The organism is Bacillus sp. z60-11, assembly GCF_046464135.1.
GTDB classification, from domain to species: Bacteria; Bacillota; Bacilli; order Bacillales; family Bacillaceae; genus Bacillus; species Bacillus sonorensis_A.
Genome location: NZ_JBIYSN010000001.1, coordinates 1198923 through 1255635, shown reverse-complemented (window position 1 = coordinate 1255635; position 56713 = coordinate 1198923). Strand labels below are relative to the sequence as shown.

The window sequence follows — 56713 nt, the reverse complement described above, 5'->3', positions numbered from 1 at the left end:
ATCTGATAGCTTGACTCGCAAAAACTAAGGGGGAACTAAAAGATGGCGGAAATTAAAGTACCTGAACTAGCGGAATCAATTTCAGAAGGAACGATAGCCCAATGGCTGAAACAACCGGGAGACTATGTAGAACAAGGGGAGTTCCTGCTGGAGCTGGAGACGGATAAAGTCAATGTCGAATTGACGGCAGAACAGTCCGGTGTTCTTCAGGAAGTGCTGAAAGATTCCGGTGACACGGTTCAGGTCGGCGAAGTGATCGGCACGATTTCAGAAGGCGAGGGAGAAGGAAAAGCATCCTCCGCTCCTCAGCCTGACGTTCAAAAAACGCCTGAGGATTCAAAAGGAGAGGCGGCACAGGAAACAAAAGCCGCGGCACAGGACTCAAGTGCTCAAACGGAGAAAGAAAAAGCGAGAACCATCGCTTCTCCGGCTGCCAGAAAACTTGCCCGTGAAAAAGGCATTGATTTATCAGAAATCCCTACCGGCGATCCGCTTGGCAGGGTCAGAAAACAGGATGTCGCATCCTACCAAAAACATGAGCAGCCGCCAAAAGCCCAAGCCGAACCAAAACGTGAAGCGCAGGCACCGGCCGCTAAGACTGAAGATTCGGCGAAACCTGTCGAACGGCAAAGAATGTCGCGCCGGAGACAGACGATTGCCAAACGCCTTGTTGAAGTTCAGCACACCGCCGCTATGCTGACGACTTTTAACGAAGTGGATATGACGGCTGTCATGAATCTCAGAAAACGCCGAAAAGATCAATTTCTCGAACAGCATGAAGTGAAGCTCGGCTTCATGTCATTCTTCACAAAGGCCGTTGTCGCCGCTCTGAAAAAATACCCGCTTCTCAATGCGGAAATTCAAGGCGACGAGCTTCTCATCAAAAAGTTTTATGATATCGGCATCGCGGTTGCCGCTCCTGACGGCCTTGTCGTCCCTGTCGTTCGCGATGCAGACCGGAAAACCTTTGCCGATATTGAAAAAGATATCGGAGAGCTTGCGAAGAAAGCGCGAAGCAATAAATTGGCGCTCTCAGAACTTCAAGGCGGTTCATTCACGATTACAAACGGAGGAACGTTCGGTTCACTGTTGTCCACTCCGATTTTGAACAGCCCGCAAGTTGGCATCTTGGGAATGCACAAAATCCAGCTTCGTCCTGTCGCCATTGATGAAGAGCGTTTCGAAAACCGACCGATGATGTACATCGCGCTTTCTTATGACCACCGGATTGTCGATGGCAAAGAAGCGGTAGGCTTTTTGGTTACCATTAAAAATCTGCTGGAAGATCCGGAACAGCTTCTGTTGGAAGGATAAATCGAGAAAAAAAGCTTTGACCGTTATATCGGTCAAAGCTTTTTATTTAACATTCGCGGGGCAGGAGAATGGACGTCATTCTTCTCGCGTTTTGACCAGTATGTCGCAAGCCACGATCCTGAAAGGTTATGCCAGACACTGAAAACCGCGCTCGGGACGGCGGAAAGCGGGGAGAAATGAGCGGTGGCAAGCGCAGCTCCGAGTCCGGAATTTTGCATGCCCACTTCAATCGCGACGGCTTTTTGCGAAGCATAATCCATTTTAAAGCATTTGGCTAAAATAAAGCCGAGAAACAAGCCGAGGCCATTATGAAGAACGACGACCGCAAAAATCAGCAGCCCTGATTGTATAATATTTTCCCTGTTGCCACCGACGACTGCGGCGACGATGGCGACAATCCCGATGACCGAGACAAGCGGCAGGGCCTGAACCGCTTTTTCGACCTGTTTTTTAAAGAAAAATTGGACGATCAGTCCTGCTAAAATCGGCAGAAGCACCGCCTGCAAGATCGAGATGAATAGCGATCCGGGAGATACGGGAAGCCATTCCTTCGCAAAAAATAAGATGAGAAACGGTGTCAAAAAAGGCGCCAGCAAAGTGGACACCGTCGTGATGGCGACAGACAGCGCCGTGTTGCCTTTTGCCAAAAATGTCATGACATTTGATGCCGTTCCACCTGGACAGCATCCGACCAAAATGACGCCGACTGCAATTTCAGATGGCAGACCGAGTCCATAGGCTAGTCCAAAGGCGATCAAAGGCATGACAGTGTATTGCACAATGACGCCGAGCAGCACCTGCAGCGGGTTTTTCAACAGTTCTTTGAAATCATCTGCTGAAAGCGTCAATCCCATGCCAAACATGATCACCCCGAGCAGAATGGTAATATAAGGGCTGATCCATGTGAAAGAGGAGGGAAATGCAAATCCCAGCACCGCGAATAAGATCACCCAGATGGCAAACGTTTTTCCTGTAAATTGGCTGATTTTAGCTAAAAGATTCATCAATCAAAACTCCTCACTCGTAGAAAATGTGACATTCCCCTATTATAATTAATATTCTGAATAATTCAATATAAAATAATAATAGACAATAAATATATTATGTAAACTGAAAGAAATATTTGAAAACCTTGACGAATTCGTTTATCATTTTTAAAATGATAGTTTGTAGCCTGTTGTGCAAATAGTTTTAATAGAAGAAGAGGTGCTTTAGTGGAAAATAAACAAAATATATGGTCATCAAAGCTCGGATTTATTTTAGCTTCGGCCGGCTCGGCAATCGGGCTAGGCGCGATATGGAAGTTTCCTTATGTTGCCGGAACCAGCGGCGGCGGAGCTTTTTTACTTATTTTTATCCTTTTTACTTTATTGGTTGGACTTCCTTTATTATTGGCTGAATTCATTATCGGCAGAAAGACTCAAAAAGACGCCGTTGAATCATACAAGGAGCTGGCTCCAGGTTCGCTTTGGCATTGGATCGGGCGGCTCGGCATTATTACGTGCTTTATTCTGCTGTCTTTCTATAGTGTTGTCGGCGGCTGGATCATTATTTATATTTTCAAAGGTTTAACAGGCGAATTATCAAGAAACACGGACTTTGCCAACCTCTTCGGGGAAACGATTTCAAATCCTTATCTCGTTTTGGCGAGCCAGCTGATCTTCATCATCATTACGATCCTGGTCGTCGCAAAAGGAGTCAGAAGCGGAATTGAAAAAGCGAGCAAGTTTATGATGCCTGCTCTGTTCATTATTTTTCTGCTTTTGATCATCCGCTCGGTCACATTGCCGGGTTCGATGGAAGGGCTTGAATTTTTCTTGAAACCGGACCTTTCACACATCAAAACCGAAACGATTCTGTTTGCAATGGGGCAGTCGTTCTTCTCATTGAGTGTCGGTGTTTCCGTTATGGTGACGTACAGCTCGTATTTATCTAAAAAGGAAAACCTGGCGCAGTCGGCGCTTTCGGTGACATTGTTAAACGTATCTGTGGCTGTTCTTGCGGGTATCGCCATTTTTCCCGCCGTGTTTTCTTTCGGCCTATCTCCGGATGCGGGTCCGATGCTGTTGTTTAACGTGCTGCCAACCGTTTTTCATCAGATGCCTTTAGGGATCATCTTTTTATTGGCATTCCTTGTGTTATTTTTATTTGCGACATTGACCTCGGCTTTTTCAATGCTTGAAATTCTTGTTTCATCCTTATCAAAAGGTGATTCGAAAAAAAGACAGGTTTTTTCATGGGTCGGAGGCATTGCGATTTTCCTCGTCGGTATTCCTTCAGCACTTTCATACGGGGTGCTTCAGGATGTAACGATTTTCAATCTGTCCATTTTTGATGCGGCGGATTTTCTCGTCAGCAATATTTTAATGCCGCTCGGCGCTTTGCTCATCGCCGTGTTTGTGCCGCTGAAAATACCGAAAGAAGAACTTTTTGCCGAATTGAAAGAAGGCTCTAAAATCAGCAGAAAATTGTTTGCAGCCTGGCTTCTGTTGATTCGCTACGCAGCTCCAGTCGTCATTATTGTCGTCTTTTTGGACGTCATCGGCGTATTCTAAGATTGAATTGTTGATAAGGCCGGATAAATCCGGCCTTTTTTTCATGCAGACAGTTGCGAGCCCATCGCTTAGGTCAGCTGTGTCTTCTTTTCTCGGCGATTTGATCGGTAAGGGGAAGTGTTTGATGAAAGGGCATGGAAGGGAAAAGGCGTCTGTTTTTCTGGTGCGGAAATATAAAAAAAGCTTGCCGGTGAATTCGTTTTTTACGATTTTACCAGCAAGCAGAAGAGGGGATACCTTGACTTTGATTAAGGCTTACGGAATGTTACAGTTTGTCCGTTTCGATCAAACCAGCCTTTAAAGGCCCAGTTAATCCAGCCGCCGTCTCCTTGGTTTGTAAATTGTCCGCTTTCAAATACCCAAATGCCGTAAATCACGCCATGATAGTTGGCAGATCCATAAAATTTAACTCCTCTTAAACCATTATGATAGCCTTGGCTTAAGTTGAACACCATGACATTATATCTTTGCCCTGCAGAATAAAAAGCGGTTTCCATGCAGTTTTTGACGAAACCGCTGCGGTTATTGCTTTGAACGATAGCATCCCTAATCGAGTTTCCGATTCCTAAGAGATCGAGGCCGATGCTTAAATCAATAGCAGAAGTTTTAAACTGTTGTTTTTCCTGGTTCAATGACTGATTGAGAGATGTGGGTACAGACATAGAAGGTAAGGTTGTAACAGAACTGTCCGTATGTTTTGATTCTTTCGCTTCTGATAAGTACGGCAGACAAGTCACACCGAGCATTATGGCTGTAAAGAAAGCAAACATTTTTTTCATGATTAACCCTCCTAAAATAAAATTGCCATTTTTCGAAAAACTGGCCAGCTGAATCAGACAAACATCGACAGTTTGATCATTTATTTCCTCCCTTCTTGTAGAATAGCTTAACGATTTTTGGAATTAGAGGAATGAGGAAAAATGATTATTTTCCAAATAAATCAAAAAACGTTCACATTTCATACTTAAGGCATGAATTTGGGATATATGGATCGACTGAGATTCGGTATTTCATAAAGGAATGATTAAAATAGCAGATTCAGAAGGGTGTATGGTTGTGGGATTTCTCTCCCAACTCCGCCTCAGCAATCTCCGTGTTATCGGTTATAACAATCCTCAAGATAAACTGGGATATTTAAACTTTTACTTGACACCTTATTACATACGATAGAGGTTTAAGAGAAATAGATACGGTATTGAGAGTGAAAAGGTATCGGCACTTTAGCTCGATTCGGCCAGTGTCGTCGGCTGCCTGGCGCCGAGAAGAGAAAGGTGTGAGAGGAAAGGCTCGTCCGCTTTTTGAGGCAAGTCTTTGACGGGGAGGCCGATGTCCGGCGCAACTACCGAAACAAAACAGGACTTCAATAGCTGAAGTCCCGCCATTGAATTTGAATCAGAACGGCTCCCATTGAACTCGTTTTGCTTGGGCAAAGCGTCTTTCCGGCTCTCTCCAGTCAACGACATTCCACCAATTATCAACGTATTTTGCCCTTTCATTTTGATATTGAAGGTAATATGCGTGCTCCCATACGTCGAGCGGAAGCAGGGGAATTACGTCCCACTGGCTCATGAACTGATGTTTTTCAGCGATCAGAATTTCCAGGCGGTGTGAACGGGGCGCCCAGACAAGGATAGCCCAGCCGACACCTTCCACATGTTTGGCCGCTTCAGAAAACTGTTGCTTAAATGCCGAATAGCTTCCAAAAGAGCGGTTGATCATCTCCAGCAATTCACCTGTAGGCTTTCTTTTTCCTTTTGGATTCATTGCATACCAAAAAATCGTATGCAGATAATGTCCGGCTCCATGAAAGGCAAGCTCCCTTTCCCAGTGATTCACAAGCTGAAAATTTTTCGTCTGCCGCGCCTTTTGCAGTTCCCGCTCGGCTTTATTCAGTCCGTCGACATAGCTTTGGTGGTGTTTTGTATGATGCAGAAACATGATCTCTCTTGAAATATATGGTTCAAGCGCTGAGTACGAGTAGGGCAGCCTTGGCAGACGGTGGCCGCCGATCGGCACCATCCTGAATGACTGACGGTCGGATTGAGCGTGCCGGCCAACGGCTTGATATACGGCTTCCGCTTGTTCATACCATTCCTGTTCGGTCGCATTCGGATCATCCAGTGAACGAAATAACGTTTCTAAACAAGAATCATGTTTCACCTGTTCCTTCATTTCCCTTGCCCAGGATGTCAATTCCTCTTTATATTCATTTCGGTTCAACGTTCTCCCCCATTTCCATTTGTTTAATAAACGCGTTTGAAGCAAGCAGTGAAAACACATAAGGATAGCTGTGGTAGCGAATGTAAAACTGTTTGGGCAGTCCGATGCCTGTCGGATAGTCAAGATGTTTTGACTGGCGCCTATCATCATCGATGAGAAAGCGAATTCCTTTTTGAATCAACGGCTGGTCAGGGGCCTCATATTGCAGCAAAGCCTCCAAAGCCCATGCTGTTTGAACGGCGGTGCCGTAGGGAAGAGGTGAAAAGCTTTTTGTTTCACAGCTTTTGCACGATTCCCCCCAGCTGCCATCAGCAAGCTGTATCGATTTAAGCCATGTGATGGCTTTTTTGACGGCAGGGTGTTCGCCTAAGACGCCGACGGCTTTCATTCCGGTCAAGGCCGCCCATGTTCCGTAGATATAACAGACACCCCAGCGGCCGTACCATGAACCGTTTTCTTCCTGATTCTGAAAAAGCCATTTTAAGGCGCTTTTGACAGCCGGATGATTCTTGTTAAATCCTGCTTTTATTCCAAGCAGATGCAAAACGCGACCGGTCAGATCCGCTGTCGACGGATCAACCGCCGCTTCAGCGGCCGATTCGATCGGCAGATTGCGAATGATGGGATGATTGACGTTTTTTTCGAAAGCTGCAAATCCTCCGTCTTTGTTTTGCATCGATAACAGCCATCTAAGGCCGCGATCCCAATCAGCAGGACCGTTTTGGCGGGGAATCGCTTTTAGTGCGGCTTCTGTATCATCCAGATCAGGGTTGTTGGTGTTTATATCTGAAAACCCCCACCCGCCGGGAATGGCGTAAGGGTTGAAGACAGCCCAATCCGCTCTTTTAACATGCTGTCTTTTTTGCAAGTAATCAGATGCTGATGTGATGACAGAGCTTTTTTGCGGCACCCCTGCATCCTGCAACGCAAAACTTGCCAAAGCCGTATCCCACACGGTAGAGGTTGAATTCTCCAAATAAAGACCTTCACCGCCGCACGGAGTTGTAAGATGCTTGATACCGCTGACTGCTTTTTTGATGATGGGCGCATGTTTTGAAATACCCATGGCCAACAGACTGTAGATCATGAATATCGTTGCGCTGGCATAGCTGTACAGTGTTCCATCTCCTTCAATTCTGTCCAGCATATATTTTCTCCCCGCTTCAAATCCGAGCTGCTGTACATAAGCCGGCCATTTGAAGAGCTCTTTCCATTGCAGACGAAATGAATAAAAGCTTCGTTCATCTAAATAATCGATATTGAGCCAATCTAAAGGGTTTTTTGACATGCTTTCATCCAGATGGCGCAGTGAGCCGATCCGTTTATTCTTTAAGGCGAATTTTCGATTGAACGTGATGGCCATCGGTACAAAATGAATTCTCGCGTAAGTGCTGAAATGGTAAAAATGCAGCGGGAAATAGGGAGGGATGAGCAAAAAAGACAGCGGGATATAAGCTTTTGGCCACGGATACAGCCCATTTGCGGCAAGCATCCATTTCGTCATAAAGTGGATATGCTTCAATCCGCCCTCAGATTTGATGAACGCTTCAGCTTTCTGCATGTGCTCTTCATTCCGGCTGTAGAGGCCGGAAGCAAGCATCCCCGTGTACCCCTGCACGGTTGCAGTTAAATTTCCGCGCGGTTCATCAGGGTAATTCCGAAACGTTCCATCTTCGCTTTGCTTTGAACGGATCCGCCTGGCGAGACTTGTGATAAGAGAAGAATCTTGATCTTCAAGAGAAGTCAAAAGAAGAATGAAAAAGCTGTTTGTCATCACCGGTCCTTCAAAGCAAAACCTCCATGATCCATCGGGCTCCTGTCTGCTTTGAAGCTCTGTCACGATCTTTTGCCTGAAAGCTTTTACGTCCTCTAGCAAAGAACACATCCTTCTCATCTCCTTCATATTACTGTATTCATTCGGGAAATGTGTCATGCCAATGGACGGGCAACAAATCTCTTTCAGGTCGTCAGGTAAAACTGAATCTTCTAGCCGGCTGAAAGGTCTTCAACAAACGATCCGGCGGGAAACGCTTGCGGCAACAGGGTGAACATGATCTGAAAATAGAAAAAGGCAGCTCTGAACCATAGAGTTCAAGCTGCCGTTATACGATCGGTTTTAGGCCGCATATTTTTGGACCCACGATTACATTAGAATAACTCAATGACAAAAATAAGTCTATCATTTTCATGATATTTTCTATATCGTGGACTATGCTGATGAAAGCAGCCCTGCAAAGTGGAGCTCCAGCAGGAATTATCAATTTGAGGTGGGAAAATGAAAAAACGAAAATTAGGCCGGTTAGAGGTATCTGCTATTGGGCTCGGCTGTATGAGCATGTCCGAATTTTACGGAAAAGCGGATCGCGGCGAATCGATCTCAACTATTCATAAGGCGCTTGATTGCGGCGTGAATTTCTTCGATACTGCTGATATGTACGGCATGGGCGACAATGAAAAACTATTGGGCAAAGCATTGAAAAATCGGCGAAAAGAAGCGATTGTCGCCACCAAATTTGGAGTTGTCCGCGATCAGCAAGGGAGAGCGGCGGGGCTGAATGGAAACCCCGATTACGTAAAAAAATCCGTTGATGAAAGCCTGCTGAGGCTTGGCATGGAATACATCGACTTATATTATCTGCACATTCCTGACCCGGATGTGCCTATAGAAGAAACAGTCGGAGCGATGGCGGACCTTGTCAAAGAAGGGAAAGTCCGCTTCCTCGGTCTTTCGAATATAGATCAAGAACGCTTGGTTCGCGCCAATAAAGTCCATCAGATGACAGCGCTGCAGTCAGAATATTCATTGTGGAACCGTGATGTGGAGGCGGTGCTGCCTGCAGCACGGAAGCTGGGTATTGGCATTGTCGCCTACAGTCCGCTTGGAAATGGTTTTTTAACAGGAAAAATCAGACAGATTGACGATTTTTCCGCCGATGATATCAGGCGGCGATTCTCCAGGTTTCAAGGGGAGAACTTTCATAAAAACCTTCAGTTATTGACAGTGCTTGAGAAGATTGCCTTTCATCAAAACGCATCACCTTCTCAAATTGCGCTCGCCTGGGTATTGGCTCAAGGAAACGATATTGTCCCGATTCCCGGAACGAAAAGACGAAAATATCTTATTGAAAACAGCGGTGCTGTTGACATCACATTAACACAAAAAGACCTTGAACAAATCAATAAGACTGCCAATCGATTCTTTGTCAAAAGTGAGCTTTAGACAGGGGGGTGTCTATCATGCCGGTCAACCTTGATCCGCAGACCGGCGGGTTGCCGGCATGACATCAATTTTCAATCTGAATCGGTTGGGAGTAGCTTGCCGGTTTGCATAAAGCTTTTCCTATGATGGAGAGAATTTCATGAAGGAGGCCTTTACGGGTCATTCCGCATCGTTCAAAAAGAACCGAGAGATTTTATGATGAAAGTCGAATAACGATTTTTGCACCTAGTCCTTCTTGTCGGAAGGGCTTTAGCATATTCAGCCATAACGTGATGATTTCTTTAGCAATCTCTTGATCTGATTTTATATTTTGGCTGAAGTAGGTTATCATTTTATGGAAAGGCAGTCTATCGCGAATACCATAGGAGGAACTGAAATGAATATTGAACGTCAGCTTTATGAAAGCGCCGTTGAGCTTATCAAAAAAAGATATCCTGCCGGATGGGGAGGAGCCGCGGCAATGTATACTGAAGATGGGAGGATCCTAACGAGTGTTGCTCCGGAGGTCATCAATGCATCAACAGAGCTTTGCATTGAAACCGGAGCAATCCTTGAGGCCCATAAACTCAATACAAAAGTTACACATTCAATTTGTGTTGTCAGAGATGATGAAAATAGCGATTTTAAAATATTAACGCCGTGCGGGGTGTGCCAGGAACGTCTTTTTTACTGGGGCCCGGATCTTAAAGCAGCCGTTACTGTGCCGGATGGAAGCCTGGTTTATCAATCATTAAAGGAGATTCAGCCCTACCATTGGTCAGGTGCATATCAAGAATAGGGAGGAGAGGGATCGCGTGTTAAAGGGCTGCAAGGTTTATCTCAGACCGCTTGAAAAAGATGATATGGAAAGCTTTTACAAGGCCGCGCAAGATGAAAAAATCAGATATATGACCGGGACCAGACGTGCATTCACAATGGATGAGCTCTATGAGCACTACGAGCGGATCACACATGATGATACACGCTATGATTTTGCCATCTGCCAAAACACAGGTGACCAAATCGTTGGTGACCTGTCCATTCTGGACATCGACAGCCCCAGCCAAAAAGCGGGATTTAGAATCGCTTTGCACAGCCCTGCTTATTTCAATAGAGGCTTTGGGACTGAAGCGGTCAGGCTGGCGATGCAGTTCGCTTTTGAAAAGCTGAAACTGAACCGCCTCCAGCTCGAAGTTTTCTCGCATAACAGCCGCGCAATCAAAGCCTATGAAAGAGCCGGTTTTAAAAAAGAAGGGACGATCAGGCAATCCCTTTATATGAACAACCAATACTCAGATGAAATCATTATGGGGATGTTGAAGCTGGAATATGAACAATTGAAGAACAGCTAAGGCCGGCCCGTTTCTAATGAACGTCGGCAGCACATATTCCGGCAGCTATAAGCAACATGTCATGGAATAAGATTCGTTTATTTCTACATTGATCACTCCAAAGAGAGACCGTTGATCAGAAAAATCCACAAAAGCTTCATATTTCTTTCTCCTCCTTGGACTGATGTAAAACGGTCCGTCCATAAGTTCTTAATGGCTGTGCCGACAATGTCAGAACGGCTGTTGCCAGATACATGACAGCGGCAAAGATATAGACGTTCTGCACACCGGTCAAATCGGCCAGAGCGCCCATGAAAGCGACCGTTAAGATAGACCATGACGTCAGAATGGTATTTTGGGCTGCGACGAGCGGCGCTCTTTCTTCATCTGTCAAAGAATGTTGCAGGATAACCGTTTGACTGACATCCCTCACTTGATAAAGCGGTCCCATTAACATACAAAGGATGAGGGAAAGCAAAGGATTGGCCGAATAGGCGAACAAAAGCGTCATCATGGCCATCGAAAGGGCGCCAAGGGCAATCATCAAGCCCAATCTTTTTTGCAGCCGGCTTGAAAACAGCATCACCAGAACGCCTCCCAATATCGCTCCTAGAAAATAGCCGGCATTGATGAAACCCCACCACGATTCTCCTTTATTGAGAACGGCCGTTGTAAAAGCGAGTAAAATGGCGGAAGTCCAAACGGCATTTGCCAATCCTTCTGCGAGATCCATTGCCGTCAAAAGCAGCACGGTTTTGTTTTTGTATAATGTGCGCCAGCCGGAATGGACAGGCCGTTTTCGGTTTTGGGCCACAGGAGCTGCTCTTTTATCCAGCAAACGAATCAAAAACCCGGACACAAAAAAGAGCCCTGCGGTGATGGATACCAATAAGCTTGTATAGAGAAAAGCGGATAAAGAACCGCCAATTCCCCAGCCGGCCGCTTGAATGAACTGATTGACGGTGACAATGCTCCCGGAGGCTGCAGCATAATCCCGCTTTTCGATCGCTCGATATAATAAACCGGACAGAGCAGGTGTATACCAGGAGCCGATGAAGCTTTGCAAAAATAATAGAGGATACATGAGCTGGACCGGTGATCCGAATGACAAACACAACCCGATGAATAATGCGGTGACGGCTCTGAACCAGTTTGCAAGTGATGCAATGTGATCAAGCTTGAATCGCTGGATATAAAGCGAGGCCAGCGCCCCGCCGGAGAAACCGCCGAGAGAGCTCAGCGCCAAGATTAGGCTTGAGCCGAAGACAGAATCTGTTTTTTTATAGATCTCGACCATGACGAATACCGTCATCATGATGCTCCCTACAGACTGTGCAGCTTGTGACGTCCAAATCAAAATAAAGTTTTTTTCCTTCCAGATTGATTGACTCCGTGAATCGCTCATCCGTTGATCATTCCTATTCATTTCGCTTAAGTAAATGTTAATTTTACCATAATTATCGATATCAGGAATTGATTTAAATAAAATTTTCTCTGTTCAGGCAGTCACCTTGAAAAAACAGACCAATTGGTCCAAAATAAAGATATCATGTGAAAGGGAGCGATGATATGCAAAAGGTATTAATCGCCGGCGCTTCCGGGTATCTCGGTAAATATTTGGTCAGAGCTTTTAAAGAGCAAGGATATTTTGTGCGGGCAATCGTACGAAATGAACAAAAACTGGCTGTCGCCGGTCCGTATTTAGAGCCGGCAGTCGCTGATTTGATCGACGAAGTGCTGATAGCGGATGCGGCGGAAGCAAATTCATTAAGAGGGGCCTGTAACGGAATGGATATTGTCTGTTCATCCCTTGGATTAACCCGGCAGAAGGGGAGTCAGACTTTTTATGATGTGGATTATTTGGGGAACCTCCAGCTGCTTGAAGAAGCGAAAAAGGAGCGCGTCAGCAAGTTGATGTACATCCATGTTTTGAAAGGTGAAAAAATGAAAAATCCGCTCGTCAAAGCCAAACAAGCTTTTGCAGAGAAACTGAAAAATTCCGGAATGAATTACATCATCGTAAAGCCGACGGGTTACTTTTCGGATATGAGTGAGTTATTGAAAATGGCGGAAAACGGCAGGGTATTTTTAATCGGCGATGGAAAGCAGAAGATCAATCCAATCCACGGTGCTGATCTTGCCGACTACTGCGTCCGTTCCATTCCAACGCATGACAGAGCAGAGCTTGAGGTTGGCGGCCCGCAGATTTACGAATACAGGGAAGCTGCAGCGCTTGCATTTGCGATCATACAAAAAAAGAAGCGGCTGTTTCATGTCCCTGCTGGGCTCTTATCGGCTTCGCTTCCGTTTTTGCGTATATTCAGTCCGAAACAATACGGCTTATTCAAATTCTTTCTCGAAGGATTGACACAGGATGCTGTTGCACCTGCCTACGGAACCCGTGAATTAAAGACTTATTTCAAGGAGATTGCCGCACATGGCCACGAAAAAAGGTGAACAAACAAAAGAACACATTTTAAATGCGGCGGTATCGTTTATCGTTCGTGAAGGTTTTGAAAAGATCGGGGTCAACAAAATTATTAAAGAAGCCGGAGTCAGCAAAGGCAGCTTTTATCACTATTTCTCAAACACGAATGATCTGATCAAAGAAACGGCAATCCATGCATTTGAACAATGTTTAAAAGACATGCCCTTAGAGCAGGAGGGGGACGCCCGGGAAATTGTAGCAGGTTTGGGAAAGCATATTTTTCATTCTGTTCGCAAGCAAAAAAACGACTATTATTTATTGTTTTTGTGCATCAGCCAAAGCTTCATTGATGATGAGCTGAAAGAAGCGTTCCGATCGATTTTCTCGCGGGTTGTGAAGCAAAACAGCGCCGCCCTGCAAATCGCGGAAAAGGAGGGGCATTCATGCGAAGAGCGCCTGGACAAAAAGCTTCACATGCTGGATATGATAGCAATAGGATTTATCGTTCATTGCCACTTTCTCCATGATGAAGATCAGCTGCTCGGTCTTTGGAAGCAAATGACCGCAGTCCTGTTTACTCCGGGCTGACAAAAAAGCACCGCGATCAAAGAAAGCGGTGCTTTTTGCGTGATCTATTCACCGACGTGAATCCAGACGCTTTTCACTTCGGTATAATTGTCCAAAGCATATGAACCCATTTCACGGCCTAGGCCCGACTGCTTATAACCGCCGAATGGGGAGGCCGCGTCAAAGGCGTTGTAGCAGTTGACCCAAACGGTACCCGCTTGAAGACGGTCGGCGATATAGTGGGCGTTTTTCAGGTTTTCCGTCCAAACTCCAGCAGCTAGCCCGTATTCCGTCCGGTTGGCGCGCTCGATTACTTCATCAACCGTCTCATACGGGATCGCCGCCAGGACAGGGCCGAATATTTCTTCTTTTGCAATGGCCATGTCGTCTTCGACGTTTGTAAACACGGTCGGAGAGACGAAATATCCCTGTTCATATGGGCATGTTCCGCCGGCTGCGATTTTCGCGCCTTCCTGGCGTCCTTTTTCGATGTAGGACAGCACCCGTTCGTGCTGCTCTTTGCTGACAAGCGGCCCCATTTGTGTATCTTCATGAAGTCCCGCTCCTTGGCGAAGAGACTTTGAATAAGAGACCATTTCGTCAACCACTTTGTCATATTGGTCTTTATGGATAAAGACGCGCGATCCGGCACAGCACACCTGGCCCTGATTAAACATGACACCGGTTAATGCTCCTGGAATCGCCTTCTTTAAATCGGCGTCAGGAAGGATGATGTTCGGCGATTTTCCGCCGAGCTCAAGGGTGACCCGTTTGACGGTTTTCGCCGCTTTCTCCATAATCTTTTTGCCGATTTCAGTCGAACCTGTAAAAGCCAGTTTGTCTACAAGCTCATGATCTGTCAGAGCTTCTCCCGCCGTTTCGCCGAAGCCCGGGATGATGTTGACAACACCTTTCGGAAATCCTGCTTTGTCGATCAGCTCCGCCAAATACAGAGCCGACAGCGGCGTCTGCTCGGCTGGTTTCAAGACAATCGTACATCCGGCGGCAAGGGCGGCGCCCATTTTCCACATCGCCATTAAGAGCGGGAAGTTCCACGGGATGATCTGTCCGACAACCCCGACCGGCTCATGGCGGGTATAGTTAAAATAAGGTCCGTTTACAGGAATGGTTTGTCCGGTTAATTTCGTTGCCCAGCCTGCATAATAACGCATATGTTCGATCGATAAAGGAATGTCCCCGGCAGTCGTTTCACTGATCGGTTTTCCGTTATCAAGCGTCTCAAGCTGAGCCAGCTCATTTTGATGTTCCTCCATCAGATCGGCTAGTTTGTACATGAGCCGACTTCTCTCGGCCGGATTCATCGTCCGCCATTCCCCGTGGTCAAAGGCTTCCCTTGCGGCTTTTACCGCTTTGTCGACATCTTCGGGACCTGCTTCATACAAGGTGGCGAGCGTTTCTCCCGTAGCCGGATTCGGGGTTTCAAACGTTTTGTTTGCAGCGCTGGCTACAAATTCCCCGTTAATGTACAGCTTCTTTGTTCCCTGCAAAAATGACTCCAGCTTCTTACTGACCTGCATCGTTAATGAACTCATGTTTGTTAAACAAACCTCCTTTAAAATTTTGGTCTGTCTGTGTTGAGTTTCTCTTGCTGCTGGTTTGTCTTCTGATTCGATCATTGCGCTGGCAAAAGAGGGATATATTTCTGATTTTGGAACCATACACCACTATTCTATAACAGAGATGGAAATGAAATCAATATTCATTTGCTCTCATCTAGTCACCCGACATTGCATTTCGGTCAAAAAACGCTACAATGGAGACATATACCGTTTTGAAAAGGGGACATCAACATGATTCATGAAAATTGGCAGAACAATCAAACGATCAAAAAAGTAAAGTGTGTACATACCGATGCAAAAAAATACATCGTCAACAGGGCGCTGACCGTCGGGACAATATATGAAGTCAAAAATGAGACGGATGAGTTTTTATTTATCATCGATAATACAAATAAAGTAGGCGGCTATTACAAAGACTACTTTGAAGAGGTAAAAGCCTGAATGATCATCCATCATAATAGATGATCACAAAAGGGTGAATCAATTGAGAAACAACGGTGCCGCACACTTCCCGATGACGAAAGCAATGTCGGAATCGGAAGGAATGGCTGTGACAGAAGAACAGATCAGAAGCCGAAAACCGTAAAAAGGCCCGCAGAAGGAGACATTCTTTCTGCGGTTTTTTTATTCTGAAGCAAACGCCTGAAAAAACGAATAAAAAGTTGAAACCTGAGCTCCCTGGTAAGCGTATTAATTGTTAGTAAAACCAAACATCGAGAGTTAAAGAAATGTAATCTGCTCGTAATTGTTTATCAAACAGGGTTATCGTATTCTTATTAGTACCGATAAGCATACTTTGCCTTGGGCATAAACATAAATTGTACATATAGAAAGAGGGGTTTTGATTGGGCGTTTTTTCAGCTAGTAAGACGGCAGACGGGAAAAGATTTGAACCGCTGCTTATTGAAGGAGAAAAAATTGAATCAGTATGCAGGTTAAGAATTGATCAAATTTGTTTTACCAACAAGCGGATTATTTTTTTTGATAATAAGCTGTTTTCTAAAAAGAAAGTCCGCGTCTTCCTTCCTTATAAATCCATTGAAGGCTTTGCGATCAGGGAAGTCAGCATGTTCAATCCCGACAGCTCTCTTTCGCTGATGACAAGCAGCAAAATTTTCGACCTCGAATTTACAAAAGATACAGACATGCTTGAAATTCAAGCGCTGTTATCCAAATACTTATGCGCTTAAAAAAGACAACAGGCCGCTTCATGCATCAAGCAGGAGCGGCTTGTTTTTTCGCCAAAACCATAATTGATCTCAATTTACTGATAAGGACCAGTGTCACAACGGAACATCTGTCGATCACTCAAAAACCTGCTTTGAGCCTCCAAAGAGTATATTTAGGCTGCCGCCACATGAACAACAGAAGCCGGCAGACGGAAAAGGTTTCTGAACATACACGCTCATAGAACGCGGAAACATTGACTGATTTAATGGGGACAGGCTGTGTTTGACATTTTTTTCAGCGGGAAAGGGCAAAGAAAGGAGGAGGATCACCATGCCATTGACAAAACAGCAAAAGGAGCATCTTTACCAGCAATTACTCGACTTAAAACAGACCATTTCCGGCGCGGAGAGAATCGATCGGCCGATGACTGAAGAAACGGGTGAGCTGTCAAACGGTGTGGACAATCATCAGGCTGATCATGCCGGTGTATATGTTGAACGGATGAGAGAGCAAACCTTTCAGCGGACAGACCGGAATGTATTAAAAGAAGTCGAAGACGCTCTCAAGCGGATGAAAGACGGCACGTACGGAATATGCGAAGCCACGGGCAAAGAAATACCTTATGAACGGCTAAAGGCTGTTCCATATGCAAGAAAGACCGTCAAGGCTCAAGCTGAAACAGAACAAAGAAAAGAAAGCGGAGAAGGGGATGATCGGCTATTTACACGGCAAATGAAGGATTTGACGAACAGCGACACAATCGGCCAAAAGCATTCATACACCTATAAACGGCTTGATCAAGAGCAAGATTCAAAATAAGCACCCGCACCCAGCAGGGTGTTTTTTTTGATTGAAAAACAGTTTGATAACAAGTGAAATAAGTTGACTTTCTATTCAAAAGAAAGTAACATACTATTTGTAAGTAAATAATAAAACGTTAGCACGGGAGGAAAATAAAATGTCAAAAGTATTATTTGTTAAAGCAAACGATCGTACAGCTGAAGAAGCCGTATCTGTGAAACTATATGATGCGTTCCTTAACAGCTATAAAGAAAATCATCCAAACGATGAAATTGTGGAGCTTGACCTTTACAAAGAAAACCCGCCGTACATGGGCAGAACCGCCATTAACGGCACATTTAAAGCAGGGAAAGGCATGGAATTAAACGAGGATGAAAAAGCGGCAGCTGCTGTTGCGGACCGTTATTTAGACGAGTTCGTCAAAGCCGATAAAGTTGTTTTTGCATTCCCATTGTGGAACTTCGCGGTGCCGGCTGTGCTGCACACATATGTTGACTACCTATCACGCGCTGGAGTGACGTTTACATACACTCCTGAAGGACCAAAAGGGCTGATGGGAGATAAGAAGGTTGCCCTGTTGAACGCAAGAGGCGGCTTCTATTCCGAAGGTCCGATGGCGGCTATGGAAATGTCTCTGAACTACATGAAAACCGTGATGGGCTTCTTCGGTGTTCAAGACCTGCATACTGTTGTCATCGAAGGGCACAACGCCGTTCCTGACGAAGCGCAAAAAATCATCGAAAACGGCCTGGCAGAAGCGAAAAAGCTTGCAGCCGAATTTTAAGAAACATCCCCCTGTTTTTTAAACAGGGGGATTTTTTGATGATGCGGACTCATGCCGGCTGAGTAAATAATAAACGTAATCCGTCGCAGTTCCGGCGTGCCCCATTTGCCGCAACATTGAGGTAATGTTGCCTCTGTGATATGTCCCATGGTTGACGACATGATTCACAATTTCGCTGAAAGCCGTCGTCATCCGTCCGAATGCCGGATGTTCGATCGTCAAATCACAATTGAGATCGTCTAGGCTTGCAAAAAGTGTTTCATATCGGTGTGCCGTTTCATCGAAAAATGAGGCCAGCCCCTCGATGTCCTTTTCCAATAATTCATTCCTCAGCTGCATGGCCAATTCTTTTGCCTCTTCATAACGTCCTCCGGAAAGAATCTTCAACCACAGGGCGTCGGCAACACACATATGAACAACGACTTCTGCAATCGACGAAAAAACGTTCTCAATCTTGCGCGTAAAAAGCTCCTCAGGCAGACTTTTCAGATGATCAAACACTCTTTTGTTTGCCCATTTATGATAGTCAAAGTGCTTCAGCGTTTCATGTTCCAAACCATATCCTCCTCCTTTTCATTGCTATAATTCGTTCAGTGCTCTTTGTTTTCCTTTCTCAAAACAGGATTTTTTATTTGAGCCGGTTATAGCTCTTTATAAAAGTATGAGATTTTAACGGACAGGGACTGATCGCCTCATTGGAATGAACAGTTGTGCGATTTTGATCAAAAGAAGTGTCCGGGCACCACTTGAACAAGATTTTTTAAAATGCCCTTCATCCCTGATTGCCAAGGGTTTAACGCCACTTTGACAGATAAAAATACCTTCTGCTATTATTTAAGTGCGACCAAAAATAATAGATAGCTAGAAAACTATAAGCATTATGAAGGTTTGAAAGATCGGATTGGCTCTCCTTACTACAGCAAAAAAGCTCAACGAATGTTTGAATGTGCCGAACAGTTGTGGTTTAGAAAAGACTCGGAAACGGGCAAGTTAAAGCTGTATCAAGCCCATTTTTGTAAGGGGAGGTTGTGCCCTATGTGTGCCTGGCGGCGGTCTTTGAAAATCGCGTATCATAATAAATTAATCGTGGAAGAAACTAATCGGCAGTATCATTGCGCTTGGCTTTTTCTTACTCTGACCGTTCGAAATGTTGAAGGTGGAGAGCTTCGCCAGACAATTTCAGACATGATGAAAGGCTTTTATCGTTTGATGAAGTACAAACGAGTTGATACAGCTGTACTTGGCTATTTCAGAGCTTTGGAAATCACGAAAAATCATGAAGAGTATACATATCATCCACATTTTCATGTGTTGCTTCCGGTGAAAAAAGCTATTTCGGTAAAAATTATATCAATCAAGAAGAATGGACAACCCTATGGAAAAAGGCGATGAAACTTGATTACACGCCGATTGTACATATACAGCGGGTCAAAGGGAAAGCCAAGATCGATGCGGAGCAGATTGAAAGCGAAGTTCGTGAGGCAATGGAGGAGCAAAAGGCCGTGCTGGAGATTTCAAAATACCCGGTCAAGGATACAGACATTTTGTGCGGCAATAAGGTGACGGAGGATAATCTGGATACGGTTTATTATCTGGACGATGCGCTTTCGTCTCGGCGGCTCATCGGGTACGGTGGCATTCTGAAGGAGATACACAAAGAATTGAATCTTGAGGACGCGGAGGGCGGTGATCTGGTCAAGATTGATGAGGAAGACGATGAGGTGGCGAACGGCGCTTTTGAGGTCATGGCGTATTGGGGCATCCCGGCATCAAAAATTACATAATCAAATAAGAGAGCAGGCCACCCGGCCTGCTCTGCTTTTATACAATCCATAAAATGATTTCAGCGAGTGATTCTGCGGTTTTCTTAGGGACTCCGGCTTTTATTAAGGCTTTTACAAGAGCACCTTTTGATGCGCTGTTTAATCTTTCTGTGGCATATGCAATTTTGCGTGCATATTTGTCTACCAGTCTAGCTTTTGAAGGAGAGAGAGGTCTTATCGCCCATTTAAGCGCTTTTCCTCCGACTCTACATACCCATCCAAATGCTTTTATTGCTTTAAGAGAATGACCAATAACACCTGCAGTATGTACTTGTCCATTTAGGTTTAACTTGTTGTAAGTTTGAAATTCTTTAGTCTGTGATGCGAATTGGATAAATGCTTTTGAATCTTCTAAATCAGTGGGCTGTTGATGTGTTTCAATGTAATCTTCGAGTGAAGTTGGTAATGAAACAGCAGTTGTGGTTGTCGTTATTGCTTTTGTTGGTTGCTTCTGTTCTGCAGCTGAAGCGGACGATGCGAAACCACTAAATCCTGAAATGATAAGAGTGGCGACAGAAAGTGTTATTACACCTTGGGAAAATCTTTTTCTCTTAGTTTTCATTTTAAATCCCCCTGTTTTTTTGATATTTTTAACCAAGTAATATAATACCATAAAAAGAGAGGAATAGGTATAATGGGTAAAAAAAGTAAAGGGAAAAACTACTCTATTGGGGATCATATCTTTGCGGTTTTAGTTGTTTTTCTCATGTGTGCATTAATAGTTTCCTCCCCATTCTTAATATTTTTCGGAGTTTTCAAGTTGGTGGCTTTAGCTCCAGATGTGTCGATTAATACGACTGGCACTTTTAACTCAGTAATGATTTTGTTTAAATTTTTTGCTCTTACAGTGATAGTGGTAGGAATTGTAGACGTACTGTTTTCTCAGATTTTATTGAGAAAACGGGGTTTTTTGAATTACATTATTGAGGCTTTGCTTATGTTTTGTGTGTTTTACCTTTATGTATTGATTTATTCCATGAATTCTCAGGAGATTATTTTGAGGAATAACGGTGTGCTTTTGGTATCGGTGTTTTTGTTTATTTTGTATTTGATGATAAGCGTAGTGTATATAGTTTCAAAGTGGATGTATGAAACTGTGATGAAAAGTATACAGAAGAAAAATAACTAAGAGCAGGGAGAACGTGAGGGGAACGCAATGAGTGAAAAAAAATATGAATCTATACATTGGTATTCGACAATGCTTGTGTTTCTAATAATAATTTTGAATAGTATTTTTATAAAAATTGAGGTTTTAACGGTTATTGCTGCGGTTGTATATATAGTGTTCATGGTGATTATTAGGAGCAGATGGAAGAAAGCTAACAAAGATTAAGCTCCTGAGGGGGCTTTTCTATTTCCAGAATTGCCACCACTTTTTTTCGCGGGCGGCAGCCAGCATTTTTTGAGTTTCCTGGGATTCGCGGAGGGATTTCATCAGTATTTCGTCTCTTTCCTGCTGCCGTTTCTCAAAAAGTCAATGCGTTCCAGCATCATTTTATTGAACTCTTCCTGTTGTTTGACAAATTAAAATAAGGCGTGCCTTTCATCGTTTTGTATCGGTGTATCGGGTTGCGATACGGTCAATTTTGACCGATACAGATGCGCTATGTGTTCGGCTGCTTTTTGGAGGGATTGGCCGTCCAATTTGTTCATGTTGTAGAGATACTCTATAGCGAATAAATCATCTTTGTTGTAGAGTCGCCATCCCTTGGTGTCGCGCTCGAAAAAATAGCCGTGAGACTCGAGCAACTTTGAATATTTGCGGACTGTGACGGTCTCTATGCCAAGGCGAGAGGAAACGTCCAGATAGAAGCCGTCAAGCGGCCGATTGTGATCTGAAAACAATCGATAAGAAAGAAGGGGTTCATAGGGGATGCGCCCGCATATTGTGGGGGAGAATGGCCGCCTGGTAAAAGGAAAAACCTGCCATAAGACAGGTTTTATTCTTTGTCGCGTTTTTTTGCAGGGGAAAACGGGTACACTTCTTCCGACGTCTCAGTTTGATAATTCATAGCACCGTTGTTTTCCCGTTTTTCGTTTGTGTTCTCATCTAAAATGTTAGCCGCCATATAGCGGTGGAAGAAAAACTCAAAAATCGTGACGCCGATTGCTGAAATGATTGAAGCCAAGGCGAGTGAAGCATACGGCGGATTATCCTGCATGGCGAGAATCATCCAAATCAATATGAGGGAAAGACCGAAGTCCCCCATTGTCGCCGTTGTGTTGCCCGTTCTCGGGAGCAACAGCAGGTCCCCAAGCAAATAGGAGATAACACCCAAAAATAAGGTGAGAACAAACATATCTCCAAACGGAACACCAAAAAACAGGGTTAAAATGACGTATAAGAGAACAAGGCTGACAATAAACTTTACACACAATGCCCTTACATGTTTCATATCGTTTGATCACCTTTTTTAACTTTATTTTAAAGTGTTTCTGTTCTGTTGCTGTTTGTTGTTTTTTTGCTCCTGCTGAAATGCGCTTTCTGTTTCATGGTCATTTTTAAGCTGTTCGATGCTGCTGTTTTGAATGCCTTTCTTCTGCATGATTTCACCACCTTTTTCACTATATTGTGGGTGGCTTTTGATTTTTTATGCGGGAAACGTCAAAAAAAGAGGGAAGTTCAAGTTCCCTCTCATGTTCTTAAGCCGGCCGCATATGCCGGGCCCATTCCGGTCAACTTTGACAAAATCAGCGCCATTTCATGCGGTGTTTCCGCCATGCCGCTGATAAGCCACTCATGGAGGACGTTGACTTGAGCCCCGACGATATAAGAAATCAAATATTCTTCGGGAACAAGCGCTTCCGCCTTGATCGTCTTTTTCAGACGCTTCAAGTTTTCAGTTAAAACGGATTTGAATTTTAAAGGGAATGAGCCGGTGCCTTTTGGCCCTAATATCGCCTTTAAAAAAATCGCGTTTTCCTTAAAGTATTCAAAGATGTCCACCACAAACGGAAGGGGCTTATCAATGACAGGGCCTTTCAATACGCCCATTGAATGAATGGACTGTTTGGCAATTTCCCTGATTTCCTCGATGATTTCGTTTTCGCTCTGTTCCAATAAATCGTATTTGTCTTGATAATGTAAGTAAAATGTGCCCCTGTTGATATCCGCTTTTCGGGTGATATCCTTTACGGTCACCTCCTCGAAGGCTTTCTCTTCCATGAGCTCTGATAATGCATCCCTTATCATCCTTTTTGTCCTGTTAATTCTTCTGTCCGGCCGTTTTGCCATTTTGATCAGCCTTTCACCACGATATTTTCCTTAAAATCAACATTTTTTATTTTTTTGTTCAGTAATGAACACTTCCCATTTGATTGTGCATTGAGATTGCTTACGAATCAATTATAATGAACACAAAGAACATAAATCAACACCATGTTCATTATTATTGTTTCAGCAAAGGAGCTTTGACATGACATTACTAAAAGAAAAAATGGTTTTATTGGCCCCGTTTGTGGTGCTATTGGTGATTTTGATTTTTTCGCTCACATTGATTCCATCCGTCCATCCTGAGCCGAAAAACCTGCCGATCGCCATCGTAAATGAAGATCAGGGAGCGGAATTGCCGGGCCGGGGAAAACTGAATAGAGGAGCGGAGATCGCGCTCAACATTAAAAAAGAAACGTCAGGTGAAGATGCAGCAGTCAAGTGGATCGATGTCAAAAATGAAAAAAGCGCTCGGAACGGACTGAACGATCAAACGTATTATGCTGCACTCATCATTCCGAAAGACTTCAGCCAAAAACAGTCTTCACTACAAACAGCACATCCGGCTGGAGCCAAAGTGAAGATTTTGATCAATCAAGGGGCAAACACCATCGCCGCTAATGCAGCTGGACAAATGTTGAATCAACTCGTCGAACACATCAATCAACAAGTCAGAGAACAGCTGCTGACAACGCTTGAAAAGCGTGGTGCAGCCTTGAGCGCGGAACAGGCATCTCTACTGGCAGCGCCTATTGAAAAAGACATTGAAAATGTCAACAAGATTTCAGCGAACAGCGCTAATGGAAACGCGCCGGTGTCATTGGTTCAGCCGCTCTGGATGGCCAGTATAGCAGGAGCGCTGCTCATTTTTGCCAAGGTGAGGAAATTGCGGTTTTTCAAGCGGACAGAAGCGCTTTTTTCCCGGCTCCTTCAAGGATTGATCGGTGCGGTGCTTGCCGCCATCTGCGGCTATGGCCTTGTATGGATCGCAGGTGAGTGGGTGGGGATGAACATCCCGCAATTTCATGAGACGGCATTGTTTATCGCCCTCTGCTACTTCTCATTCTATTTAATGATTGCCGCTGTAACAGCGTGGGTGGGACTTTCCGGAGCCGGGATATTCGGCATTCTTTTCTTCTTTGGAACCCCGCTTTTGACGCTGGCTCCAGAAATGATGTCAGCCTTTTACCGCGACTGGGTCTACTCCTGGCTGCCGATGCGGTTTGCCTCAGAGGGGCTGCGCGATCTCCTCTTTTTTGACAAAGGCCTTGACATGAACCAGCCTGTTACAGTATTGCTGGCGATCGGAACCGTGAGCTTTTTGCTTCTGCTGGCAGCGGCTTTAAAGCCGCAAGCTGTGTCCAAGGAAGCTGAAGAAAAGATATCGTTTTAAGGAGGAGGGAGGATGAAAAAATATGTGCTTCATTTTCACGAAATCGATAAAGCCGATTTGCCTTACGCCGGGGGAAAAGGGGCAAATCTCGGGGAAATGACGAAAGCGGGTCTGCCCGTTCCCCCCGGGTTTTGCGTGTCCACATTTGCCTACCGAAAATTCATTCAAAACAACAAGGAAATCGATCGTTTGTTCGATCAGCTGGATTCGCTAAAAGCTGACGAGCTGGAGCGAACCCGTCTTTTAGGGAAACAGATTCGCGCGCACATGGCTGCCATGCCTGTACCTGAAGATATTCGCTCGGCGATTTTAACGGCCTTTGAGCAAACGGGCAGTGACAAAGCCTATGCCGTCCGCTCCAGTGCGACAGCAGAAGACTTGCCGACGGCGTCATTCGCCGGACAGCAGGACACCTATCTGAATGTACACGGACAGGATCAGCTTCTCAAGGCTGTTCAAAACTGCTGGGCTTCATTATTCACGGACAGGGCGATTACCTACCGGGTGAAAAACGGTTTTGATCACCGCAGCGTTTTTCTTGCCGTTGTCGTGCAAGAGATGGTATTTCCCGACGTCTCCGGCATCATGTTTACGGCTGATCCGATCACAGGCCGCCGCAAAACGATTTCCATCGATGCCAGCTTTGGCTTGGGGGAAGCGCTGGTGTCGGGCGTGGTGAGCGCCGACTTGTATCAAGTGCGCGAAGGGGAAATCATCAAAAAACAAATTTCAACAAAAGAGGCGGCGATCTGGTCGAAACCGGAAGGCGGCACTGTCACGAAAAAGCTTCCCCCGGAAAAACAAGCACTGCAGGCTTTGCCTGATGATCGCATTTGCGAGCTGGCAAAGCTGGGGCAAAAAATCGAAACGCATTACGGCATGGAGCAGGACGTTGAATGGGCTTTTAAGGGCGGCAGGTTTTACATTCTTCAAAGCCGGCCAATCACATCGTTATATCCGGTGCCGGCATTTTCGGATGATAGACTGCACATCTTGATTAATTTCGGCTATATCCAAATGATGACCGATCCGATGAAGCCTCTGGGGATATCCGTCATCAGCCGCATTCCCGATTTTTTAAAGCAGAATCCGGCGGATCCATCCATTGTACACGAGGCGGGAGGAAGGGCCTTTGCCGATATAACAGGCGCTCTTTCCATAAAATTTGTGAGAAAACGGGTGCTGAAAGTCCTGAACGGCATGGATCAGCTGATGGCATCGGCTGTGTCGGAAGTCGTCAAGCGCGGACATGCCGACTATCCACCTGCAAGAGTAAGCGGCAAGTTCAAAGCAGCCAAACAATTGGCGCCGATCATGATACCGGTCGCTTTCAAAGCGGCCTGCAACCTGCTGATAAAAGATCCGGGAAAGGCTGAAAAGCGGGCCCGCTCGTTTGTTGATCATACCGTTAAAGAAACGGAGGAAAAACTAAGCCGGACGTCCGGTGCAGAGACGATTCGCCTGATTCGGGGGGAGTTGGACAAGATGATTCCCGGGGTGGTTTTAAAAGTCGCAGTTTATGTGTTGACCGGAATGATTGCAGCCATCTTCCTTGAAAAAAAGCTGAAAAACAAAGTCGGTGATGAACAAAGTGCCGCTTTGTTAAGCAGATTGTATAAATCTTTGCCTCACAATGTGACGACCGAAATGGGGCTTGCGCTGGGGGATCTTTCTGATCAAGCGAGACGGCACCCCGAAGTGGTCCGTTATTTGCGAAAAGCCGACAGCAGCAATTTCGCCGGAGGATTGGAGAAGGTAGCCGGAGGTGCGGAGTTCAAACAAGCATTGGATCGCTTTCTTGAACAGTACGGGATGAGGTGTGTCGGTGAAATCGATATCACGAAAAGGAGATGGTCTGAAGACCCTGTCCAGCTCGCGCCATCGATCCTCAGCAACATCCAAACAGCCGCCGCAGGAGATCACAGGAAAAAGTTCAAGCAAGGCGAAAGAGAGGCCGAACAGGCGGGAAGGGAAATCATTTCACAATTTCGTTTTCTTGAAAAAAGACAAGCGGCGCGGCTTGTTCGTGTATATCGCAGTTTGATGGGGATGCGCGAACATCATAAGTTCGCATTGGTGAAGCTTCTATTTCTCTATAAAAAAGCTATTTTAAAAGAAGCCGGAAGCCTCGTCGAAAAAGGAGTCCTGACCTGTGAAGCCGATGTGTTTTATCTGACCATGGAAGAAATCATCACTTTGCTGGAAGACCGCGACATCGAATCTGTTCAAGCTCTATTAACAGAAAGAAAAAAACAGCACCAGCAAAATCAAAAGCTGAAATCTCCCCGTGTGATGACAAGTGAGGGAGAGGTCGTGACGGGAAAACTGCACAATCTGAAAAGCCCTGAAGGAGCACTTGCGGGCACCCCGGTATCCGCCGGCGTGATCGAAGGAAAAGCCAGGGTCATCACCAGACCGGAGGAGGCAAAGCTCAATCCCGGCGAAATTTTGGTCGCTCCATATACCGATCCCGGCTGGACGCCGCTTTTTACCTCAGCAGTCGGGCTGATTACCGAAGTCGGCGGAATGATGACTCATGGCTCAGTCGTTGCCAGGGAGTACGGAATTCCGGCTGTCGTTGGCATTGATAAAGCAACTGACATCATCAAAGACGGAGCGTATATCCGGGTGGATGGAACAAACGGCTTTGTGCAAATATTAGAAAAAGACGCTGGGAAATCATAAGGGGAGCCTTTCACAGGCACAAAAAAGCCGGCCTTCAATCAAAGGCCGGCGAATCCGTATTACCAGCTTGCTTTTTTCACGCCGGGAATCTGACCCTTATAGGCCAGTTCACGGAAGCAAATTCGGCAAAGCTTAAACTTGCGAATCACAGAATGAGGTCTGCCGCAGCGTTCACAACGTGTGTATTCGCGCACTTTAAATTTTTGATCTCGTTTTTGTTTGACGATCATTGCTGTTTTAGCCATTATATAACCCTCCTTAGCTTGTTTATATATATCAATAAAGGCATTTGATTTCTTGAAACAATCTATTTATTATAACAAATTTCTTTGGTTTTGTAAATAAATGCAAGGAGTCAGTAGTCGGTGCTAAAATGGTTCATTCCATTAAAAAAGACTCGTATTTGTCGTTTGACTGATCGGTTTTTACCATCTGCCGGATTGGCAGAGACTGATTGTGATGATTTGGATTGATGGGAAAATCAATGGTTTGCATCATTATTCCGCACCGAAAAACCTGTATACTAGAAGCCAAGAGAAAGGGGGGAAACAAACCTGGCTTGATTCGGCACTGTTCCACCTTTGTCTATTGAATTGACACTCTGTTTTACAAATGATGTGAGGAGCTCATAAACGAAAAGAAAACGCTTACTTGATAGTCTGCACTTCAGTTACGGCATCTTCTGTCTACACGGAAACGGCCGAGACGGAAAGTCAAAAGCCAAGTGCGGCTGCTGTCAACTTCAATGTTCTATGGGCTCCAGCCTCATGAAAGAAGCCGTCGTTCAAAACGCGAATCGAAGCGGATTCGTCAAAATTTTTTTATGCCGCGGAACAACAAGATAAAGTCATGGTCTTTCATTTAAGTGATTGGAGCCAAATGGACCAATAAAAGCGATAGCGGCCTGAGGCAACGGGCTTTAAGAGGCTGGAAACGTTTCATAAGCTTTATCATTATGAAAAGCGTGCAGCCGGATGAGACTGCACGCTTATTTTGCTGATGACCTATTTTTGGCTCAGCGCTATTTTCAGTCCGATCAATGCAAACAGCGACCCCTGCAGCAAATGAATCTTTCGCGACATGGCCGGCCTCCTGCGCAAAAACTCCCCGACTTTTTCCGCAAATATGCTGATCATGATAAAGATGACAAGCGCTTGAAGCAAAAATACAACTCCGTACACAAGCATTTGGATCACAGCGGAACCGGACCCTTCAACAATAAATTGCGGGAGGAAAGCGAGAAAAAATAATGAAACCTTTGGATTTAAGAGGTTCATGATCACACCTTTTCGATATAAGGACCCGCAGCTTAATGCGTCTTGGCGATCAATATCGAATCCTGAACGTTTTTCCCGAAAAGATTGATAAGCCAAAAACAATAAATAAGCGGCTCCGGCATATTTAACAAAAGCGAAGGCCAGGGCCGATTGATAAACAACCGCCGAAATTCCGGCGGCAGCTGCGGTTATATGGACGATCAAGCCTGTACAAAGCCCGCAGGCAGTTGAGATCCCCGCGTATTTTCCCTTTGAAATGCTTTGCGCCAACACAAACAGATTATCCGGTCCGGGCATCAGCGTCAAAAGCACAGCCGCTCCCAAAAAAGTAAAAATCGCTGCCGCATCCACCATTGTCAACTCCATTTCCATCTTTCTTTTTGTGTCATTATAGCATGGAACAACTTCAGAAAAAGGCGTGTTAATGAACGAATTTAGTTTTTTGTATTAGTACAAGTTTCTGCTGTCTATCATAGTTTAATAGTGAAGATAGAAACAAAAGGAAGGGAGAATTTATAAATGTATGATTGCAAAACGCGAGTAATGAAGCCAATTGTGCACCCTACAAACTATTGTGAGGACCATAGATTCTCTAAAACCATTGTTCCTCATATTCATCCGCAGCATACAAAAAAAGTGGACCATCACAAATATGAGCATGTTCACTACTATCCGCACACTTATTCAAGCTATCAAAAGGATTCGTACGACCACTCTTACTGTGGTAAACCTTGCTGCGATGGAAGGAAATATTGGTAAAAGGCATCTTGTATTAGCTGCCAAAAAGGCCATATAAGCGTCTTGGTCGCGCTTTTATGGCCGCTTTTTTCTGAATGGTATGATTGACCAGCTTACCGGCATCCCGACAAATTGTTTTGCAGCACAGCCCGTCCAAGCTTTTGCGTTTTTGACTGAAAAAGGCGCACTTCCACCCGTGTATTGTCAGTAAGATCAGAAGAGATTTCATCGAATTTGCCGACCCAAGGACTGCCGCCGACCCAGCTTGGCGTGTCTTCCTTCACTTGATACATCTTAAATTGCCAGCTGATGACGCCGGGGATCTGGGCGAACCCTACATATCGATCATAATCTCCAAAGGAAGATGGCTCCGGAAGCCAATCAGCATAAATACCAACGCTCTGCCGCTCTCTGACAGGACTTGCCGGCGTATCGTCATACGGCTTTTTCACTTTCGTGATCAAAGCTGTGCCTTTGGCATTTTGAATGCCTTGAACAGGATGAAGAACAACGCTGCACGGATAGGATATGGTTTGCGCCATCATCGTTTCCGGATGAAGGCATATGAGAGTGAGCCAGATCCCTAAACATTTCAATATTTTCAAGGGGAATCACCTCCGAATGATACCATATAGTGTACCCTGAAACATTTACGGAGATTCTTTGTTCGCCCATCGGCAGAGAGCAGGGGAACATTCACCTATGTTTGGCTGAACGAGTATCTTAATGATAAACAACTTTAATGGAGGAAATGACGTGGGATACTTTGTGAACGCAGAGCCGGGGGTCAAATTATATGCGGAGGATCTAAATCCTAAAGGCGGAAAGACGATTGTTTTTTTACATGGCTGGCCGTTGAGCCATAAACAGTTTGAGTATCAGTTCAAGGTTCTTCCCAGGATGGGTTATCGCTGCATAGGGATTGACTGGAGAGGGTTTGGCCAATCGGATAAGCCTTTTGACGGCTATCATTATAACCGTTTGGCCGATGACATCCATGCCGTAATCAGGTCTCTTCGATTAGACCGTTTCATACTCGTTGGCCATTCTACTGGCGGCGCCATCGCGATCCGCTATATGTCCCGATACAGCGGTGAAGGAGTATCAAAGCTTGTTCTGATCGACGCTGCGGCTCCTATAGGTTTTACAGCAGAGACTGCCGATCGATTGCTTAAGGAAGCGGCGCACGACCGGCCTAAGATGATGCGGGGCATAACCGAAACCTTTTTCTTTCAGTATATAACAGAACCGTTTTCTGACTGGTTTTTCAGGTTGGGTCTGGAGGCGGCGGGCTGGTCGACCGAGGCTGTCATCAATCTTCTGCGGGACGAGAATCTGTATACCGACCTTTCCAAAATATCAGCTCCCACTTTAATCGTTCACGGCATACACGATAAAGTGATTCCATTTTCACAAGCTCAACAACTGAATCAAAACATAAGAAACTCACAGCTTATCCCTTTTCATTATAGCGGTCACGGTCTGTTCTGGGAGGAGCGTGACAGGTTCAACCGAATATTGAGCCAATTTATTGATTTGCCTAGGCGCAGTGGCATTCAATCACAGGAAAACGGAGCCGGCTCTCGGAACGGCTGGGAGCTTGTTTGATCATCAAGAAATATTCCGCTGCCAAAAAAGATTTGTTGACGAATGAAATCATTGGAATTAAAATTCAACTATTCAATCAATTTGCAAATTCAGGGACGAACATTTGCAGAAGAAGGAGTCTATAAATGACGGATTATTCGGATGAGTCAACAAGAAGTGACATCCATTCTCCAGAAAAACGAAAAGCATTATATCGACGGGTCTTAATAATTGTGAGTATTTCACAAATTTTCGGGGGTGCCGGCCTGGCAGCCGGAATTACGGTAGGCGCCCTTATGGCTCAACAGATGCTGGGGACTGATGCTTACGCAGGGGTGCCGTCCGCGTTATTGACGCTCGGGTCGGCGGGAGCGGCTTTTATTGTAGGGAGGCTGTCACAGCGGTATGGACGGCGCACCGGACTTGCAGCTGGTTTTATAACAGGCGGAATCGGTGCTGTTGGTGTTGTGCTTTCCGCAATGATAAACAGTGTTTTTCTATTATTTGCTTCACTCTTGATTTATGGCGCAGGTACAGCTGCGAATTTACAAGCCCGCTATGCCGGGACCGACTTGGCCAATCGAAAACAGCGTGCGACTGCCGTCAGCGTGACGATGGTGATGACGACGTTCGGGGCGGTTTCCGGTCCCAATTTGGTCGATATCATGGGGCGATTTGCTCTTTCGATCGGCGTGCCGCAACTTGCGGGGCCGTTTATTTTAGCAGCGGCAGCCTTTATCTTAGCAGGACTGATTCTTTTTATGATGCTGCGTCCTGACCCGCTGAAGATTGCAAGCCTTTTGGAAAAGGAGAATCAAACGGATGCTGAGTCAGCCGGTCAGCCTGTCAACAGAAAAGGAATTGCGATCGGTGCGACAGTGATGATTTTGACACAAATGGTGATGGTGGCTATCATGACGATGACGCCGGTCCATATGCAGCATCATGGACACAGCTTAAGGGAGGTAGGTGTTGTCATTGGTTTTCACATTGGGGCCATGTATCTCCCTTCGCTTTTCACCGGTATTCTCGTTGATAAAATCGGCCGAACGGCGATGAGTATTACTTCCGGCCTGACATTGCTAATGGCGGGAATAACTGCGGCGCTGGCGGATGATTCTATGATTCTATTAGTCACAGCTCTTTCTTTACTTGGATTGGGCTGGAATTTTGGCCTTATTAGCGGAACCGCACAGATTGTCGATTCGGCCGAACCTTCAACACGCGCTAAGATTCAAGGTTCATTGGATGTATTTGTAGCACTGGCAGGCGCTTCAGGCGGTGCGCTATCTGGAATGGTTGTCGCCAATTCCAGCTATGCAGGACTGTCCTTGGCCGGCGGATTTTTATCCCTTTTGCTGATCCCGGCCGTCATCTGGTCAAGAAAAGAAAAAAGATTACCCGTGCAAAAAGGGATGGAAAGCTAGATTTTTTAGTTTTTCGTTGAACCCGGCTCAGATTCGGGGATTCGTTATCAATAGAAAAGGCCTCGATTTCGAGGCCTTTTTACGCTATCAACAACATGGGGAGGGAGGATGGTAAAATCAATCAGAACATATGATGGAGGGACTGTCATATGTCTTCTCTTCAATTGTTTTTCTGACGATTGTTTGAGAGTGCAGAGATGAAAGCCGCATCTTCCTGCACTTCTCAAGCAGGCTTTCGAGCAAACTGATTAATACCCGCCATATCCGCCGCCAAACCAGGACGCACCGACGATAATCAAAAGAATGAACAGCACGACAATTAAAGCAAACCCTGCTCCGTATCCGTAGCCTCCGCTCATTTCGTTCACCTCCCTGTAGAGACATAGTATATCCTATGATCAACAAACGAGATTTGGTATAGATGATGGCTTTCTTTTGCAAAAATGGTTGGATAACCAAAACGAAAAACCGTACTCATTTGAAGACGAGAACGGTTTTTTAGACTGCAAGCTAAAAAAGTTGCTCAAAGTGCTGATAAGTGCCGATTTGCGCGTTGATGGAAGCATGCGGTGTATATCCTAAGCCCATCCTCTTGATCAATCGGCTGTACATCTCCTGTAAGGAAGCTTGTTGAAGCGCCATTTGAATGTGTGCATTCCGGACATGATTGTCTTTCATCAGCAGCGCCGAAAAGAAATTGTCGCCCGCCATGTTTTTGGCCGATGCCCGCGCTTCCAAAGCGATCGCATGATCATGGGCTGTTGCCGGTTCTCCCGTTTTTTTTCTGAAAGGATCAGCAGATAAAGCATGTAAAGGGGTAACCTCAGGCGAATTTTGATTGTAAGGGTTGATCAGCTGCAGCATGACTTTGACATGCATTCGCATGACATTGATTTGCAGACCGATGATTTCTTTAAGCTCGGCGTTTGTCGCTCGAGAATAGTAGCCCTTTAATTTGTGGAGCATGCCTTTATGTGTCGACAAATGTTCCGCCATCAGCCCAAGGTCAACTGCCGGTAATATCATAAAACAGCCTCCTAAGAACGATAGGTATTGTAAAAAGAAAGCAACTGCTGCCAAGAAGGGCCCTTTTTTTGATCAAGGCCAGTTGTTTATATGGCTGTTCGGATCCGCATGACTTGGCATGTTCATGTTCATATGATTCGGCATATTCATGTGGCTAGGCATATTCAAATTCACATCATGGTGACTCATGTCATTGTCGTGCATCCCCATGTAAAGCGCTTCGACACGTTTCACATGTTTAAAATGCTTCTGATAAAAATGCATGTGTTTGGCTGGATCGACATACTCATACCTTTTTGCGAGCAAACCGTACAGATTCGCTTTCATTAAATGATGCTTGAGCTCGCTTGACATTTTGTGTGGCATTTTTTCTATACCTCCTAAAGAGTTAGTCAGTATCAGCGTATGCCACCTGTTATGAGCCGTGCCTCCGCTGTTGCCTATCATACTAAAATGAAAATCAGAAGAAGGAGCTGTTAAAGAAGTTGTGAAACTTGCCGTTCGAGGGAGAAGTTTGAATGAACATCATTTTGTGGTTTCGATAAACCTTTGAGGAATCATTTCGAAGTAGAGGACGCTCTGAAAAAATTTCAAGTGAAAGTCCAGGATTTATTCCAAAAAATGATATGTAGAATTCATGAAAACATATTGTTGTCTCTTTTTTCTAGATCATCCGAAATGGTTTTACCCGATATGTTTCCATGTCAAAAAAGGCTCTTTTTAAAAAAGAGCCCTACAAACAATAACATGGGGAGGAGTGTCAATCCATCTCTTGGAGGAAACTGTCATAAGTTTTTTAAACTAGTGGTTTAAAAAGAGTGCAGGGGTAATCCGCCTGTAACAAGGATCCTCCCGCACTTCTCACAGGAAAAAGGTCTTTAATAAAAGCCGCCGCCGAAGCTGCCGGCTCCAACAATGATTAAGAGAATGAATAGAACAACGAGTAAAGCAAATCCTGATCCGAATCCATAACCACCACCCATATCGTTCACCTCCCTGAAGAGACATAGTTCATCCTATGCCATATCATTAAATCCGTATAGTTGATTGATTCAAATAATGAAAAATGGTGTAACAACCAATTCAAAACGCTGATTCAAAAGAACATTTTTTTGTGACTAATGAAATCACCAAATGCAAATCATAAACATGGATACTCCTTTTCATTTCAGGCCGGAAGGAGGAGGAAACATCATATCAACATCGATTAAGAACAGTTTTCTATTCATGACGATGCTTCTCTTTCTCACCGGGTGTTGGAGCAGTCATGATATTGAGGAACTCGGCCTCACATTTGCCATAGGCTTGGATAAGGGGAAGGAAACGGCCCTGGAAAAAAAGTTTGACAAAATGGGCGGTGACTATCCGAAGAAAGACCGGTTGACCATAACCTACCAATATGTCAATCAGCAGGCGGCCGGGGCCAAGTCCGATGGGGGAAGCGGCGACCAAAAGCCGTACATTAATATTGTTGAAACGGGGGATTCGTTTCAGCAAATCGGTGCTGAAGTAGCGCTCAGACGGGACAGGCCGGTCTTCAGCTCCCACTTAAAAGTGATTGTCATCGCCGCTGGTCTTCTTCAGACCTACTCAATGAAAGAACTGCTTGATCAATCTCTCAGGGATAATGAAATCAGACCGAGCACGCTTGTCCTCATTACAAGAGGCAGAGCAAGAGACACGCTTGAGCTTAAAGAAACAGGAGAAATGCCGGCGTTTCGTTTGCGCAAAATCGTTGAAAACGACTTTGAGGCGAGAAAAATTCTGCCGCCTGTTACCTTAGCTAAATTGCCGGGGATGATGAGAGCGGGAACCAGTTATTTATTGCAAAACGTCGTGGGCGCCAACGGTGAAATCAAATACGCGGGGGCCGTGGCGATCAGTGGAAAAACAAACAAGCTGCTCGGTTTTTTAGATGAAGAAGATTTAGGCCAACTGATGTGGATTAAAGGAAAGGGAATAGGCGGTTCAGTTAAAAGCCGAGATCCACAAACAAAAAAACTGACCGCATTTGCCGTAGAATCTATCAACAGTGAAATCAAACCAATTGTCAAAAGAGGCCGCCTATCATTTCAAGTCAATATTAAGTCAGAAGGCCGCCTTGCCGAAAACTGGAATACCCAAGAAGTCGCATTTAATCAAGCCTTTTTAAAAAAAGTGGAAAAAACTACGGCACAATCTGTCAAACATAAAGTCGAACAGATCACGGAAAAAATGAAGAAGGAATACAAAGCCGACCTTGCCGGCTTTGGCAACGAAGTGAGGATCAAATATCCCTACCTATGGGATAAGCTGAAGAAAAATTGGGATCAAACATTTATTGAAACGCCAATTCATTATCATGTCAACATAACGCTAAAAGAATATGGGTCCCAAGGGAAACTGTAGCTTTCAACAACGGTGTTCCGGGTTTCTTTAAAAGGGACCTGGAACGTTTCATTTTCAATGTTGCCCCGGGTGTAAAAGGCATGTCTGACAATTTGATTAAGGTGGGCTGATGTACAGGACGTAAAATTAAAGAAATGATTTTGACTTTTAACCTGACAGTTCACGAGACATTGAAGGTGAACACAAGCGGATTCGTTTTATAAGCCACATCATCATCCAAAACATGCAAGTACCGCACAAGATTTCGCATATACCATAATAAAGAATCCTTTCGGAAGAGGTGAAAACTTAGTTCAAACGATGTCTTTATCATGCTTATTCAAGTCTGCTATACTTTGATTCAGAATATCATGTGCTGCTCCGTGATGTGCGGGGGAGAAGAAATGAATGAGGAGACAAGCTTATGAAAAGAAAAGCCATTGTTTTAGGAATCATCGCTCTAAGCATGTTTCCGACCACTTCAGCTTTAGCAGCTGAGGTGCAGTCGTTTGGCTGGAGAACACTTGCGGATGAAAAGGTGACCATTTCAAATGAGGGAAACATGACCGGAGATTATCAATCAGACGGAGGCTATTACAGGATTTGTGTTTTTCAAATAAGAATGGGAAATACAATGACGGTCAGCCTTTATGAAAGTGATCCCGAGCTGCCTTTAGAGCGTGTAGGAGACAGAAAATTCATTGCCGCGCCTGGCGGCTGCGCCACATGGACAAGCTTAAACAGCTGGATTGACGGCTCGAATCAAAAGGCGGAATTGAATGCGAAAATTGATTCTAAAACCGGCGCTGATGTTGTGCAAGTGAAAATTCAGGATTAAGTTAGAGAAGGGGGCTGCAAAACATCACGATTCTCCCATGCCTTCTTGAATCGATGGGAGAATCGTGATGTCAAAACACCTTCATTTGGTCAATGGCAAACGCCTGTTACTTGATGTCGATTGCTGAAGCTTTGTTATCCCAATCTGAAGCCATATTAGCCGTTTTACCATACCAATCGGAATGTCTAAACAGGACGCCTTTGCCATACCCTTGAGTTGAAGTGTGCTCCCACAGTGTCGTCGAATAGCTTGAAGAAGGTGACGCCGTGCTTAAGGAGGAAATTCTGTCATTCCAGCTGGACGGCAGGTTTTTAAAGCCGTCTCTCCAATAAATATACTGTCCGCCTTTATTTTTATACTCATAGAAATCGGTGCAGCAAGGGCCGCTGGCCGCCGGCTTGATTTCGTTTTGAAGTCTTTGTTTGTCTTTTTCGATAAATGCCTCCAACGTTACCTTGCTCGTAAATCCATACGCCAACAAATCGCCGTTTTGATTCTGTTGAGGCAGAACCATCGTTACTTTGATGTCTTTGCCGGATTTGCTGTTGACTTGGGCCTGGGAATCCACATCTTTCCCGTCTACAGTTAAGTAATGGAACGATTTGATCGTATAATGGTTCGATTTGGCATCGCTTACATTTGCCGGTGCGGCGCTTGCCGGCAATGCTGACATGAAACAGACTGCTGCAACGAGACCCGTACCTACTGTTTTTTTGAACTTTGTTATCAACATATAACAACACTTCCTCTCTTTATTTTCCTATTTATCAATAGGATGGAAAAAATCATAGCATTAATAGAATGAAAATGATGTCTTATTTTGCTGAAAAACATTAAAATTAAATAAATATATATTTAATCCTTTTTTGGAGGTGAAAAACGGTTTTTTCTGGAAGTATCAACTCCCATTAGAAAGATTCGCAAAAAAACCAAACAGAAAACTTCTGTTTGGTTCTTCTAAGCGGCCTAATATCTCGGCCAGCCTTTGGAATCCCAGGACAAATCATTGATCAAAAGCTTGGACACCCCATTGTTAAGCGCGTCATAGCTATGTCTTGCGATGATGTTGCCGTTTAGCACATCTTCGCCGCCCGGTCCTTTCCAGCGGTCATTTCCGGAATCGAGAATTGTTCCTCCGCCTTCGGTCATTTTCTTGCCGCTTCTGTTAATATGGACCCGTCACTTTTTTTGAACGGCCGTAAAAATTTTATAGGTGCTGTTGACCCCTTGGCAGCATTTGTCGAACGAAACGAATCAATAATAGTATCCGTTTTGATATGTGATGCTCGGCGCTTCAACCGCTCCGCCATGATTTGGCACATATTTTTTCCATCAGGATAACGGAGTTGGAAATATACTTGGCGACACACTCCAAACTTTTCCGTCATTCGACTTGATGACGCGGCTCCCTTTTCCAATCCCCGTCCCAAACGTGTACCATGTATGTCCTTCTTTAATCATCGAAGCTGCCGGAAGGGAAAAATAGTCATTCCTTATTCCATTAAAGGGCCATTATATAGAGGTTTTGACCGTATTCATCGTAAATAAAGATTGCACTTTACTTGGAGAGGTGGGTATGATAGCCTCGTTATTTGGAAAAGGCTCCGATTGAGAAAAGCAAATCCAAAGGAGGGTTGATAACTATGAGCGATAAAATACTTGTTGTGGACGACGAACGCGAAATTGCCGATTTGGTTGAGCTATACTTGAAAAACGAGAATTATACGATTTTCAAATACTATACCGCCAAAGAAGCGTTGGAATGTATAGACAAGGCCGAGTTTGACCTTGCCATATTGGATATCATGCTTCCCGGCGCAAGCGGTCTCACTATCTGCCAAAAAATAAGGGACAAGTACACCTATCCAATTATCATGCTGACCGCGAAAGATACGGAGGTAGATAAAATTACAGGGCTAACAATCGGCGCGGACGATTATATAACGAAGCCCTTTCGCCCGCTGGAGTTAATTGCGCGGGTTAAGGCACAGTTGCGCCGATACAAAAAATACAATGGAGTAACGGAGAAGAACGACAATGTTATTGTCCACTCCGGCCTTGTTATGAATATAAACACGCATGAGTGTTTTCTGAACGAGAAGCCGTTATCCCTCACTCCCACCGAGTTTTCAATTCTGCGCATCCTCTGTGAAAACAAGGGGAATGTGGTTAGCTCCGAGCAATTATTTCATGAGATATGGGGCGACGAATATTTCAGCAAGAGCAACAACACCATTACCGTGCATATCCGGCATCTGCGTGAAAAAATGAACGACACCATTGATAATCCGAAGTATATAAAAACGGTATGGGGGGTTGGCTATAAAATTGAAAAATAGGAATAAAAAAACCGATTATTCCAAACTAAAACGAAAACTCTACCTCTATATCGTTGTGATTGTTATGGCAGCAGTTGTATTCGTGTTGTTTTTGCGTCTATTTATCAAGGGGACACTTGGGGAGTGGATCGTACGTTTTTTGGAAAACAGTTATTACTTAGAACGTCAGGACGCGATGATAATATATCAGTATACCATACGGAATAATATAGAAATCTTTATTTATGTGGCGATTGCCATTAGTATTCTGATTCTATGCCGCATCATGCTTTCAAAATTTACAAAATACTTTGACGAGATAAATACCGGCATTGATATACTGATTCAGAACGAAGATAAACAAATTGAACTTTCTGCGGAAATGGAGTTCATGGAACAGAAGCTCAACACATTAAAACGGACTCTGGAAAAACGAGAGCAGGATGCAAAGCTGGCCGAACAAAGAAAAAATGACGTTGTTATGTACTTGGCGCACGATATTAAAACGCCACTGACATCCGTTATCGGTTATCTGAGCCTGCTTGACGAGGCGCCAGACATGCCTGCAGAACAAAAGGCAAAGTATGTGCATATCACGTTGGACAAAGCGTATCGCCTCGAACAGCTAATCGACGAGTTTTTTGAGATTACGCGGTATAACCTCCAAACGATTACGCTCACGAAAAAGAACATAGACCTATACTATATGCTGGTGCAGATGACCGATGAATTTTACCCCCAGCTTGCCGCGAATGGAAAACAAGCGGTTATCCATGCTTCCGAGGATTTGACCGTATTCGGCGACCCCGATAAGCTGGCGAGGGTCTTTAACAACATTTTGAAAAATGCCGCTGCATACAGCGAGGACAACAGCGTCATTGACATTACGGCGGGCCTCTCCGGGGATGTGGTGTCCATCGTTTTCAAGAACGCCGGAAGCATCCCAAAAGAAAATCTCGCTGCCATATTTGAAAAGTTTTACAGGCTGGACGATGCCCGTTCTTCCGATACGGGCGGCGCGGGACTTGGATTGGCGATTGCAAAAGAAATCATTGTTCAGCATGGCGGGCAGATTTACGCGGAAAGCAATGATCACTACACGACGTTTACGGTAGAGCTTCCGGCCTTGCCAGAAGGGGTTCCTAAGAAAATGAATATCGTTTCTTAGGAAAATCTCAAGGTTATCTTTACTTTTTCTTAGGAAATTAACAATTTAATTTTAAAAAACGGCTCGTTCTTACGCGGTAGACTTAAAATCGTAAGAACGAGCTTTTTTCGTTTCGCCAAGTGCATGCTGATTTAACGAGGCTGAACCGCCTGTTGACATTGGGCGGAGCAGACGGGCGGTGTGGCGTACCGCCCATCTATTCGTTCAGTCTTGTTTTTTCATGCTCATCTTGCCGCAGCGCCCGCAAGAAGGCTTCGGCCGTGGTCATCGCAATTTTCTGCTCACCCGCAGGCCAGCAATTTGCGAATCAATTGCTCCAGTTCCGCTGGGTACCGAAAGGAAAAGGCGGCCCTTGCCAGCCATATCCCGCAGCCGCTGTCTTTCTCTGTCCAGGCCGCGTCGAGACCCACGCCTATCTGATCGCCGCCGCCCTCGCCAAGCGCGGGGTACGTGGGCGATTTCTGGCTCATATACAATATCCCGGCATGGCATATATTGCCGAGGTGCCCGTGGTGGCCACGTCCAGCATCGCCCTGGAGAAAGCTATCGTTAAGGACTGCCGAAATCTCCCGCGCGCTGACTCAACGCGGCATTATCATCAAGCCGCTCACTTAAGGAGGAAACTGAAAATGAAGAAGTGGGGTTTTTTATTGTTATTTTTATTGTGCTTAGGTTTTGCCTTCATTAATAAAACACTGTTTTTTCAGGATAAAGCAGAAATTCAAAAATATGATCAAAATCACAAAGATCAAAGAGGGACTTCGGAAAGCACCCAAACGAAAACGATTTCAAAAGAACAGATTCATCAAGGAAATCTGCTCCTAATCAACAGTAATTATCCTGTTCGCCAAAAAAGTGTGAAATCAGATATCGTAAATTTATCTAAGCATAATGAATTGGTAAAGGGATATGGGTTGCTTGATACGAATATTCATCTATCAAAAGAAATAGCACAAAAATTTTCAGAGATGGTCAATGATGCTGCAAAGGAAGGGGTTAGTCATTTTTTAATAAATAGTGGCTATCGTGACTTTGATGAGCAAAGTGTGCTTTACCGAGAAATGGGAGATGATTATGCCTTGCCAGCAGGTTTTAGTGAACATAATTCAGGCTTAGCCCTTGATGTAGGATCAAGCTTAACAAAAATGGAGCAATCACCTGAAGGAAAGTGGATAAAAGAAAATGCCTGGAAATACGGCTTTATATTACGCTATCCAAAGGATAAAACTGATGTTACAGGCATTCAATATGAACCATGGCATATCCGTTATGTTGGTTTCCCTCACAGCGCGATTATGAAAGAAAAGAATTTCGCTCTAGAAGAATATTTGGATTTTTTGCAGGAACAGAAGTCGATTACGACTACAATAGACCACCAAGTCTATAAAATCTTTTACTATCCCATCTCCCAAAATACAACGATCCCTGTGCCTGCGAATGGGCAGTATGAAATGTCAGGCAACAATATGGATGGCGTGATTGTGACAGTGTATTCTGGTAAGCGAGACTAAGTTCCGAAGGACGAGGTTCGGGCGGAGAGGAACGGCGGAAGCAGGGAGCGTTCCGAAGAAAAACGAAGAGAGTATCAACAACAACTAAAACATAGCAAATGTGAGTTTTTAGAGATACCGATAAACGAACCAGCATTGTTTCAGGGTGGCGTGACAAGAAATTGGAGGAGAAATATTGAAAAATAAAAAATTGACGTTCATATTATTCTTAATCTATGTATTAGCACTTATTTGGTTAGTTCTTTTTAAGTTACAGTTTTCTTTTGATCAAATAGACAGAGTGCGAGTCATGAATATGATCCCACTTAATAAGTCCGACTTTTCTGAGGTGTATAACAATATAAGGATTTTTGTACCTTTGGGTATCTATATTTGCATGTTGAAAAGTAAATGGTCTTTTATGAAAAAACTTCTTTCGATTATTGGTTTTACTCTGACATTTGAGATTACACAATTTGTTTTGGCAATCGGAAGAAGTGATATTACTGATATACTGGCCAATACACTTGGAGGTACAATCGGCATTGGTATTTATGAGCTATTATTCAAGATTCTAAAACACAGGACGAATAAATTGATAAATTTATTTGCCTTGGTGTTAACTTCTTGTGCACTATTTTTCATTATCTTTATATTTAAAAGGCACAGTTAAGTACGTAACATGTAATTACTGCACTGAGAGAAGTTCCTCCGTTTATGTTTAATTTACTCTTTCATCAATGATTGAAGCTACCATCTTCATGTGACTTTACTTGTTGATCGCATCATAGTGGTTCCTTTATTACGCAACCTTAGAGTTGCTCATACTTGACAAGCAACCGTATAGTTGCATATACTCGATATATGAATTGGAATAAAGACGCTATATTCAAAGCACTTGGCGATTCGACTCGGCGGCTTATATTAGACGAACTATCCGAACGCAACGAGCTGACGTTGTATGAGCTTACGGCACGTCTCATTATGAAGCATGAGCTTTCCATTTCGCGACAGGCGATAGCTAAACATCTTTCTGTATTGGAAGATGCAGGGCTCGTTCAATCAAAACGAAAGGGAAAATATCGAGTACTTATATTTAATAACGAGCCACTTAAAAATTTGCTGAAGGGATGGGTAGATTAATTTTATAACGAATAACGAATGTATGAGTTTTTCTATTTGCAGCCAGATTGTCAGAAGAGAACCATACATCGCAAATACCAAAGGAGACCAAACACATGATGAAAATCATTATTACTAGTATATTCGTTCAAGATCAAGACAAAGCATTGGAGTTTTATACAAAAACGCTGGGCTTTGTAAAAAAGCATGATGTTCCCAGCGGAGCATATAGGTGGATAACGCTTGTTTCTCCCGATGATCAAAACGGAACCGAGCTTTTACTCGAACCGAATGAACATCCTGCCGCCAAAGACTATCAAAACAAGCTATTTGCCGAAGGCATCCCAGTAACAATGTTTGGCGTTGCAGATATTCGCAAAGAGTACGAACGATTATTGGAAAACGGTGTGAAGTTTACGATGGAGCCGACAGAAATGGGCGAAGTCACAATAGCTGTCTTCGATGATACATGCGGCAATCTTATTCAGATAATACAGAAGTAACGTCATGTTTAACGACTTTATTGGTAAGTACTAAGTTCGGTGAAGGACAGAGTATTCTTGCGCGAATACCGTAGATGTCGAATGAAAAAGAGCATATAAAGATGGAGAGCCCGCTTATTACAAGTTGGGCTATTTTTTGACATTTCGGTTGTTTGTTCTGATCAATATGAGTCATTTTCATGGGAGGGATAAAATCAACAACCACCATAAAAAGAGCTCCTTATCTAAAAGCGGAGGCTCTTTTTATACTGACCAATTACTGAGTTCTATCGAATGAGTTTTGTTTTTCATTCTTGATCATTAATTGTTGAAAAGGTAACATCAACATTGGAAACAGGAGAGGCACCATTCGATATAGGTATCAAATCTCATTAGTTTATATGAAGGGGAGGGAACAACATGGAAGTTTTTGCAGAATATTTAGCGAATATTGATCATCCGCAGCATCGGGCCCGTACGGAAGAAGTGTTGTGCTGGGTAACTGAGAAATTTCCACAGTTAGCGCCGAAAATGGCGTGGAATCAGCCTATGTTTACCGATCACGGCACATTTATTATTGGCTTTAGCGTAGCCAAACACCATTTGGCTGTTGCCCCTGAAAGGGCAGGGATCATTCATTTTTCCGATGAAATTGTAGAGGCCGGCTATGATCATACCAAGCAGTTGGTTCGTATCAAGTGGGATCACCCGGTTGATTTCTCATTACTTGAGAAAATAATCGAGTTTAATATGTTGGATAAGGCAGACTGTTCAACTTTTTGGCGGAAATAAAAAAGGATCAAAAGGCTTCAAATGCTCATTTGAAAAATCAGGTTCGGAAAATCTTTAATATAATAAGATTCGTGCAGAGTTTGCAATAAAAAACCCGCCACCAAAGAAACATAATAAAACGATCGGAAATCACAAACAAAAAAGAGGCAGCCCCTTGGTATATCAAGGGGCTGCCTCTTTTCATGAAATACGTCCCCAAGCGAGATTCGAACTCCCGACACGGATGCGGATGATCTTTTCTGAAGGCGAAAAAATAACACTTTTTAGTTGATTTATATGGTTTATTATGAGGTTTTATGGTGGGAAACGATAGACTATCATGGAGTGTACTATCTTTAAAACAAATAATTGGGGATGGTGTTGCTGTAGTACCAGCCACCGGGGTTTTTTGTATCAACAGGAACAGTCGAGTCCGTATGGTCTGGCTGGCCAACCAGAAGTGGTTACACTCCGCGAATCTATACGGATGCCAGGACTTACACTTCAAGAACTTCTTCTGTTGACTGGAGAATTCAGCTTAAAGCTCCCCATATCTATACATGGACAAGAAGCGGTTTATATAGCGGGGGAAGTGCAACGAGCTGCTATCTTCTGCTTCCCATAAAAATTTAGTGTGCGGTATATAAGAAGAAAGTTAGGCGGCATTTATATTGTTCGGGTGTTCTGTTTTAAGGATTCTAAAAAGAAAAAATCGATTGGGGGTTTCGACTCTGAGAAAATTTAGATTACGGAAGGTATTTAAATAAGGGGAAGGGCTTTCTCCCCTCTGGATTGAGAGGGAATGATATGAAGTCGATAGCTTTGTGGTTCACTTTGACACGAAAGCGGAGCTGCATAATCATTCGAATAACGTAATTGTCCATTGGACTTCGAAAAGTCGTAATGCGAAACAATTACAGTCCTCTAGGGCATATTAGCTATGAAAAATTAGAGGAATTCTGAAAAAATAAAAAAGCAGGATAGATGGATCCTGCTTTTTTGATTTAAGAAAACAATGTATTTACTAAGTCTTTATAATCTTTTTCTTCAAAAGAAACCGTTACTCTGTCTACTTTTTCAGAGTCTGGGAACATGAAAGTTGTTTGGCTAAATTTAGTTTTTGTTGGCCCAATTATATTAAACATAAAGTCAAGAACTTTAAAACAGTCTATATCTAATCCATTTTCCGAGTGGTTTTTTACACTTATAGTTATATAGTTTTCAACGTTTGAAAATCTTGCTTTTTGGGGTGACATATTATGTCTCTTACAAAATGACTTAATAGCTGATTTTAATAAATCCTCCTTCAATGATGAATTCATCCTTTCCTTTTGGGCTATTTTGCTATTATATATTATAACCAAAAACAGGGGAGAATAGTGCTTCGTGAAAAAATCCCAACTCTTGTCGCGGTTAACCTCTTGTCTTTGCCTTTTGCAAAATTCTATTTACGCAGCTGAAATTGGTGATTCGGACTTGGATTTATCGAAGACTGAAATAACTTATCAGGATAATGAGATCACTGTTGGGTATTGGGGAAATGCCCTTGAAATAGTTAAGAAAATTGAGGAAAGTCCAACAAGCGTTAAAGCCTTGATGATGCTGAATTGAAGACCATCAAAACCAAGTACCTTTCTTCAAAGAAAATCAAGGATATTGAAATTGATTTGGAGATGGGGCTGAAAAAGGACAAATTAAAACGGCAGGCTATTTATAACCTTGTGACAGCTCTCGGGATTATCTGAGCTAAGACTCTTCAAAAACCGCAATTCCATTTATTTTAGTTGACTAAAATCATCTCCTTTAAATCAATGATTTTCAATCCATTATCAATTCGCTATTGCGGGGTAGACCGAAAATTTTAATTGCGGTGGCCCAATACCTTTTTCAAATGGTGGAATATTGTTAAAATTTACATCATTAGTATGCTGAAGGGAAGGGTGAAAAGGTTGGATAGAATCTCATCTGCAGAAGTGGGGATGAAAATAACCGAGTGGTATCATCACATTCAGAAATTCAATGTAACAGATGCTGAAATTCTTAAAGCCGAAATAGAAAAAGACATAGAGGTTATGGAAGAGGATCAAGACTTGTTACTCTATTATCAATTAATGGCTTTTCGCCACAGTATTATGATTGAGTATATCGTACCTTCTGGCGAAAAACAGATGGAATTGTCAGAATATTTAAAGAGGGTTGAAGGGAATAAACGAAAGTTGGATCACATGCTTACATACTATTACAACTTTTTTCGAGGCATGTACGAGTTCAGGAAAGGTGAATATACAAAGGCAATCACTTATTATAAAAAAGCTGAACGTGAATTTCCCGCTATATCAGATAGTATAGAAAAAGCGGAGTTTTCCTTTAAAATGGCTGAAGTCTACTATCATATGAAAATGACTCATGTTTCAATGCATTATGCGGAGCTTGCATACCAAATATATAAAAAACATGAACTTTACTCTGTTCGTCTCATTCAATGTCATTTTGTCATTGCTGGAAATTATGACGATCTTGAAAATCATGAGAAAGCTCTTCCGCACCTGAATCAAGCATTAAGGAGCGCTGAATTACTGAAAAAGAAAAATCCGCATATCTATGCCACAGCATTTTATAACCTTGGCAACTGCTATCATAGGATGGACAATTTAAATAAGGCTGCAAGGTATATTGAACATGCTCTTATTCAATATAAGAAATTAAAGTCAAATCGGTTGCCACAAGTCTACCATGATTTGGCGCTGATCTATTTCAAACAAAATCAGTATGAAAAAGCCGTAGGTTATTACCGTAAAGGTATTAGGTGTGCTGTGGAGTTAAAAGATGATCTCTTTATGAGCTTATTCGAAGCATTGGACTCTCTTTACCTAAAACAGGGGGATACACCCTCCCTTTATAAAATATTTGCTCGATTAGAAACAAGCAAAGGTTTTCCGTATTTGGAAGAGCTGGCGTTGTTAGCCGGCACGCACCTAGATTATAATGGAAAAATAGAGGATAGCATCATCTGTCTCAAAAAGATGGTCTATGCTCAAAAGCAAATATTGAAAGGGGAATGTTTGTATGAAGTCTAAACTGAAGATTGGCTTAGGTATTGTAATCATTGGACTTGGTTTTCTCAGCCATTTTTCAAGCAACGATGATGTGAACATAGCTTCTAGAAACATAACGAGCGCACCTAGTCATTATTATTTTGTTTAGCCTAAAAATACAAATGAAACTGCGTAATTCCTTTTGAAGCCGTTTTAAAAACGGCTTTTTTTATTTTTAAAGCTAACTTTATTGAATAGGTTTATTGACCTAATCTTAAAGATTCATTTTCATGGATGGACAGGATTTATTCACCAATTCATTTCCGTATAGTGGTAAACTTTATACTGGTCATTACTTTAGTCATGCAGTTTTTGGGAAGAGAGGTTTGAACATGATCGGGTCAATCCTGGGAGAAACACTGGCTTTAGATATCATGAAAGTCGATTTATCGCTGAAGAAAGAATTTTTGGCAGAGCTGAAAGCTTGCCGCAAAGAGCTGCAAAAAGACAAAACAGAGTTCTCTGATATCAAAAAGACGATCACTGAACCTGAGCTTTCGTCTCACACCTGGCAAGGAATCCTTGCCGAATCATTTGAGCGTATTCGAAAAGATATGAAGGCATCCTTTCATGACATTGAAGGCAAGCAGCTTTCCGACGTTCTGGAAAAAATCGATGAACGAATCAAAGCGTTACAAGAAGACATTCACTCGCTTAGCCAAGAAGTTCGATCTTTAGAGAAAAAGATCGAACATGCGAAGCGAGAAGCGCGAAACAAGGAGTAATTGAAAAATGGGTCAAGAAATAAAAGTGAAGACCGGTGAAGTCAAACAAGCGATTTCTAAATTGAAGCATTCAAGCCATTCGATAAAAGCGTCGGTTCCGACGGATGTCAAAGGCCAGAATCATTTAGATACAGCGAAAAAGATAGATGAATTAAATCAAACAATGAATGAGGTCGCTGAATCCTATGCCTCGGCTTTTTCAAAACAAATCGCCCAAACGGAATCCGCCGTTGAAGCAATCAAGGACACCGACAAACAGCTGGCTTCATCGATGAAAACGAAATAGAGGAGAATGCTATGAAGACTCTGGATGTTCAAGCGTTACGAAATGGAATAGATGATACGCTGGAACAGTTAAAAAAACAAGCAGATGAAATTGCCAAAGTCAAAAAAAGCGTCGACGGCATCACATCTCTTGATGATGCCTTAAAAGGAAAAGGCGGGGACGCCATTCGCGCGTTTTACGAAGAATGCCATACTCCGTTCCTGCGATTCTATGAAACGTTCATTGAAGAATACCAATCGGCATTGAAAAAAATCAAAACCTCACTGGATTCTTTTGAATCAAATCACAACGGATATATTTCACAAGCCTTTCTCGAACACGAACTGGAACAAGGCTTGAACGCGGCCGATCGAACAACGAAACATTTGGTGTCCAAAGCCAATGCTACGATCGCTAAAGTCAGCCATATCGCCGATTTACCTCAGTTGGATGACAGTGATTTTCATGAACAGAATCAGAGAGCGAAAAGGGAAATCAGCAGCACTCTTGAAAAGCTCCATGCTTTTGATAGGGAGCAGACCAATGCTCTCAAAACCGCAGAAAACGACCTTGAGACCATGCAAAGATACATCACAAGGCTTGAAAAAATGTATACAGGGCCTAAAATTGAAATCACCGGCTATCAAAAAGGCTCGATTTTAAAGCCGGATGAGATGGATACATTGCAGCCTAACGAAGAGACTCCGATGGAGATGATGCTCGAAAAATTAGATAAAACCAGAATGGAAACAGAAATTCGCAAAGCAGAAAAACAGGCTGACGCAATAGAAAAGCTAAAGAATGTCGCTACAGCAGAGACAGAATTAGATGATCCTGCTAAGTATTTTCAGGATATCTATTTGAAAAGTGAAACTCCATTTGGACCGGATCTGAAGCCAGGGGAAGACGACAAGGAATTTCATCAGACTGCTATTGATATTTATAGTGGTTCGGGTGGTGCTATTTATGATCTTGCGAAAGATTTTTACGAGGGCGGAAAACAAATTGGATGGAATCTCGGATGGACAATCGACCATTTACATAAAGATCCGAAAGTTGTTTTAGACACAGTTCTTGGGTACGATTATAAAGGCGCTCTTTTGAGTATGGTAGACACGTTGGCGGAAAAATGGGATGAGAAAGTAGTACATGGAGATGCGTATTCAAGGGCGCATTACTTTACTTATTTGATCGGAAGCCTTGCCGGCTTGAGGAGTGGAAAATCCTCTGTTTCAACGGGTTCGAAAGATGTTGCGAAAGCTGGGAAAACCGCGGTTAGCAAGGTGAAGGAAGCCGGTAAGTCTTTAAAACAGTCTGTTAAGCTGCCTGCCAATAATCGATATACTCCTGCATTGGAAGGGATTCTACAGGATGCACCGAATTCTATTAACGTGAAGAATACACCTCTGATAAGTGAGCTTGTTGATTTATTTAAATCAACAAGTGGAAAAGTGAATCCTATTGCTAAGGGTAAAAAAGAAACGATAAAAAAATTTACAAAAGAACAATTGGCAACTAAGCCTAAAAATTCGCCTGTTCCAGAAAAATGGGAGATGAAAGGCGGGAAAGTAGAGATAGATAAAAATGGTACTTGGGTATACACAAATAAACATGGACAAACTGTAAGATATCCTGACGGTTATCCTGATTTCACACCATATATGCACCCTACGGTGAAACCGGTAGAAATAGAAATCTCAAAACCGACCAATCGACCAGCAGATTATAAGAAGGCAAATATAGAGGCTGGCTTAAATAAAGATTCTGATCCACCTGTACCATCACTTAATAGGCCACCTTCAGGTTATATATGGCATCATCATCAAGACGGGAAAACGATGATTCTTGTAGAAAAAGATATTCATAGGGAATTTACTCATGCAGGTGGAGTATCAACTGTTAATGGCAAGTAGATAAGGAGGAAAAATTAATGGTGAGAATTGAAGAACCAGGTAAAAAACTTTCTTTAGAAGAAATTGAACAGTTTGAAACAAAAAATAACGTAAAGCTAACGGAAAAATACAAGAAATTTTTACTTCAGTGGAATGGTGGATATCCTGAACCAAATATTTTTAATATTTCTGATGAACAAGGAAAGAGCGTTCTGAATGTATTTAATGGCATTGGTGACATGTATGATAATTTAGAGAAAGTCATAGACATATATGAGTATAGACTTCCAACTGGCTTTATTCCGATTGCAGATGATCCTGCAGGGAACGTAATATGCCTAGGCACTAAAGAACCTTATTATGACAAAATTTATTTTTGGGATCATGAAGAAGAGTCAGAGGATCCTGATGACATGAGCAATATGTATATCTTAGCTGATGACATCAATGAATTTTTGGACAACCTTTATGAAGATGATGAAGAATAAAATGTGCTTTTAGAACCTTGATTGGCTATTGCCTTTCAAGGTTTTTTATGTTCCAATCCGAGAAAAACCCGACAAAAATGGGGATAAAATGGGGGACTTTTTCTTTTCCGCTTTGTCATACGATAGAGACAAGAAAAACGAACGTGAATACCTTAGTCCAAGACGGAGAGTCTGCGGACACCGATCTTTCGCACACGGATGCTGTGCAGCTGATTGGCAGCCGCTTTTTATTGGCCAGAATGGGAGACGCACCTTTCCCTGATCAAGTGTAAGGTCGTCAGCTTCACAGGAGGAGCGGCTGGAGTCTATGCAGGATTGCGCGCGATAGTCACGGGGAACGCAAGCGGTGAGCTCCCATTTGCACAGGAAGTCATTTTCACATGGCTTCTTGAAATCTTTGCGTCCTCCTGGAGATTAGCCGGGCCTTTTTTAAAAAGCGAATAGCGCAATGTGGTGTTAATCGGTAAGGAGATTAAAATGAGAGATGTTTAATCGGCTGACACGAAGCAACTAAAAAAGTGTCTAAGCCCTCAACGAAGGCAGATGAACCTTTAACGAGGCGGGATTGGGAAGAGAACATGGGCATATATAAGCGTGTGAACGGTCGTATAAAGAGATATTAGAGCAGTTATTGGATGAATATAGAGGGACAACTTGATCATAAATAAACGAAAAATCCATGGCTTCGTCGATCTTCCAGAGCAAATGATCTACCGGGACAAGTTCACTTAAGGCAAGTTGAGGACCTTGTTCAAGGCTACTTTTATTTTATCTATGGTTTTGAAATAAAGTCCATAACTTATAAAAAAATTTGATACAATTACGTTAATGGATGAATTGTGACAATTCAACAAACGGGCCATTTAACCATTAGGGAGGATGTATCATGACCAAACATCGGATTTATACAATGAGTGTTGTAAGAGTCTATCCCCATTACATTTCGAAAGCAGAGAAAAAAGGACGTACAAAATCAGAAGTGGATGAAATCATCCGTTGGTTGACAGGATATAGCCAAGAAGAGTTAGAAGTACAACTGGAAAAACAGACAGACTTTGAGACCTTTTTTGCGGAAGCTCCCCAATTGAATCCTTCACGAGCTTTGATCAAAGGTGTCGTCTGCGGCGTCCGAGTGGAAGATATCGAAGAACCAATGATGCAGGAAATTCGCTATTTGGATAAGCTGATCGATGAGTTGGCAAAGGGAAAGGCGATGGAGAAGATTTTACGGAAATAATAATAAAAAAACCAAGAAACACTAATTCTATAGCTTTTAAATAACTGGGCGCGATTGTGATAGATTACTGCCCTGAAATGATTTGTTTAGAGGATAAACTCACAATGTCCTTTACTTCACCTGAACACGACGAACAAAAAAGAGCCAACCCTTGGTATGTAAGGGTTGGCCTCTTTTCATGCAATACGTCCCAGGAGAGATTCGAACTCCCGACACACAGCTTAGGAGGCTGTTGCTCTATCCACCTGAGCTACTGGGACACAGAACAATATTATAGTATAAAAGCGCGAAAAAATAAAGGGGATTTCACCATTTTTTTCTGAAAAAGCATGCATCCAACAGAGGTTGAATGCATGCAACTCGCTCTTAGCCCTTTAGATCGATATGATGGCCTGAGACGGGATGAGGGGCTTGCACCATGTCGATTAACTGCTCTGCGCTTTGCTCAGCGGTGTCCATAGCCGTCTTTGTCATTGAGATATGGACGTTTTGGGCAAGCGCGGATTGACTCATTGCCATCGATAAAGCAGCGATATCCAAAGAAACCACCTCCTTATCCTCTAATATCGGATCAACAAGATGTGTCTTTATTCCTGATTTTAAGTCTGAATATTCTAATTTTCGCGTCTGTCTGTTAATATATGTATATCAAGCGTGCTTACCTTTCCGAAACGCCCCTCAGCGCTCCCCGCGCTGTCACAGATCCTTTATGACTCGCACTTCACTGCCGGCCGGTTTTGTTCTTAATTTCACCTTTTTTCACCGTTAACCAAGACTTTTATAAAGTGGTGTCACATCTTAATGAGAAGAAAGACAAAATGGAGGCTGATGTTATGCAATGGCTTGAATTTGTATCTGCGGCGATCGAATCTTTGGCATGGCCCGTCACCATATTAAGCGTGATCTTGCTGCTGAGGGGGCCTTTATCTGAGCGGATGAGGGATTTAATCAAATTGAAATATAAAGATTTTGAATTGGAGTTTGATAAAAGGGTAAAGGAGCTGGCTTCTGCCGGGGAAAAAACAGTGCTTCCCGGGGCTTTGAGCAAGGAGGAAAACATCATTGAAAAAGCTTGGTCTGAGGTGGAAGACGCCCTTCGCCAGACTGCAAAAAGGTTTGATCCAGGTGCCGAGGATCAGGATGTGCAGCATTTGATCAAAATGCTTCATGAGCAAGGTGTTTACACAAAAGAGACAGCGTCCGTCTTATCGGAGCTTTCAATATTAAGGCATGCCGTTTTAAGCGAAGTGAGTTTGAGCGGTGCTTTCGCGTACAAAAAGCTTTGCCGCCAGGAGGCGGGGCAAATTCGAGCCATGGCTGAAAAACATCCGGTTTTGTGAAAAATGATTTTTCTTCGTTTATTACGCGTTTTTAGTAGGGATGATGGTGTGTCCGCTTAAATATGATATGATGGAGAGACAAAAGCAGACTACATAAAGAGAGGTTTTCATTGTATGTTAGAGAAAGCCGAAGCATTATTACAGCAATATTTTGGCTACCCATCATTGCGGCCGGGGCAGAGGAAAGCGATTCAATCTGTCGTATCAGAGAAAGTGGATACGGCATGCATCATGCCGACAGGCGGAGGCAAGTCGATCTGCTATCAGATTCCGGCGCTCATGATGGAAGGCACGACCCTCGTGATCTCTCCGTTAATATCGCTGATGAAAGATCAAGTGGATGCTTTGAAGCAGCTTGGCATCAACGCTTCCTTTGTAAACAGCTCCCTTGACTATGACGAAACAGCCAAACGCCTATCCGCATTGGAAGAAGGCAGCTACAAGCTGTTTTACGTCACCCCGGAGCGTTTAGCCTCTCCCGAATTCATACGTGTGATCTCCAATCTGCATGTTCCGCTCACAGCCATTGATGAAGCCCATTGTATTTCACAGTGGGGACACGATTTCAGGCCGAGCTACAGACATATCGAAGGTTTTCTAAACGAGCTAAAGACTCGTCCCGTTGTGCTGGCCCTGACAGCTACAGCAACGCCTGAAGTTCATGAGGATATTTGCGCACAGCTAGGGATCAAAAAAGAAAATACGATTTTCACGGGCTTTGCCAGAGACAACTTGACATTTAAAATTCTCAAAGGAGAAAACAGAGACCGTTTTATAGAGTCATACGTTGAAAAAAACCGTTCTGAGGCGGGAATTATTTATACCGCTACAAGGCGTGAGGCCGAAAGAATCTGTGAAAAGCTGTCTAAAAAAGGGATCGCCGCAGGGTGCTATCACGGCGGAATGAATGATACCGAAAGAGAGCGGCAGCAGGACCTTTTTTTGAATGACGCAACAAGTGTGATCACGGCGACTTCCGCTTTCGGAATGGGGATTAATAAATCAAATATCAGATATGTGATTCATTATCAAATCCCTAAAAATATGGAGAGCTACTATCAGGAAGCGGGACGAGCAGGGCGTGACGGGCTTGACAGTGAATGCATCCTGCTGTTTTCTCCGCAGGACATCAGGCTGCAGCGCTTTTTAATCGAGCAGTCGACAGAAGATGAGGACGTACAGATGCAAGATTTGAAAAAGCTGAGGCAAATGGTCGATTTCTGTCATACGGAGGGCTGTCTTGAACGCTTTATTCTCTCTTACTTCGGCGAAGAGCAGACAGAGGACTGCGGCAGGTGCGGCAGCTGTCTTGATACGAGAAATGCCGCTGATGTCACCAGAGAAACGCAAATGGTTCTTTCCTGCATGATCCGCATGGGAGAAAGGTTCGGGAAAACAATGGTTGCACAGGTTTTGGCCGGTTCGAAAAATAAGAAAGTCATCGAAAACCGTTTTCAGCGATTATCAACTTACGGGATTTTACAGCATCAGTCGGTCCCTGAAATCAGTGATTTTATCGAGTTTTTGATTGCCGATGACTACATCAGGATGTCCGATGGCACATACCCGACGTTGACTGTGACAAACAAGGGCCGGAATGTCCTGCTCGGACGGGAAACAGTCGTTCGCAAAGAAAAAATGAACACCGCTCAAATTGCCAAAGACGACGAATTGTTTGAACGGTTGAGACAGCTGCGCAAAACACTTGCCAAGGAACAGGGTGTGCCTCCTTTTGTCATCTTTTCTGATGAAACATTGAAAGAAATGAGCGGCAAGGTGCCTGTGACCGAAGAAGAGCTTCTTTCTGTCAAAGGAGTGGGAGAACAAAAAAAAGTAAAGTATGGCGAGATATTTTTACAGGAGCTTAAAGCCTATAAAACTGAAAAAGAGGCATAATTTTTATGAATAAATCATTTTTTTAGTAAATCTCTTTTTTTAAAAAAAGATGAGGGGAGAACCCTTGATGTAACAGGTTTTCAAGTGTCGGAGTCACATATTTCCAGTAGCGAAAAATCTTTCTTGTAAAATAACTGTAATCAAAAACAAATTGTTTTGTTATTGAATTGACATTTTCATATGTTACGATTGCTCCTGTTAGCCGAACAATAAAAAGCTAACAAGGGAGGATTTACTTATGAAGAAGACGTTTGTGTCCTTTGTTGCAGTTGCAGCATTGTCGACAACTGCATTCGGAGCGAGTGCCTCTGCAAAAGAAGTAACAGTCCAAAAAGGCGATACACTTTGGGGAATCTCGCAAAAACAAGGTGTCAGCCTGCAGGATTTAAAAGAATGGAATCAGCTTTCTTCCGATTTGATCATTCCGGGACAGAAGCTGAACGTTTCTGAAAAACAGACAGAAAAAACAACTCAATATACCATCAAAAAGGGAGATACACTCTGGAAAATCGCCCAGAAATTCGGCGTTACAGTAAATGACCTTAAAACATGGAACGACATAACATCAGATATCATTTACCCGAATACATCCATAACAGTCGATGGCCAGGCGACGGTACAGGCTGCTGCGAAGCCTCAGGAAACCAAAGCATCCGTTCAAAGCGAAGCAAAAGCTGAACAGTCGCAACCGGCACCTAAGCGAGAAAAAGAAACGGCATCCCGTTCAAATACTTCTCAAAGCGCGGCGAAAGAACTGACGGTTACCGCGACGGCATATACTGCTAATGACGGCGGAATGTCAGGCGTTACCGCGACAGGGATTAATTTAAAAGCCAATAAAAACGCCAAAGTGATTGCGGTCGATCCAAGCGTGATTCCGCTCGGTTCAAAAGTCCATGTCGAAGGCTACGGAGAAGCGACAGCTGCAGATACGGGCGGCGCTATTAAAGGGAACAAAATCGATGTGTTTGTTCCTAGCAAATCAGCCGCGAAAAACTGGGGCGTTCGAACAGTTAAAGTAAAAGTTTTAAATGAATAGAATTTGTGAAGACACTGACCATAAAATATGATCGGTGTCTTTTTTTTATTATACAGCACAAGCTGAAGTTTTTTTAGATTGGCAAATGGGTAGTTAAGTAGATAAACCCATTAAATGCTGGTCAAAGGAGATGTAGAAGTGTGCTGTGGATTGTTTTGACGTTCTTATTGATTAATGCAGGAATCTTTATTTTTTCTTATTTGCGAACGAAGGATGTTGATTTAAAAACCTCAGACGGGTATTTTCTCGGCGGCCGCACCCTCACCGCTTTTTATATCGGAAGCTCCCTATTGTTGACCAATTTATCGACAGAGCAAATGGTCGGGCTGAATGGACAGAGCTATGCCGGAACGATGAGTGCGATGGCCTGGGAGGTGACAGCGCCGATTGCGCTGATCATGCTGGCATTTGTGTTTCTGCCGCGATATCTCGGTTCAGGGGTTGCCACAATACCCGACTTTCTTGAAAAGCGGTATGATCAAAGGACGCGTCAGATTGTGTCCATCCTCTTATTACTCGGATATGCGACATCATTTCTGCCGACGGTTTTGTATTCGGGTGCACTTGTATTGGATCAGGTATTCGGCATCTCTTCCGCGCTTGGAACCAATCGGTTTGCAACGGTGTTTTTGATTGCGCTGATGATCGGCGCTGCAAGCTGCTGCTACATATTTTTCGGCGGACTTAAAGCCGCGGCGTCAGCGGACGCTATTTATGGAATCGGTTTAATTCTCGGCGGCTTGTTCATATTGGTGCTCGGCATCCTGGCTATAGGTGACGGCAGTCTGCTGAAAGGCTATTCGGAGCTAGTGAGTGTACATCAGGAAAAGCTCAATGCCATAACGGCGGACAACTCTGCAGAAGTTCCCTGGCCGACGATTTTGACGGGGCTTTTGGTTAACAATTTGTTTTATTGGGCCGTCAATCAGTCGATCGTACAGCGGGCGCTCGGGGCGAGGAACCTGGCGGAAGGGCAAAAGGGCGCCTTGCTGGCCGGTGTTTTTAAGACAATCGGCGTATTTTATCTCGTCCTTCCGGGGGTGATCGCTTATCATTTATATGGC

The 56713-nt window shown here is 43.7% G+C and carries 63 protein-coding genes, 1 tRNA gene and 2 pseudogenes (2 of these 66 only partly in view); 41 read left to right on the top strand and 25 right to left on the bottom strand.

The features are described from left to right. Positions 1 to 28 carry the 3' portion of a 2-oxoglutarate dehydrogenase E1 component gene (gene sucA, locus ACINLD_RS06500; protein WP_026587475.1) on the top strand. Its footprint begins 2807 nt before the window's first position, so only the last 28 of its 2835 coding nucleotides appear in the window; the start codon falls outside the window, past its left edge; it ends in the stop codon at positions 26 to 28. 14 nt (positions 29 to 42) lie between these two features. Further along, entirely contained in the window at positions 43 to 1314 is a 1272-nt protein-coding gene (odhB, locus tag ACINLD_RS06495) for a 2-oxoglutarate dehydrogenase complex dihydrolipoyllysine-residue succinyltransferase (RefSeq protein ID WP_026587474.1), read from the top strand. Between the two features lie 32 nt (positions 1315 to 1346). Here the strand turns inward: odhB and ACINLD_RS06490 are convergent, their stop codons facing one another. Continuing rightward, positions 1347 to 2318: a bile acid:sodium symporter family protein gene (locus tag ACINLD_RS06490; protein WP_026587473.1), complete on the bottom strand. Its 972-nt coding sequence runs from the start codon at positions 2316 to 2318 to the stop codon at positions 1347 to 1349. 210 nt (positions 2319 to 2528) lie between these two features. Here ACINLD_RS06490 and ACINLD_RS06485 point away from each other — a divergent pair, with 210 nt between their 5' ends. Next, on the top strand, positions 2529 to 3869 hold the full coding sequence (locus ACINLD_RS06485; protein WP_410206951.1) for a sodium-dependent transporter: 1341 nt from the start codon (positions 2529 to 2531) through the stop codon (positions 3867 to 3869). A gap of 248 nt (positions 3870 to 4117) precedes the next feature. Here ACINLD_RS06485 and ACINLD_RS06480 read toward each other — a convergent pair whose 3' ends face one another. The 4 genes from ACINLD_RS06480 to ACINLD_RS06465 form a co-directional block, all read right to left on the bottom strand. Continuing rightward, positions 4118 to 4648, bottom strand: a complete 531-nt coding sequence (locus ACINLD_RS06480) for a hypothetical protein (RefSeq protein ID WP_026587471.1) — start codon at positions 4646 to 4648, stop codon at positions 4118 to 4120. A 441-nt stretch (positions 4649 to 5089) separates the two neighbouring features. Beyond that, the gene (locus ACINLD_RS06475) at positions 5090 to 5233 is read right to left on the bottom strand and encodes a hypothetical protein (RefSeq protein WP_163170560.1); all 144 of its coding nucleotides are present in this window, start codon (positions 5231 to 5233) and stop codon (positions 5090 to 5092) included. A gap of 28 nt (positions 5234 to 5261) precedes the next feature. Next, positions 5262 to 6089 carry a superoxide dismutase gene (locus tag ACINLD_RS06470; protein ID WP_410206950.1) on the bottom strand — a complete coding sequence of 276 codons (828 nt, stop codon included), beginning with the start codon at positions 6087 to 6089 and terminating at the stop codon, positions 5262 to 5264. After that, on the bottom strand, positions 6076 to 7974 hold the full coding sequence (locus tag ACINLD_RS06465) for a prenyltransferase/squalene oxidase repeat-containing protein (protein WP_077736618.1): 1899 nt from the start codon (positions 7972 to 7974) through the stop codon (positions 6076 to 6078). Before ACINLD_RS06465 ends, ACINLD_RS06470 begins: the two co-directional genes overlap by 14 nt. Before the next feature lie 390 nt (positions 7975 to 8364). Here ACINLD_RS06465 and ACINLD_RS06460 point away from each other — a divergent pair, with 390 nt between their 5' ends. The 3 genes from ACINLD_RS06460 to ACINLD_RS06450 all read left to right on the top strand — a co-directional run bounded on the left by ACINLD_RS06460 (position 8365) and on the right by ACINLD_RS06450 (position 10640). After that, the gene (locus ACINLD_RS06460; protein ID WP_026587468.1) at positions 8365 to 9309 is read left to right on the top strand and encodes an aldo/keto reductase; all 945 of its coding nucleotides are present in this window, start codon (positions 8365 to 8367) and stop codon (positions 9307 to 9309) included. 376 nt (positions 9310 to 9685) lie between these two features. Then, on the top strand, positions 9686 to 10087 hold the full coding sequence (locus tag ACINLD_RS06455) for a cytidine deaminase (RefSeq protein ID WP_026587467.1): 402 nt from the start codon (positions 9686 to 9688) through the stop codon (positions 10085 to 10087). A gap of 16 nt (positions 10088 to 10103) precedes the next feature. Next, positions 10104 to 10640 carry a GNAT family N-acetyltransferase gene (locus ACINLD_RS06450; RefSeq protein ID WP_026587466.1) on the top strand — a complete coding sequence of 179 codons (537 nt, stop codon included), beginning with the start codon at positions 10104 to 10106 and terminating at the stop codon, positions 10638 to 10640. Between the two features lie 136 nt (positions 10641 to 10776). Here the strand turns inward: ACINLD_RS06450 and ACINLD_RS06445 are convergent, their stop codons facing one another. Further along, positions 10777 to 12024, bottom strand: a complete 1248-nt coding sequence (locus tag ACINLD_RS06445) for an MFS transporter (RefSeq protein ID WP_236251135.1) — start codon at positions 12022 to 12024, stop codon at positions 10777 to 10779. A 164-nt stretch (positions 12025 to 12188) separates the two neighbouring features. Here ACINLD_RS06445 and ACINLD_RS06440 point away from each other — a divergent pair, with 164 nt between their 5' ends. Both ACINLD_RS06440 and ACINLD_RS06435 read left to right on the top strand, forming a co-directional pair. Next, entirely contained in the window at positions 12189 to 13076 is an 888-nt protein-coding gene (locus ACINLD_RS06440; RefSeq protein WP_026587464.1) for an SDR family oxidoreductase, read from the top strand. Then, the gene (locus ACINLD_RS06435) at positions 13057 to 13635 is read left to right on the top strand and encodes a TetR/AcrR family transcriptional regulator (protein WP_026587463.1); all 579 of its coding nucleotides are present in this window, start codon (positions 13057 to 13059) and stop codon (positions 13633 to 13635) included. The genes ACINLD_RS06440 and ACINLD_RS06435 overlap by 20 nt, the downstream gene beginning before the upstream one ends. A gap of 44 nt (positions 13636 to 13679) precedes the next feature. Here ACINLD_RS06435 and ACINLD_RS06430 read toward each other — a convergent pair whose 3' ends face one another. Further along, positions 13680 to 15167 carry an aldehyde dehydrogenase family protein gene (locus tag ACINLD_RS06430; protein WP_026587462.1) on the bottom strand — a complete coding sequence of 496 codons (1488 nt, stop codon included), beginning with the start codon at positions 15165 to 15167 and terminating at the stop codon, positions 13680 to 13682. Positions 15168 to 15425: 258 nt separating this feature from the next. On the opposite strand from ACINLD_RS06430, the gene ACINLD_RS06425 reads away from it, so the two are divergent. The 4 genes from ACINLD_RS06425 (at position 15426) to ACINLD_RS06410 (ending at position 17949) form a co-directional block, all read left to right on the top strand. Next, entirely contained in the window at positions 15426 to 15635 is a 210-nt protein-coding gene (locus tag ACINLD_RS06425) for a DUF6501 family protein (protein WP_026587461.1), read from the top strand. Between the two features lie 404 nt (positions 15636 to 16039). Continuing rightward, positions 16040 to 16384 carry a PH domain-containing protein gene (locus tag ACINLD_RS06420; protein WP_026587460.1) on the top strand — a complete coding sequence of 115 codons (345 nt, stop codon included), beginning with the start codon at positions 16040 to 16042 and terminating at the stop codon, positions 16382 to 16384. 310 nt (positions 16385 to 16694) lie between these two features. Continuing rightward, complete coding sequence (locus ACINLD_RS06415; protein ID WP_026587459.1) at positions 16695 to 17183, top strand: TraR/DksA family transcriptional regulator; 489 nt, start codon at positions 16695 to 16697, stop codon at positions 17181 to 17183. A 139-nt stretch (positions 17184 to 17322) separates the two neighbouring features. Further along, positions 17323 to 17949 (top strand): FMN-dependent NADH-azoreductase, encoded by a 627-nt coding sequence (locus ACINLD_RS06410; RefSeq protein WP_026587458.1) that lies wholly within the window; start codon positions 17323 to 17325, stop codon positions 17947 to 17949. A gap of 18 nt (positions 17950 to 17967) precedes the next feature. Here ACINLD_RS06410 and ACINLD_RS06405 read toward each other — a convergent pair whose 3' ends face one another. Next, positions 17968 to 18504 carry a DinB family protein gene (locus ACINLD_RS06405; protein WP_026587457.1) on the bottom strand — a complete coding sequence of 179 codons (537 nt, stop codon included), beginning with the start codon at positions 18502 to 18504 and terminating at the stop codon, positions 17968 to 17970. 318 nt (positions 18505 to 18822) lie between these two features. On the opposite strand from ACINLD_RS06405, the pseudogene ACINLD_RS06400 reads away from it, so the two are divergent. After that, a pseudogene (locus ACINLD_RS06400) lies at positions 18823 to 19741 on the top strand (protein rep); the annotation flags it as partial. 29 nt (positions 19742 to 19770) lie between these two features. Here the strand turns inward: ACINLD_RS06400 and ACINLD_RS06395 are convergent. Further along, positions 19771 to 20334: a hypothetical protein gene (locus tag ACINLD_RS06395; protein ID WP_077736624.1), complete on the bottom strand. Its 564-nt coding sequence runs from the start codon at positions 20332 to 20334 to the stop codon at positions 19771 to 19773. Between the two features lie 72 nt (positions 20335 to 20406). Here ACINLD_RS06395 and ACINLD_RS06390 point away from each other — a divergent pair, with 72 nt between their 5' ends. Continuing rightward, complete coding sequence (locus ACINLD_RS06390; protein WP_026587455.1) at positions 20407 to 20901, top strand: hypothetical protein; 495 nt, start codon at positions 20407 to 20409, stop codon at positions 20899 to 20901. Positions 20902 to 21123: 222 nt separating this feature from the next. Here the strand turns inward: ACINLD_RS06390 and ACINLD_RS06385 are convergent, their stop codons facing one another. The 4 genes from ACINLD_RS06385 to ACINLD_RS06370 form a co-directional block, all read right to left on the bottom strand. Continuing rightward, on the bottom strand, positions 21124 to 21207 hold the full coding sequence (locus ACINLD_RS06385; protein WP_306292033.1) for a DUF3967 domain-containing protein: 84 nt from the start codon (positions 21205 to 21207) through the stop codon (positions 21124 to 21126). A gap of 505 nt (positions 21208 to 21712) precedes the next feature. Continuing rightward, positions 21713 to 22168 (bottom strand): YndM family protein, encoded by a 456-nt coding sequence (locus ACINLD_RS06380; protein ID WP_026587454.1) that lies wholly within the window; start codon positions 22166 to 22168, stop codon positions 21713 to 21715. Positions 22169 to 22192: 24 nt separating this feature from the next. Next, positions 22193 to 22318: a hypothetical protein gene (locus ACINLD_RS06375; protein ID WP_035428136.1), complete on the bottom strand. Its 126-nt coding sequence runs from the start codon at positions 22316 to 22318 to the stop codon at positions 22193 to 22195. A gap of 89 nt (positions 22319 to 22407) precedes the next feature. Continuing rightward, positions 22408 to 23007 carry a TetR/AcrR family transcriptional regulator C-terminal domain-containing protein gene (locus ACINLD_RS06370; RefSeq protein ID WP_026587453.1) on the bottom strand — a complete coding sequence of 200 codons (600 nt, stop codon included), beginning with the start codon at positions 23005 to 23007 and terminating at the stop codon, positions 22408 to 22410. Positions 23008 to 23188: 181 nt separating this feature from the next. On the opposite strand from ACINLD_RS06370, the gene ACINLD_RS06365 reads away from it, so the two are divergent. Beyond that, positions 23189 to 24376 (top strand): YhgE/Pip domain-containing protein, encoded by a 1188-nt coding sequence (locus ACINLD_RS06365; RefSeq protein WP_277690741.1) that lies wholly within the window; start codon positions 23189 to 23191, stop codon positions 24374 to 24376. Positions 24377 to 24388: 12 nt separating this feature from the next. After that, positions 24389 to 27061 carry a phosphoenolpyruvate synthase gene (locus ACINLD_RS06360; RefSeq protein WP_077736626.1) on the top strand — a complete coding sequence of 891 codons (2673 nt, stop codon included), beginning with the start codon at positions 24389 to 24391 and terminating at the stop codon, positions 27059 to 27061. Positions 27062 to 27120: 59 nt separating this feature from the next. Here ACINLD_RS06360 and ACINLD_RS06355 read toward each other — a convergent pair whose 3' ends face one another. Then, a complete protein-coding gene (locus ACINLD_RS06355) occupies positions 27121 to 27306 on the bottom strand; it encodes a type Z 30S ribosomal protein S14 (protein ID WP_026587450.1) in 186 nt (61 codons plus the stop codon). 759 nt (positions 27307 to 28065) lie between these two features. Beyond that, complete coding sequence (locus ACINLD_RS06350) at positions 28066 to 28689, bottom strand: LysE family translocator (protein WP_026587449.1); 624 nt, start codon at positions 28687 to 28689, stop codon at positions 28066 to 28068. Positions 28690 to 28857: 168 nt separating this feature from the next. Here ACINLD_RS06350 and ACINLD_RS06345 point away from each other — a divergent pair, with 168 nt between their 5' ends. Beyond that, the gene (locus ACINLD_RS06345; protein ID WP_077736627.1) at positions 28858 to 29097 is read left to right on the top strand and encodes a CotD family spore coat protein; all 240 of its coding nucleotides are present in this window, start codon (positions 28858 to 28860) and stop codon (positions 29095 to 29097) included. A gap of 92 nt (positions 29098 to 29189) precedes the next feature. Here the strand turns inward: ACINLD_RS06345 and ACINLD_RS06340 are convergent, their stop codons facing one another. Next, the gene (locus tag ACINLD_RS06340) at positions 29190 to 29681 is read right to left on the bottom strand and encodes a hypothetical protein (RefSeq protein ID WP_077736628.1); all 492 of its coding nucleotides are present in this window, start codon (positions 29679 to 29681) and stop codon (positions 29190 to 29192) included. 151 nt (positions 29682 to 29832) lie between these two features. Between ACINLD_RS06340 and ACINLD_RS06335 the strand changes: the two genes are divergently transcribed. Together ACINLD_RS06335 and ACINLD_RS06330 are read left to right on the top strand one after the other, a co-directional pair. Then, entirely contained in the window at positions 29833 to 30684 is an 852-nt protein-coding gene (locus ACINLD_RS06335; protein WP_179115718.1) for an alpha/beta fold hydrolase, read from the top strand. 125 nt (positions 30685 to 30809) lie between these two features. Next, a complete protein-coding gene (locus ACINLD_RS06330; protein ID WP_026587447.1) occupies positions 30810 to 32090 on the top strand; it encodes an MFS transporter in 1281 nt (426 codons plus the stop codon). Positions 32091 to 32338: 248 nt separating this feature from the next. Here ACINLD_RS06330 and ACINLD_RS06325 read toward each other — a convergent pair whose 3' ends face one another. From ACINLD_RS06325 to ACINLD_RS06310, 4 genes are all read right to left on the bottom strand, one after another. Next, positions 32339 to 32449 carry a YjcZ family sporulation protein gene (locus ACINLD_RS06325; protein WP_077736631.1) on the bottom strand — a complete coding sequence of 37 codons (111 nt, stop codon included), beginning with the start codon at positions 32447 to 32449 and terminating at the stop codon, positions 32339 to 32341. A gap of 151 nt (positions 32450 to 32600) precedes the next feature. After that, positions 32601 to 33116 (bottom strand): hypothetical protein, encoded by a 516-nt coding sequence (locus ACINLD_RS06320; RefSeq protein ID WP_077736632.1) that lies wholly within the window; start codon positions 33114 to 33116, stop codon positions 32601 to 32603. A gap of 72 nt (positions 33117 to 33188) precedes the next feature. Next, positions 33189 to 33482 carry a hypothetical protein gene (locus ACINLD_RS06315; protein ID WP_077736633.1) on the bottom strand — a complete coding sequence of 98 codons (294 nt, stop codon included), beginning with the start codon at positions 33480 to 33482 and terminating at the stop codon, positions 33189 to 33191. Between the two features lie 512 nt (positions 33483 to 33994). Further along, positions 33995 to 34099: a YjcZ family sporulation protein gene (locus ACINLD_RS06310; RefSeq protein WP_077736634.1), complete on the bottom strand. Its 105-nt coding sequence runs from the start codon at positions 34097 to 34099 to the stop codon at positions 33995 to 33997. A gap of 166 nt (positions 34100 to 34265) precedes the next feature. Between ACINLD_RS06310 and ACINLD_RS06305 the strand changes: the two genes are divergently transcribed. After that, a complete protein-coding gene (locus ACINLD_RS06305) occupies positions 34266 to 35504 on the top strand; it encodes a Ger(x)C family spore germination protein (RefSeq protein ID WP_081692866.1) in 1239 nt (412 codons plus the stop codon). A gap of 403 nt (positions 35505 to 35907) precedes the next feature. Beyond that, complete coding sequence (locus ACINLD_RS06300) at positions 35908 to 36321, top strand: hypothetical protein (protein WP_410206949.1); 414 nt, start codon at positions 35908 to 35910, stop codon at positions 36319 to 36321. Between the two features lie 106 nt (positions 36322 to 36427). Here ACINLD_RS06300 and ACINLD_RS06295 read toward each other — a convergent pair whose 3' ends face one another. Further along, entirely contained in the window at positions 36428 to 37054 is a 627-nt protein-coding gene (locus ACINLD_RS06295) for a hypothetical protein (protein ID WP_026587444.1), read from the bottom strand. A 233-nt stretch (positions 37055 to 37287) separates the two neighbouring features. After that, positions 37288 to 37827, bottom strand: a pseudogene (locus tag ACINLD_RS06290) (family 43 glycosylhydrolase); the annotation flags it as partial. 137 nt (positions 37828 to 37964) lie between these two features. Between ACINLD_RS06290 and vanR-A the strand changes: the two are divergent. The 7 genes from vanR-A (at position 37965) to ACINLD_RS06255 (ending at position 43693) form a co-directional block, all read left to right on the top strand. Continuing rightward, positions 37965 to 38660, top strand: a complete 696-nt coding sequence (gene vanR-A / locus ACINLD_RS06285) for a vancomycin resistance response regulator transcription factor VanR-A (RefSeq protein WP_277690730.1) — start codon at positions 37965 to 37967, stop codon at positions 38658 to 38660. Then, complete coding sequence (vanS, locus tag ACINLD_RS06280; RefSeq protein ID WP_026587441.1) at positions 38638 to 39807, top strand: vancomycin resistance histidine kinase VanS; 1170 nt, start codon at positions 38638 to 38640, stop codon at positions 39805 to 39807. Before vanR-A ends, vanS begins: the two co-directional genes overlap by 23 nt. A gap of 629 nt (positions 39808 to 40436) precedes the next feature. After that, positions 40437 to 41318 carry a VanY-A/VanY-F/VanY-M family D-Ala-D-Ala carboxypeptidase gene (gene vanY / locus ACINLD_RS06275; protein ID WP_277692926.1) on the top strand — a complete coding sequence of 294 codons (882 nt, stop codon included), beginning with the start codon at positions 40437 to 40439 and terminating at the stop codon, positions 41316 to 41318. A gap of 175 nt (positions 41319 to 41493) precedes the next feature. Then, complete coding sequence (locus tag ACINLD_RS06270) at positions 41494 to 41970, top strand: VanZ family protein (protein WP_347176579.1); 477 nt, start codon at positions 41494 to 41496, stop codon at positions 41968 to 41970. 191 nt (positions 41971 to 42161) lie between these two features. Then, complete coding sequence (locus ACINLD_RS06265) at positions 42162 to 42440, top strand: ArsR/SmtB family transcription factor (protein ID WP_026587437.1); 279 nt, start codon at positions 42162 to 42164, stop codon at positions 42438 to 42440. Between the two features lie 98 nt (positions 42441 to 42538). Beyond that, positions 42539 to 42922 carry a VOC family protein gene (locus ACINLD_RS06260; RefSeq protein ID WP_410206963.1) on the top strand — a complete coding sequence of 128 codons (384 nt, stop codon included), beginning with the start codon at positions 42539 to 42541 and terminating at the stop codon, positions 42920 to 42922. Between the two features lie 399 nt (positions 42923 to 43321). Next, entirely contained in the window at positions 43322 to 43693 is a 372-nt protein-coding gene (locus ACINLD_RS06255; RefSeq protein ID WP_410206948.1) for an iron chaperone, read from the top strand. A gap of 983 nt (positions 43694 to 44676) precedes the next feature. Here the strand turns inward: ACINLD_RS06255 and ACINLD_RS06250 are convergent. Beyond that, the gene (locus ACINLD_RS06250; protein WP_077736639.1) at positions 44677 to 44982 is read right to left on the bottom strand and encodes a hypothetical protein; all 306 of its coding nucleotides are present in this window, start codon (positions 44980 to 44982) and stop codon (positions 44677 to 44679) included. Between the two features lie 76 nt (positions 44983 to 45058). On the opposite strand from ACINLD_RS06250, the gene ACINLD_RS06245 reads away from it, so the two are divergent. From ACINLD_RS06245 to ACINLD_RS06205, 9 genes are all read left to right on the top strand, one after another. Then, positions 45059 to 45283, top strand: a complete 225-nt coding sequence (locus ACINLD_RS06245; protein ID WP_077736640.1) for a hypothetical protein — start codon at positions 45059 to 45061, stop codon at positions 45281 to 45283. Continuing rightward, on the top strand, positions 45280 to 45417 hold the full coding sequence (locus tag ACINLD_RS06240) for a hypothetical protein (RefSeq protein WP_256860389.1): 138 nt from the start codon (positions 45280 to 45282) through the stop codon (positions 45415 to 45417). Before ACINLD_RS06245 ends, ACINLD_RS06240 begins: the two co-directional genes overlap by 4 nt. Positions 45418 to 45621: 204 nt before the next feature. Beyond that, positions 45622 to 46749: a tetratricopeptide repeat protein gene (locus ACINLD_RS06235; protein WP_142246114.1), complete on the top strand. Its 1128-nt coding sequence runs from the start codon at positions 45622 to 45624 to the stop codon at positions 46747 to 46749. A gap of 350 nt (positions 46750 to 47099) precedes the next feature. Continuing rightward, positions 47100 to 47492, top strand: coding sequence for a DUF5082 family protein (locus tag ACINLD_RS06230; protein ID WP_077736642.1), 393 nt, complete (start codon positions 47100 to 47102; stop codon positions 47490 to 47492). A 7-nt stretch (positions 47493 to 47499) separates the two neighbouring features. Then, complete coding sequence (locus ACINLD_RS06225) at positions 47500 to 47778, top strand: YwqI/YxiC family protein (RefSeq protein WP_077736643.1); 279 nt, start codon at positions 47500 to 47502, stop codon at positions 47776 to 47778. Between the two features lie 11 nt (positions 47779 to 47789). Next, positions 47790 to 49670, top strand: coding sequence for a T7SS effector LXG polymorphic toxin (locus ACINLD_RS06220; RefSeq protein ID WP_077736644.1), 1881 nt, complete (start codon positions 47790 to 47792; stop codon positions 49668 to 49670). A gap of 17 nt (positions 49671 to 49687) precedes the next feature. Then, positions 49688 to 50137, top strand: a complete 450-nt coding sequence (locus ACINLD_RS06215; RefSeq protein WP_077736645.1) for an SMI1/KNR4 family protein — start codon at positions 49688 to 49690, stop codon at positions 50135 to 50137. A 143-nt stretch (positions 50138 to 50280) separates the two neighbouring features. Then, positions 50281 to 50409, top strand: a complete 129-nt coding sequence (locus tag ACINLD_RS06210; RefSeq protein ID WP_410206947.1) for a hypothetical protein — start codon at positions 50281 to 50283, stop codon at positions 50407 to 50409. A 614-nt stretch (positions 50410 to 51023) separates the two neighbouring features. Continuing rightward, positions 51024 to 51374 carry a DUF2200 domain-containing protein gene (locus ACINLD_RS06205; protein WP_026587427.1) on the top strand — a complete coding sequence of 117 codons (351 nt, stop codon included), beginning with the start codon at positions 51024 to 51026 and terminating at the stop codon, positions 51372 to 51374. Positions 51375 to 51560: 186 nt separating this feature from the next. Here the strand turns inward: ACINLD_RS06205 and ACINLD_RS06200 are convergent. Together ACINLD_RS06200 and ACINLD_RS06195 are read right to left on the bottom strand one after the other, a co-directional pair. Then, positions 51561 to 51634: transfer RNA gene (locus tag ACINLD_RS06200), tRNA-Arg, on the bottom strand. Positions 51635 to 51740: 106 nt separating this feature from the next. Continuing rightward, positions 51741 to 51923 carry a YjfB family protein gene (locus ACINLD_RS06195; protein WP_409445216.1) on the bottom strand — a complete coding sequence of 61 codons (183 nt, stop codon included), beginning with the start codon at positions 51921 to 51923 and terminating at the stop codon, positions 51741 to 51743. Positions 51924 to 52207: 284 nt separating this feature from the next. Between ACINLD_RS06195 and ACINLD_RS06190 the strand changes: the two genes are divergently transcribed. The 4 genes from ACINLD_RS06190 to ACINLD_RS06175 all read left to right on the top strand — a co-directional run. Beyond that, positions 52208 to 52714: a hypothetical protein gene (locus ACINLD_RS06190; RefSeq protein WP_026587426.1), complete on the top strand. Its 507-nt coding sequence runs from the start codon at positions 52208 to 52210 to the stop codon at positions 52712 to 52714. Between the two features lie 114 nt (positions 52715 to 52828). Beyond that, on the top strand, positions 52829 to 54610 hold the full coding sequence (gene recQ / locus ACINLD_RS06185; RefSeq protein ID WP_026587425.1) for a DNA helicase RecQ: 1782 nt from the start codon (positions 52829 to 52831) through the stop codon (positions 54608 to 54610). A gap of 238 nt (positions 54611 to 54848) precedes the next feature. Then, positions 54849 to 55649, top strand: a complete 801-nt coding sequence (locus tag ACINLD_RS06180; RefSeq protein ID WP_077736647.1) for a LysM peptidoglycan-binding and 3D domain-containing protein — start codon at positions 54849 to 54851, stop codon at positions 55647 to 55649. A gap of 140 nt (positions 55650 to 55789) precedes the next feature. Next, on the top strand, positions 55790 to 56713 hold the 5' portion of the coding sequence (locus tag ACINLD_RS06175) for a solute:sodium symporter family transporter (RefSeq protein ID WP_026587423.1). It continues 666 nt past the right edge of the window; only the first 924 of its 1590 coding nucleotides appear in the window; it begins with the start codon at positions 55790 to 55792; its stop codon lies off the right edge, out of view.

Bases quoted from the DNA above. Each gene is read 5' to 3' on its own strand.
- odhB (WP_026587474.1), top strand. From the start codon at position 43: ATGGCGGAAATTAAAGTACCTGAACTAGCGGAATCAATTTCAGAAGGA.
- ACINLD_RS06490 (WP_026587473.1), bottom strand. From the start codon at position 2,318: ATGAATCTTTTAGCTAAAATCAGCCAATTTACAGGAAAAACGTTTGCC.
- ACINLD_RS06480 (WP_026587471.1), bottom strand. From the start codon at position 4,648: ATGAAAAAAATGTTTGCTTTCTTTACAGCCATAATGCTCGGTGTGACT.
- ACINLD_RS06465 (WP_077736618.1), bottom strand. From the start codon at position 7,974: ATGTGTTCTTTGCTAGAGGACGTAAAAGCTTTCAGGCAAAAGATCGTG.
- ACINLD_RS06460 (WP_026587468.1), top strand. From the start codon at position 8,365: ATGAAAAAACGAAAATTAGGCCGGTTAGAGGTATCTGCTATTGGGCTC.
- ACINLD_RS06455 (WP_026587467.1), top strand. From the start codon at position 9,686: ATGAATATTGAACGTCAGCTTTATGAAAGCGCCGTTGAGCTTATCAAA.
- ACINLD_RS06445 (WP_236251135.1), bottom strand. From the start codon at position 12,024: ATGAGCGATTCACGGAGTCAATCAATCTGGAAGGAAAAAAACTTTATT.
- ACINLD_RS06440 (WP_026587464.1), top strand. From the start codon at position 12,189: ATGCAAAAGGTATTAATCGCCGGCGCTTCCGGGTATCTCGGTAAATAT.
- ACINLD_RS06435 (WP_026587463.1), top strand. From the start codon at position 13,057: ATGGCCACGAAAAAAGGTGAACAAACAAAAGAACACATTTTAAATGCG.
- ACINLD_RS06430 (WP_026587462.1), bottom strand. From the start codon at position 15,167: ATGAGTTCATTAACGATGCAGGTCAGTAAGAAGCTGGAGTCATTTTTG.
- ACINLD_RS06425 (WP_026587461.1), top strand. From the start codon at position 15,426: ATGATTCATGAAAATTGGCAGAACAATCAAACGATCAAAAAAGTAAAG.
- ACINLD_RS06415 (WP_026587459.1), top strand. From the start codon at position 16,695: ATGCCATTGACAAAACAGCAAAAGGAGCATCTTTACCAGCAATTACTC.
- ACINLD_RS06410 (WP_026587458.1), top strand. From the start codon at position 17,323: ATGTCAAAAGTATTATTTGTTAAAGCAAACGATCGTACAGCTGAAGAA.
- ACINLD_RS06395 (WP_077736624.1), bottom strand. From the start codon at position 20,334: ATGAAAACTAAGAGAAAAAGATTTTCCCAAGGTGTAATAACACTTTCT.
- ACINLD_RS06390 (WP_026587455.1), top strand. From the start codon at position 20,407: ATGGGTAAAAAAAGTAAAGGGAAAAACTACTCTATTGGGGATCATATC.
- ACINLD_RS06385 (WP_306292033.1), bottom strand. From the start codon at position 21,207: ATGAAATCCCTCCGCGAATCCCAGGAAACTCAAAAAATGCTGGCTGCC.
- ACINLD_RS06380 (WP_026587454.1), bottom strand. From the start codon at position 22,168: ATGAAACATGTAAGGGCATTGTGTGTAAAGTTTATTGTCAGCCTTGTT.
- ACINLD_RS06375 (WP_035428136.1), bottom strand. From the start codon at position 22,318: ATGCAGAAGAAAGGCATTCAAAACAGCAGCATCGAACAGCTTAAAAAT.
- ACINLD_RS06370 (WP_026587453.1), bottom strand. From the start codon at position 23,007: ATGGCAAAACGGCCGGACAGAAGAATTAACAGGACAAAAAGGATGATA.
- ACINLD_RS06365 (WP_277690741.1), top strand. From the start codon at position 23,189: ATGACATTACTAAAAGAAAAAATGGTTTTATTGGCCCCGTTTGTGGTG.
- ACINLD_RS06360 (WP_077736626.1), top strand. From the start codon at position 24,389: ATGAAAAAATATGTGCTTCATTTTCACGAAATCGATAAAGCCGATTTG.
- ACINLD_RS06355 (WP_026587450.1), bottom strand. From the start codon at position 27,306: ATGGCTAAAACAGCAATGATCGTCAAACAAAAACGAGATCAAAAATTT.
- ACINLD_RS06345 (WP_077736627.1), top strand. From the start codon at position 28,858: ATGTATGATTGCAAAACGCGAGTAATGAAGCCAATTGTGCACCCTACA.
- ACINLD_RS06330 (WP_026587447.1), top strand. From the start codon at position 30,810: ATGACGGATTATTCGGATGAGTCAACAAGAAGTGACATCCATTCTCCA.
- ACINLD_RS06325 (WP_077736631.1), bottom strand. From the start codon at position 32,449: ATGAGCGGAGGCTACGGATACGGAGCAGGGTTTGCTTTAATTGTCGTG.
- ACINLD_RS06320 (WP_077736632.1), bottom strand. From the start codon at position 33,116: ATGATATTACCGGCAGTTGACCTTGGGCTGATGGCGGAACATTTGTCG.
- ACINLD_RS06315 (WP_077736633.1), bottom strand. From the start codon at position 33,482: ATGCCACACAAAATGTCAAGCGAGCTCAAGCATCATTTAATGAAAGCG.
- ACINLD_RS06310 (WP_077736634.1), bottom strand. From the start codon at position 34,099: ATGGGTGGTGGTTATGGATTCGGATCAGGATTTGCTTTACTCGTTGTT.
- ACINLD_RS06305 (WP_081692866.1), top strand. From the start codon at position 34,266: ATGGATACTCCTTTTCATTTCAGGCCGGAAGGAGGAGGAAACATCATA.
- ACINLD_RS06300 (WP_410206949.1), top strand. From the start codon at position 35,908: ATGAAAAGAAAAGCCATTGTTTTAGGAATCATCGCTCTAAGCATGTTT.
- ACINLD_RS06295 (WP_026587444.1), bottom strand. From the start codon at position 37,054: ATGTTGATAACAAAGTTCAAAAAAACAGTAGGTACGGGTCTCGTTGCA.
- vanR-A (WP_277690730.1), top strand. From the start codon at position 37,965: ATGAGCGATAAAATACTTGTTGTGGACGACGAACGCGAAATTGCCGAT.
- vanY (WP_277692926.1), top strand. From the start codon at position 40,437: ATGAAGAAGTGGGGTTTTTTATTGTTATTTTTATTGTGCTTAGGTTTT.
- ACINLD_RS06265 (WP_026587437.1), top strand. From the start codon at position 42,162: ATGAATTGGAATAAAGACGCTATATTCAAAGCACTTGGCGATTCGACT.
- ACINLD_RS06260 (WP_410206963.1), top strand. From the start codon at position 42,539: ATGAAAATCATTATTACTAGTATATTCGTTCAAGATCAAGACAAAGCA.
- ACINLD_RS06255 (WP_410206948.1), top strand. From the start codon at position 43,322: ATGGAAGTTTTTGCAGAATATTTAGCGAATATTGATCATCCGCAGCAT.
- ACINLD_RS06230 (WP_077736642.1), top strand. From the start codon at position 47,100: ATGATCGGGTCAATCCTGGGAGAAACACTGGCTTTAGATATCATGAAA.
- ACINLD_RS06225 (WP_077736643.1), top strand. From the start codon at position 47,500: ATGGGTCAAGAAATAAAAGTGAAGACCGGTGAAGTCAAACAAGCGATT.
- ACINLD_RS06220 (WP_077736644.1), top strand. From the start codon at position 47,790: ATGAAGACTCTGGATGTTCAAGCGTTACGAAATGGAATAGATGATACG.
- ACINLD_RS06215 (WP_077736645.1), top strand. From the start codon at position 49,688: ATGGTGAGAATTGAAGAACCAGGTAAAAAACTTTCTTTAGAAGAAATT.
- ACINLD_RS06205 (WP_026587427.1), top strand. From the start codon at position 51,024: ATGACCAAACATCGGATTTATACAATGAGTGTTGTAAGAGTCTATCCC.
- ACINLD_RS06190 (WP_026587426.1), top strand. From the start codon at position 52,208: ATGCAATGGCTTGAATTTGTATCTGCGGCGATCGAATCTTTGGCATGG.
- recQ (WP_026587425.1), top strand. From the start codon at position 52,829: ATGTTAGAGAAAGCCGAAGCATTATTACAGCAATATTTTGGCTACCCA.
- ACINLD_RS06180 (WP_077736647.1), top strand. From the start codon at position 54,849: ATGAAGAAGACGTTTGTGTCCTTTGTTGCAGTTGCAGCATTGTCGACA.